Annotated in this window: 51 protein-coding genes and 8 pseudogenes (1 of these 59 only partly in view); 32 read left to right on the top strand and 27 right to left on the bottom strand. The window is 60.4% G+C overall.

Annotated features, from left to right (window positions below; genetic code table 11):
• Positions 1-893 carry the 5' portion of a response regulator gene (locus tag AC0KW6_RS12590; RefSeq protein ID WP_323775726.1) on the bottom strand. The gene continues 712 nt to the left of window position 1, outside the view, so only the first 893 of its 1605 coding nucleotides appear in the window; it begins with the start codon at positions 891-893; the stop codon falls past the left edge of the window.
• 165 nt (positions 894-1058) lie between these two features.
• On the opposite strand from AC0KW6_RS12590, the gene AC0KW6_RS12585 reads away from it, so the two are divergent.
• The 3 genes and pseudogenes from AC0KW6_RS12585 to AC0KW6_RS12575 all read left to right on the top strand — a co-directional run bounded on the left by AC0KW6_RS12585 (position 1059) and on the right by AC0KW6_RS12575 (position 3030).
• Complete coding sequence (locus tag AC0KW6_RS12585; RefSeq protein WP_323775725.1) at positions 1059-1436, top strand: SPW repeat protein; 378 nt, start codon at positions 1059-1061, stop codon at positions 1434-1436.
• 78 nt (positions 1437-1514) lie between these two features.
• Positions 1515-2036 (top strand): annotated as a pseudogene (locus AC0KW6_RS12580) (universal stress protein).
• 754 nt (positions 2037-2790) lie between these two features.
• A complete protein-coding gene (locus tag AC0KW6_RS12575; RefSeq protein WP_323775722.1) occupies positions 2791-3030 on the top strand; it encodes an EF-hand domain-containing protein in 240 nt (79 codons plus the stop codon).
• A gap of 125 nt (positions 3031-3155) precedes the next feature.
• Here the strand turns inward: AC0KW6_RS12575 and AC0KW6_RS12570 are convergent, their stop codons facing one another.
• Positions 3156-3335, bottom strand: a complete 180-nt coding sequence (locus AC0KW6_RS12570; protein ID WP_474035045.1) for a hypothetical protein — start codon at positions 3333-3335, stop codon at positions 3156-3158.
• A 441-nt stretch (positions 3336-3776) separates the two neighbouring features.
• On the opposite strand from AC0KW6_RS12570, the gene AC0KW6_RS12565 reads away from it, so the two are divergent.
• The 6 genes from AC0KW6_RS12565 to AC0KW6_RS12540 all read left to right on the top strand — a co-directional run bounded on the left by AC0KW6_RS12565 (position 3777) and on the right by AC0KW6_RS12540 (position 12089).
• Positions 3777-4490: a response regulator transcription factor gene (locus tag AC0KW6_RS12565; protein ID WP_474035044.1), complete on the top strand. Its 714-nt coding sequence runs from the start codon at positions 3777-3779 to the stop codon at positions 4488-4490.
• 552 nt (positions 4491-5042) lie between these two features.
• Positions 5043-6338, top strand: a complete 1296-nt coding sequence (locus AC0KW6_RS12560; protein WP_474035043.1) for a trypsin-like peptidase domain-containing protein — start codon at positions 5043-5045, stop codon at positions 6336-6338.
• 193 nt (positions 6339-6531) lie between these two features.
• Positions 6532-7854, top strand: coding sequence for a KamA family radical SAM protein (locus tag AC0KW6_RS12555; protein ID WP_474035042.1), 1323 nt, complete (start codon positions 6532-6534; stop codon positions 7852-7854).
• Entirely contained in the window at positions 7848-8858 is a 1011-nt protein-coding gene (locus AC0KW6_RS12550) for a D-alanine--D-alanine ligase family protein (protein WP_474035041.1), read from the top strand. The genes AC0KW6_RS12555 and AC0KW6_RS12550 overlap by 7 nt, the downstream gene beginning before the upstream one ends.
• The gene (locus AC0KW6_RS12545) at positions 8855-9862 is read left to right on the top strand and encodes a D-alanine--D-alanine ligase family protein (protein ID WP_474035040.1); all 1008 of its coding nucleotides are present in this window, start codon (positions 8855-8857) and stop codon (positions 9860-9862) included. The genes AC0KW6_RS12550 and AC0KW6_RS12545 overlap by 4 nt, the downstream gene beginning before the upstream one ends.
• Positions 9837-12089: a GNAT family N-acetyltransferase gene (locus tag AC0KW6_RS12540; RefSeq protein ID WP_323775715.1), complete on the top strand. Its 2253-nt coding sequence runs from the start codon at positions 9837-9839 to the stop codon at positions 12087-12089. Before AC0KW6_RS12545 ends, AC0KW6_RS12540 begins: the two co-directional genes overlap by 26 nt.
• A 357-nt stretch (positions 12090-12446) precedes the next feature.
• Here AC0KW6_RS12540 and AC0KW6_RS12535 read toward each other — a convergent pair whose 3' ends face one another.
• The 5 genes from AC0KW6_RS12535 to AC0KW6_RS12515 all read right to left on the bottom strand — a co-directional run bounded on the left by AC0KW6_RS12535 (position 12447) and on the right by AC0KW6_RS12515 (position 16524).
• Positions 12447-12914, bottom strand: a complete 468-nt coding sequence (locus AC0KW6_RS12535; RefSeq protein ID WP_323775714.1) for a CBS domain-containing protein — start codon at positions 12912-12914, stop codon at positions 12447-12449.
• A 64-nt stretch (positions 12915-12978) separates the two neighbouring features.
• Positions 12979-13233: an SPW repeat protein gene (locus AC0KW6_RS12530; protein WP_474035087.1), complete on the bottom strand. Its 255-nt coding sequence runs from the start codon at positions 13231-13233 to the stop codon at positions 12979-12981.
• 126 nt (positions 13234-13359) lie between these two features.
• Positions 13360-13608: an EF-hand domain-containing protein gene (locus AC0KW6_RS12525; protein WP_323775712.1), complete on the bottom strand. Its 249-nt coding sequence runs from the start codon at positions 13606-13608 to the stop codon at positions 13360-13362.
• 182 nt (positions 13609-13790) lie between these two features.
• A complete protein-coding gene (locus AC0KW6_RS12520; protein ID WP_323775711.1) occupies positions 13791-15578 on the bottom strand; it encodes an SLC13 family permease in 1788 nt (595 codons plus the stop codon).
• 13 nt (positions 15579-15591) lie between these two features.
• Positions 15592-16524 (bottom strand): calcium/sodium antiporter, encoded by a 933-nt coding sequence (locus AC0KW6_RS12515; RefSeq protein ID WP_323775710.1) that lies wholly within the window; start codon positions 16522-16524, stop codon positions 15592-15594.
• A gap of 482 nt (positions 16525-17006) precedes the next feature.
• Between AC0KW6_RS12515 and AC0KW6_RS12510 the strand changes: the two genes are divergently transcribed.
• Positions 17007-17255: a hypothetical protein gene (locus AC0KW6_RS12510; protein WP_323775709.1), complete on the top strand. Its 249-nt coding sequence runs from the start codon at positions 17007-17009 to the stop codon at positions 17253-17255.
• Complete coding sequence (locus AC0KW6_RS12505; protein ID WP_323775708.1) at positions 17239-17493, top strand: hypothetical protein; 255 nt, start codon at positions 17239-17241, stop codon at positions 17491-17493. Before AC0KW6_RS12510 ends, AC0KW6_RS12505 begins: the two co-directional genes overlap by 17 nt.
• Before the next feature lie 112 nt (positions 17494-17605).
• Here the strand turns inward: AC0KW6_RS12505 and AC0KW6_RS12500 are convergent.
• Positions 17606-18013, bottom strand: a pseudogene (locus AC0KW6_RS12500) (transposase); the annotation flags it as partial.
• Positions 18014-18230: 217 nt separating this feature from the next.
• On the opposite strand from AC0KW6_RS12500, the gene AC0KW6_RS12495 reads away from it, so the two are divergent.
• A complete protein-coding gene (locus AC0KW6_RS12495) occupies positions 18231-18476 on the top strand; it encodes a VPEID-CTERM sorting domain-containing protein (RefSeq protein WP_323775707.1) in 246 nt (81 codons plus the stop codon).
• A gap of 7 nt (positions 18477-18483) precedes the next feature.
• On the opposite strand, the gene xrtE is transcribed toward AC0KW6_RS12495, so the two are convergent.
• Entirely contained in the window at positions 18484-20034 is a 1551-nt protein-coding gene (xrtE, locus tag AC0KW6_RS12490) for an exosortase E/protease, VPEID-CTERM system (RefSeq protein ID WP_323775706.1), read from the bottom strand.
• A gap of 330 nt (positions 20035-20364) precedes the next feature.
• On the opposite strand from xrtE, the gene AC0KW6_RS12485 reads away from it, so the two are divergent.
• Both AC0KW6_RS12485 and AC0KW6_RS12480 read left to right on the top strand, forming a co-directional pair.
• Positions 20365-20562 carry a transposase gene (locus AC0KW6_RS12485; protein WP_474035039.1) on the top strand — a complete coding sequence of 66 codons (198 nt, stop codon included), beginning with the start codon at positions 20365-20367 and terminating at the stop codon, positions 20560-20562.
• A 93-nt stretch (positions 20563-20655) separates the two neighbouring features.
• A pseudogene (locus AC0KW6_RS12480) lies at positions 20656-20820 on the top strand (IS256 family transposase); the annotation flags it as partial.
• A 40-nt stretch (positions 20821-20860) separates the two neighbouring features.
• Here AC0KW6_RS12480 and AC0KW6_RS12475 read toward each other — a convergent pair.
• Positions 20861-21163 (bottom strand): annotated as a pseudogene (locus AC0KW6_RS12475) (integrase core domain-containing protein); the annotation flags it as partial.
• Between the two features lie 43 nt (positions 21164-21206).
• Between AC0KW6_RS12475 and AC0KW6_RS12470 the strand changes: the two are divergent.
• Positions 21207-22422: pseudogene (locus AC0KW6_RS12470) on the top strand (IS30 family transposase); the annotation flags it as partial.
• 119 nt (positions 22423-22541) lie between these two features.
• On the opposite strand, the pseudogene istA reads toward AC0KW6_RS12470, so the two are convergent.
• Positions 22542-23271: pseudogene (gene istA, locus AC0KW6_RS12465) on the bottom strand (IS21 family transposase); the annotation flags it as partial.
• Between the two features lie 80 nt (positions 23272-23351).
• On the opposite strand from istA, the gene AC0KW6_RS12460 reads away from it, so the two are divergent.
• Positions 23352-23795 carry a hypothetical protein gene (locus AC0KW6_RS12460; RefSeq protein WP_474035038.1) on the top strand — a complete coding sequence of 148 codons (444 nt, stop codon included), beginning with the start codon at positions 23352-23354 and terminating at the stop codon, positions 23793-23795.
• Positions 23796-23976: 181 nt separating this feature from the next.
• Here the strand turns inward: AC0KW6_RS12460 and AC0KW6_RS12455 are convergent, their stop codons facing one another.
• The 3 genes and pseudogenes from AC0KW6_RS12455 to AC0KW6_RS12445 all read right to left on the bottom strand — a co-directional run bounded on the left by AC0KW6_RS12455 (position 23977) and on the right by AC0KW6_RS12445 (position 27014).
• Positions 23977-25038: a zinc-binding alcohol dehydrogenase family protein gene (locus tag AC0KW6_RS12455; protein ID WP_474035037.1), complete on the bottom strand. Its 1062-nt coding sequence runs from the start codon at positions 25036-25038 to the stop codon at positions 23977-23979.
• Positions 25039-25129: 91 nt separating this feature from the next.
• Positions 25130-26149, bottom strand: a complete 1020-nt coding sequence (locus AC0KW6_RS12450; protein ID WP_474035036.1) for an alpha-ketoacid dehydrogenase subunit beta — start codon at positions 26147-26149, stop codon at positions 25130-25132.
• A 17-nt stretch (positions 26150-26166) separates the two neighbouring features.
• Positions 26167-27014, bottom strand: a pseudogene (locus AC0KW6_RS12445) (thiamine pyrophosphate-dependent dehydrogenase E1 component subunit alpha).
• Between the two features lie 356 nt (positions 27015-27370).
• On the opposite strand from AC0KW6_RS12445, the gene AC0KW6_RS12440 reads away from it, so the two are divergent.
• The 4 genes from AC0KW6_RS12440 to AC0KW6_RS12425 are packed head-to-tail and all read left to right on the top strand — an operon-like array spanning position 27371 to position 30586.
• Positions 27371-28084, top strand: coding sequence for a GntR family transcriptional regulator (locus tag AC0KW6_RS12440; protein ID WP_474035035.1), 714 nt, complete (start codon positions 27371-27373; stop codon positions 28082-28084).
• Position 28085: 1 nt separating this feature from the next.
• A complete protein-coding gene (locus tag AC0KW6_RS12435; RefSeq protein WP_474035034.1) occupies positions 28086-28865 on the top strand; it encodes an SDR family oxidoreductase in 780 nt (259 codons plus the stop codon).
• Positions 28866-28917: 52 nt separating this feature from the next.
• On the top strand, positions 28918-29853 hold the full coding sequence (gene kce, locus AC0KW6_RS12430; protein ID WP_474035033.1) for a 3,5-dioxohexanoate:acetyl-CoA acetone transferase: 936 nt from the start codon (positions 28918-28920) through the stop codon (positions 29851-29853).
• The gene (locus tag AC0KW6_RS12425; protein WP_474035032.1) at positions 29840-30586 is read left to right on the top strand and encodes an SDR family oxidoreductase; all 747 of its coding nucleotides are present in this window, start codon (positions 29840-29842) and stop codon (positions 30584-30586) included. The genes kce and AC0KW6_RS12425 overlap by 14 nt, the downstream gene beginning before the upstream one ends.
• A 51-nt stretch (positions 30587-30637) precedes the next feature.
• Here the strand turns inward: AC0KW6_RS12425 and AC0KW6_RS12420 are convergent, their stop codons facing one another.
• Positions 30638-32302, bottom strand: coding sequence for a GMC family oxidoreductase (locus tag AC0KW6_RS12420; RefSeq protein WP_474035031.1), 1665 nt, complete (start codon positions 32300-32302; stop codon positions 30638-30640).
• Positions 32303-32484: 182 nt separating this feature from the next.
• Between AC0KW6_RS12420 and AC0KW6_RS12415 the strand changes: the two genes are divergently transcribed.
• Positions 32485-33390, top strand: coding sequence for a LysR family transcriptional regulator (locus AC0KW6_RS12415; protein ID WP_474035030.1), 906 nt, complete (start codon positions 32485-32487; stop codon positions 33388-33390).
• A gap of 355 nt (positions 33391-33745) precedes the next feature.
• Positions 33746-34450 carry an NAD(P)H-dependent oxidoreductase gene (locus AC0KW6_RS12410; RefSeq protein ID WP_474035029.1) on the top strand — a complete coding sequence of 235 codons (705 nt, stop codon included), beginning with the start codon at positions 33746-33748 and terminating at the stop codon, positions 34448-34450.
• A 56-nt stretch (positions 34451-34506) separates the two neighbouring features.
• On the opposite strand, the gene AC0KW6_RS12405 is transcribed toward AC0KW6_RS12410, so the two are convergent.
• On the bottom strand, positions 34507-35430 hold the full coding sequence (locus AC0KW6_RS12405; protein ID WP_474035028.1) for a LysR family transcriptional regulator: 924 nt from the start codon (positions 35428-35430) through the stop codon (positions 34507-34509).
• A gap of 154 nt (positions 35431-35584) precedes the next feature.
• Between AC0KW6_RS12405 and AC0KW6_RS12400 the strand changes: the two genes are divergently transcribed.
• The 4 genes from AC0KW6_RS12400 to AC0KW6_RS12385 all read left to right on the top strand — a co-directional run bounded on the left by AC0KW6_RS12400 (position 35585) and on the right by AC0KW6_RS12385 (position 40135).
• Positions 35585-36367, top strand: a complete 783-nt coding sequence (locus AC0KW6_RS12400) for a CmcJ/NvfI family oxidoreductase (protein ID WP_474035027.1) — start codon at positions 35585-35587, stop codon at positions 36365-36367.
• Positions 36368-36389: 22 nt separating this feature from the next.
• Complete coding sequence (locus AC0KW6_RS12395) at positions 36390-37355, top strand: LLM class oxidoreductase (RefSeq protein ID WP_474035026.1); 966 nt, start codon at positions 36390-36392, stop codon at positions 37353-37355.
• 12 nt (positions 37356-37367) lie between these two features.
• Positions 37368-38156 carry an SDR family NAD(P)-dependent oxidoreductase gene (locus AC0KW6_RS12390; protein WP_474035025.1) on the top strand — a complete coding sequence of 263 codons (789 nt, stop codon included), beginning with the start codon at positions 37368-37370 and terminating at the stop codon, positions 38154-38156.
• Between the two features lie 110 nt (positions 38157-38266).
• On the top strand, positions 38267-40135 hold the full coding sequence (locus AC0KW6_RS12385; RefSeq protein WP_474035024.1) for a sigma-54-dependent Fis family transcriptional regulator: 1869 nt from the start codon (positions 38267-38269) through the stop codon (positions 40133-40135).
• Positions 40136-40177: 42 nt separating this feature from the next.
• Here AC0KW6_RS12385 and lpdA read toward each other — a convergent pair whose 3' ends face one another.
• The 11 genes from lpdA to AC0KW6_RS12330 all read right to left on the bottom strand — a co-directional run bounded on the left by lpdA (position 40178) and on the right by AC0KW6_RS12330 (position 50148).
• On the bottom strand, positions 40178-41572 hold the full coding sequence (lpdA, locus tag AC0KW6_RS12380) for a dihydrolipoyl dehydrogenase (RefSeq protein WP_474035023.1): 1395 nt from the start codon (positions 41570-41572) through the stop codon (positions 40178-40180).
• Positions 41573-41594: 22 nt separating this feature from the next.
• Positions 41595-42866 carry a HupE/UreJ family protein gene (locus AC0KW6_RS12375; RefSeq protein WP_474035022.1) on the bottom strand — a complete coding sequence of 424 codons (1272 nt, stop codon included), beginning with the start codon at positions 42864-42866 and terminating at the stop codon, positions 41595-41597.
• A 67-nt stretch (positions 42867-42933) separates the two neighbouring features.
• Positions 42934-43524 carry a VOC family protein gene (locus AC0KW6_RS12370; RefSeq protein ID WP_474035021.1) on the bottom strand — a complete coding sequence of 197 codons (591 nt, stop codon included), beginning with the start codon at positions 43522-43524 and terminating at the stop codon, positions 42934-42936.
• A gap of 134 nt (positions 43525-43658) precedes the next feature.
• On the bottom strand, positions 43659-45239 hold the full coding sequence (locus AC0KW6_RS12365) for a GMC family oxidoreductase (protein ID WP_474035020.1): 1581 nt from the start codon (positions 45237-45239) through the stop codon (positions 43659-43661).
• A 21-nt stretch (positions 45240-45260) separates the two neighbouring features.
• Positions 45261-45851 carry a hypothetical protein gene (locus AC0KW6_RS12360; protein ID WP_474035019.1) on the bottom strand — a complete coding sequence of 197 codons (591 nt, stop codon included), beginning with the start codon at positions 45849-45851 and terminating at the stop codon, positions 45261-45263.
• A 169-nt stretch (positions 45852-46020) separates the two neighbouring features.
• Positions 46021-46383, bottom strand: a complete 363-nt coding sequence (locus AC0KW6_RS12355; protein WP_474035018.1) for a putative quinol monooxygenase — start codon at positions 46381-46383, stop codon at positions 46021-46023.
• A 51-nt stretch (positions 46384-46434) separates the two neighbouring features.
• Positions 46435-47145 carry a lipoyl protein ligase domain-containing protein gene (locus AC0KW6_RS12350; RefSeq protein WP_474035017.1) on the bottom strand — a complete coding sequence of 237 codons (711 nt, stop codon included), beginning with the start codon at positions 47143-47145 and terminating at the stop codon, positions 46435-46437.
• Positions 47142-47822, bottom strand: a complete 681-nt coding sequence (locus AC0KW6_RS12345) for a 2-oxo acid dehydrogenase subunit E2 (RefSeq protein ID WP_474035016.1) — start codon at positions 47820-47822, stop codon at positions 47142-47144. The genes AC0KW6_RS12350 and AC0KW6_RS12345 overlap by 4 nt, the downstream gene beginning before the upstream one ends.
• Entirely contained in the window at positions 47819-48052 is a 234-nt protein-coding gene (locus tag AC0KW6_RS12340) for a biotin/lipoyl-containing protein (protein WP_474035015.1), read from the bottom strand. Before AC0KW6_RS12340 ends, AC0KW6_RS12345 begins: the two co-directional genes overlap by 4 nt.
• A 72-nt stretch (positions 48053-48124) precedes the next feature.
• Positions 48125-49144: an alpha-ketoacid dehydrogenase subunit beta gene (locus AC0KW6_RS12335; protein ID WP_474035014.1), complete on the bottom strand. Its 1020-nt coding sequence runs from the start codon at positions 49142-49144 to the stop codon at positions 48125-48127.
• 17 nt (positions 49145-49161) lie between these two features.
• Positions 49162-50148: a thiamine pyrophosphate-dependent dehydrogenase E1 component subunit alpha gene (locus tag AC0KW6_RS12330; protein WP_474035013.1), complete on the bottom strand. Its 987-nt coding sequence runs from the start codon at positions 50146-50148 to the stop codon at positions 49162-49164.
• Between the two features lie 351 nt (positions 50149-50499).
• Here AC0KW6_RS12330 and AC0KW6_RS12325 point away from each other — a divergent pair, with 351 nt between their 5' ends.
• The 6 genes and pseudogenes from AC0KW6_RS12325 to AC0KW6_RS12300 all read left to right on the top strand — a co-directional run.
• Positions 50500-51486: a zinc-dependent alcohol dehydrogenase family protein gene (locus AC0KW6_RS12325; RefSeq protein WP_474035012.1), complete on the top strand. Its 987-nt coding sequence runs from the start codon at positions 50500-50502 to the stop codon at positions 51484-51486.
• 93 nt (positions 51487-51579) lie between these two features.
• The gene (locus AC0KW6_RS12320) at positions 51580-52836 is read left to right on the top strand and encodes an adenylate/guanylate cyclase domain-containing protein (RefSeq protein ID WP_474035011.1); all 1257 of its coding nucleotides are present in this window, start codon (positions 51580-51582) and stop codon (positions 52834-52836) included.
• Between the two features lie 381 nt (positions 52837-53217).
• The gene (locus tag AC0KW6_RS12315) at positions 53218-54129 is read left to right on the top strand and encodes a 2OG-Fe(II) oxygenase family protein (RefSeq protein ID WP_474035010.1); all 912 of its coding nucleotides are present in this window, start codon (positions 53218-53220) and stop codon (positions 54127-54129) included.
• 136 nt (positions 54130-54265) lie between these two features.
• Positions 54266-54499: pseudogene (locus tag AC0KW6_RS12310) on the top strand (transposase domain-containing protein); the annotation flags it as partial.
• A gap of 94 nt (positions 54500-54593) precedes the next feature.
• Entirely contained in the window at positions 54594-55379 is a 786-nt protein-coding gene (locus AC0KW6_RS12305; protein WP_474035009.1) for an SDR family NAD(P)-dependent oxidoreductase, read from the top strand.
• A 137-nt stretch (positions 55380-55516) separates the two neighbouring features.
• Positions 55517-56136, top strand: a 620-nt coding sequence (locus AC0KW6_RS12300) for a helix-turn-helix domain-containing protein (RefSeq protein WP_474035008.1), incomplete at its 3' end; no start/stop codon positions are given.

The raw sequence follows: 56136 nt of genomic DNA, 5'->3' as shown, positions 1-56136 counted from the left end.
TTCTCCGTGGCAATCGCGACCCCGCCGCCGTCCGCAACCGCATCGCGCGCATTGGCAATCAGATTGAGAATGGCCCCATCCAGCTCGCTTGGGTCGGCAGTCACCGGCCATGCATCGGCACAGGGATGGAAAGTCAGCCGGGTGTGTTCGCTTAGTAGCCTTTCCAGTATCTGCCAATTGCCGGTGATGTGCCTGTTAACGGCAATTACAACCGGCGCAGACCGGCCCACGCCCGCCAACGCCAGCAGCCGCTTATTGAAACCTGCCCCCATTTCAGCTGCCTCTGCCGCCCGCCGCAGCAGGCCGCGCGCATCTTCATCGCGGGTCTTGAACGCAGCCATTTCGAGATTCGCCAGGATAACCGTCAGCAGATTGTTGAAATCATGGGCAATCACACCGGCAAACCGACCGATGGTTTCCAGCCCCTGCCGCTTGGACAGCATTTCCTGCACCAGCCCTTCGCCGGACTGGTCCAGCATTGCGCCGCTCACCCGGCTAGGCTCTCGGCTGTCTCCCGATCCGGTGAAATGGACCTGCCCCAGGATCAGAACCGGCCTGGGGTTGCTGCCGCCGGAATGGACCTCCGCAATCAGGCGGCCACTGCTGCCCGGAGCGCTAGCGGCAGCCAGCGCTTCATCCATCGCCGCCCGGTCCGCTGACACAAGCCCGTCCATCCATGCGTCAAAGGAGGAACAGGCCTTGCCGGTTTTTGAGGTGAACATCCCCGGTACTCCCCCCGACAGCACTGTAATTCCCGCCTCGAAATCCACCAAGAACAGTCCAATCCCCGCAGCCTGGGCGGCCATTTCCAGCTGCCTGCCCTTTCCGGCCAGCCCCTCCGCTCGGGCAAACCCGTCTTCTTCACCGGATAGTGGCTGCTCCCGCTTGGCCATTATCTGTGCTCCGTCCTGTGCCCTTTCACCATACCACAGCGCGCCGGATCACTGACAGCTCCCGCGCTTCCAGAAGGATTGACGGCAATCAATGAAAAACCACGCCTTCATGGCAATCTGATCCCAGCGGCATCTGGCCGCGGTGCAAGAGATGAGGACGGACCAATGAAACGGCCAATAAGTAAGCGGCACTGGCAGGACTGGGCGACGCTGGCAGCGGGGATCTGGCTGATCCTCTCGCCGCAGGTGCTCGGCCTGGCGCAGACCTCACCGGAACCTGTGGCCGGCTTCCCGGCGGCAATCTGGAATTTCATAATCATCGGTGTCATTGTCGCGGGTCTTGCAGGCTTTGAGCTGTTCGCCTTCCGCGACTGGGAGGAATGGATTGGCGCTGCGCTCGGTACTTGGCTGATCGTCTCTCCCTGGGCCCTCGGCTTTAACGAAACCCTGCCGGCAACGGTGAATGCGGTCGCAAGCGGCCTCGTTATCGCCACGCTCAGCGGCTGGACTGCCATTGAAGTCTACCGGGGCGGCCACGCCTGACACTGCCATTCACCAGCCTGCAACGCCAAACAGCAGCTGGCTGGTGCCCCTTTTGCAGCGGCAGGAAGAGAATCTGCCATGACCCGGAAAATCCTTGTCGCAACCGATGGCTCTCAAGCTGCAGAGCGTGCGGTTAATGTTGCTGTCGGCCTCGCCGCAGGCCTGGAGGCTGAGCTGATTACCCTGCACGTCCTGCTGCACGGGCGGCGCGCAGAAGACTTGGTGCATCTGGCAAACGTCGAGCATATCGTGGACCATGTGGCCGGGCAGATGTCACTCGCCAATGCGCCTCGCAACATCGGCCAGTTGCTCCACGAGACCAGCCGTACCGGCGAAACCGCACAGGTTGCCGCCGCAATAGGCAGCCAGATCCAGAGATAGGCGGAGAAAGCCGCCCGCGCTGGCGGGGCCAGCTGAATCCGCAGCCGCACGCTGGCCGGGGATTTTACCGAAGAAATCCTGAATGCCGCCGAACTGGAAGGCTGCGGCATGATCGTGATCGGCAGGAACGGACTGGGGCAGGCACGGCGGTTTCTGCGTGACGGCGTCTCGGACTTCGTGCTGAGACATACAAAATGCACAGTAGTTCTTACCCGATAGAACCTTGGTCTTTCAGCCAGGTTAAGTGCACCAAAACCGGCGTGTTTTGCTGCGCCGTCGCCTGACCGGGGGCAAAAAACTTTCCGCGGCTCGGTGTCGGCAGTGTCGGCTAGTATGCCCGCCAGACGCGGCAATTTTTCCATGAGTATCGGGGCCTTACTTTCATCACGCGAGCAAACGCGGCCGCTACGGGTTCAACGCGAACTTGGAAACAACTTAATCCGCATCAGCCGGGCAATGGCGCGCAGCTTTGCCATCTCTGGCAGCCCCTGACTCCGCTACATTAATTCCTGGACGCAGCTGTGCTTAACTGAAAAATAGCGGGAGATTTCAGCACAGTTCAGCCCAAGATCAGCCTGCGCGCCCACCGATTTCTCCGGTTCCAGCTTTCCGCAAATGCCTTTCTGTCGGCCGGAGCCGCTCCCTGCCCAGCCCAGCTGATTGGTCCAGCGTGTGCTCTCAGGTGCAGTCTCTCTATTGTCACGAGCAGGATGCGGCGGCACTTTGTCTGGATGGGGCATCGCTCTGGTATTCTGCATGATCATCTTTGGATTCAGATAGAGAAACCGGGGCGGTATAACATTAACGGGCATCAACGGCGGCAGGCTCCTGCACAAACGGTTCCCTGTTTTCGCCTATGGACGCTGCCCCCGCGCGCCTCCCTTGATGGCTGTCAATGTGGGGCGCTCGTTAATGCCTATTCTGCAACAGCCGGTCCGTAAAAGTTACGCACCGTTTTGCAAAGGAGATTACCATGAAAGTTTACGTTTTTGCAGCGACAGCCTTCGCTTTGGCAGCAGGTTCTGCCTTTGCCGCGATGTCGGACATCGATACCGACGAAGACGGCATGGCAAGCTACAATGAACTGACGATGGCTTATCCCGATGTCACCGAAGACCAGTTTGCCGGGATGGATACCAATGAGGACGGCAGCCTCGATCAAGAAGAAATGGACGCCGCGACTGAAGCCGGAACTTTGGCTGCAGCCGAATAAGCCGCCAAAAACCTGCGGCCCTGTTGCACAGATTGCGCGACAGGGCCCCTGCTTTCCTGACCCTGCCTTTTGAGTGCAGCAAGGCCAGCACGATTGGCCGCACAAGAAAACCGGTGTTGCGCTAATCAAACGTCCTCTGAAATCATCAGCGCATAGTCGAAAACCGGCACGATAACACGCGAGACCAGACCGGCTTTCCCGTCTCCATTTCCGCGCATCCCTTTCAACCCGGCCGCGGTTTCCGGGCCGATAGCTTCCTCGCCGCAGACCGGAGAGACCAAGGCTGGGATATTTTCCACGACCATTAGTTCAGCCTCCCGCCAAAACGCTGTTCTGACCCGTTTTTTTCTCCAGCCGGCTTTGTGTGCATTGCCCGCAAAGCGGCAACACTCCACCTCCGCCCTACCAGGACGGAAGCTCGTCAACATTTGCAATACTTGTATTCATAACTTGTACTGTCCCATTTTGCCGTACAGCCAACCGGTTGGAATCCTGGACCTGTGCAGCTGCTTCAGTCTGCTGCCGGCTCAGGTACCGGATCCGGCGCAATGGCCTTGAATTCGGATACAGGCGGCAACGGCTTCCTGCATGATGGGCGGTATCGCTTTTACCGCAATGACCGCCGCCGACGGGCTCCGCGCCACTAGGCGCCTGCAACTCCGGCAACTATCGGGTGCAGGCCTCAGCAAACCTTCCCTCACAAGCAGGAAATGACTAAACTGAACCAGAACCCGATTTGTGTACCCATGGCTCAGATTTCTGTCCTTGTCGTTGATGACGAACCCGATGTGAGGAATACGCTGCGCACCGGGCTGGCCGCGCGAGGATGGACGGTTTTCGAGGCTTGGAACCGCAAAACGGTGTTTGCCGGCATCGGGGATCACAACATTGACATTGTCACCTTGGACCTGAAACTGGGCAGAGAAGACGGACTCAGCCTGGCGCGGGAACTGCGCCGTCTGCGCAATGTGCCAATCCTTATGATCTCCGGCAAAACTGAACCGTTTGACCGGGTCCAAGGACTGGAGAACGGCGCCGATGACTATGTGGTCAAACCGTTTCACATCCGAGAAGTCATCCTGAGAATTGAGACCATCCTTGAACGGTACCGGAAACCTTCGGCGACTGGCGGCAAGGTCATGCTGGGCCAGAGCGAACTAGACAAGAGCCGCAGGACCATACGCCACCCGGATACAACAACGGTTGAGCTGACCAGCATGGAATTGCAGCTTATGGAGTTGTTCCTGCGCTACCCGGGCCGGGTACTGAGCCGCGATGACATCTCAAATGTGCTGTACGGGCGTGACTGGGCACCCTTGGACCGGTCGATCGACGGCCACGTCGCACGGCTGCGGCGGAAGGTTGAAAAGGATGGCGAAGCCCCGGTCCTGATCCGCTCTGTCCGCGGGGTGGGTTATGTTTTCAGCAGCGAAGCCGACATTGATCCGCAGAAATGCTGAGTGTGCGGAGCCTCTTAAGAGCGTGGAGGTCGCCGCGGAATTGGCCGTCCGGAGCGGTTCTCCATCTAATTATCATCCGGCTTACACTTGGAAACACCACTAGCTTCTTGCTGCTACCCGTGGCGCTATGCCGTCTCCAAGGGGAAGCAGGAACTGACGACTGTCCTGTGCTGTGCCGTCAGAGGCCGTTTACCGCCGGAACCGCCATAAAACCGCCGGCGCGTGCCTGAATATTCTCACCTCCATCTTTTCTTTCCCGGAATACATCCCAATTGTCCATTTGTCTGCTCTGTGCTGCCGCATTGCGGGACCGCGGCACGCGTATACGGACCACTGGACAGACGGAAACTCTCACGCCGCAGTGTTCAATCCGTCCCGCATGTTTGGTCTATGCCAATTTCAAATTTCCGCACTGCTGTTCTGCTGGCTGCTACCGCTTGCCTGCTGCCCTCTTCTTCGCCGCTCCGGGCGCAGCCTGCATCGGCGCCATCCATGCTGGATGCAACCGGATCCTTCGCCCCTGTCGTTGCAACAGTGATGCCCGCAACCGTCATGATCAACACATACGGCAGCCATTCTGCCAGCGATGACGGAGCGTCCGGACCGCCCCCGCATCAGCCCGGCCTGTCCTATCCGGACATGACCAGTACCATGGCGAGCGGTTTCATCATCGACCCGGACGGGCTGATCGTGACCAATGCCCATGTCATTGCAAATGCAGATGCCATTAGCGTCCGTCTGCAGGACGGCCAGACGTTTGCCGGTACTCTGATCGGCATGGACGAGCACACAGATCTTGCGCTGCTGAAGATTACCGCCAGCCAGCCGTTGCCGGCCGTCAGCTGGGGCAATTCCAGCAGCCTGCAGCTTGGGCACAGGGTGGTGGTGCTGGGGAACCCGTTCGGCCTAGGGCTGTCGGCGACCGAAGGTATCATAGCCGGGCTGGGCCGGGACCTGCTGACCAGCCCCTATGACCGTTTCATCCAGATTGACGCCTCCGTTGTTAGCGGAGACTCCGGCGGTCCGCTTGTCGACACTGCCGGCCGCGTGGTTGGCGTGAACACCGCCATGCTTTCCTGGTGCGAAGGCTGCACTGGAATAGGATTTGCGGTGCCCGCCGACCTTGCAATGATTGTTACCGGACAATTGCTGCAACATGGCCGCGTGCCACGGGGCTATGTGGGCATCCAGACCCAGCCGCTGACGCCCGCGCTTGCTTCCCTTTCCGGTGCTGATGTGGCGGCCAGCCGGTTGACCGGCGAACTTCTCACCAGAATCGATCCTGGTTCGCCTGCGGAAGCCGCCGGGTTGCGACTGGGTGACATCGTGCTGGCTGTAAACCGCACCCCCATCAGTGCATCGCAAGGTCTGCTGGACCTGATCTCGCAATTGCCGGAGGACAGCATGGCAAAGCTATTGCTGTGGCGCAACGGCACCCGGATGGAACTGCCCATCAAGATCATCGGCGCTCCTGGCGATATGGCAGCGCCGGACACGTCCGGGGAGGCAGAGTTTTCCCTCTTTGACCTCGATCTTGCGGTGGTGCCAATTGACAATGAAACTCGCCGTGAGCTTGCGGTCCCCGCTGACGAGGAAGGCTGGCTGCTGGTCTGGACCGGTAGTGCAGACCTTCCCGGCAGCCTGGTCCCCGGCGATGTGATCACTCATCTGGACGGTCTGCCGCTACCCGATTTGGCAGCCTTCCATACCGCCGCTGCCCGCCTGAAATCGGGCCAAGGAGTGTCCGTCCTTGCGCGCGTCTGGCGCAACGGCTCCGCCGTATTCGTGCCGGTCTGGAACGCTCCGGTTGGACAAACTGAAAGAGACGGTATCACCAGGGATGAGTAAATTGTTATTCCTTGTCAGGACATTACCCTGGGTTGACCTCTGGCGCTCGCGATAAGCCGCCGCCAATTTTGCCCGCCGGCCCTGAAACCGCTTGAATTTCACCTGCGCCGGCCACAGGTATCTCTTGTCCCAGAGCTGCGACAGCAACGACGATTGGCGCGCGACGGCACTCTGGGCGCAGGGAAAACCTTGTATGGATCATACCCTTGCTTCAGGTTCCGGCGCTCAAGAAAGCCAGGAACCTCCGGAGACCACCGCGGACCGCGCAGATTTCCAATTGCCAAACCCGCCAAATGCACGCAGCAGCCAAGGGGCCAGCCGAACCCGCCGCACATACCCGCCCAAGTTTCCGGTTGGAGAAGCAACCAGGGCCTTCCGAAAGGTTTTCTTTCCTGCGGTCTCTGCCGTCGAGTGGAACGACTGGCGCTGGCAGATGCGCAACCGAATACGCAGCCAGGAGGCACTCAGCCGTATTTTCGAGCTGAGCGAGGAGGAACAGGCGGCTCTGGATCGGCATCAGGGCGGGCTGCCTGTCGGCATCACGCCCTATTACGCCAGCCTCATGGGGCTCGATGACCCCGCTGAGCCGCTACGGCGCACCCATATCCCGGTCGGACAGGAATATCTGCGCACGCCAGGTGAAGCGGACGACCCGCTGGGGGAGGATCACGACACTTCGGTGCCAGGGCTTGTCCACCGCTATCCGGACCGGGTGCTGTTTCTGACCACCGGCACCTGCTCAACCTACTGCCGCTATTGCACCCGGTCGCGGATGGTGGGCCAGTCGGGCGGCGAGTACCAGTTTTCGGTGCGCCAATGGGACCGGGCGCTTGAGTATATCGCCGCGCATCGCGAGGTCCGAGACGTGCTGCTGTCGGGCGGCGACCCGCTGACCATTTCTGACGACAAGCTGGGTTATCTGCTGGGTCGCCTGCGTGCGATCCCCCATGTGGAATTTATCCGGCTGGGCACCAAGGTGCCGATCGTGCTGCCAATGCGGATATCCCGCGATCTGGTGCGTGTTCTGAAACGGCACCATCCGCTGTGGATGTCGATCCATGTCACCCATCCCAGCGAGCTGACGCCGGAAGCCACCGAGGCCTGCCGGAGGCTGGCGGATGCGGGCATCCCGCTCGGTTCGCAGACTGTGCTGCTGAAGGGGGTCAACGACAGCGTGGATATCCTGAAGCCGATGTACCACGGGCTGCTAATGCGGCGGATCAAACCCTATTATCTTTATCAGTGCGACCCGATCACCGGCTCGGCCCATTTCCGCACCCCGGTCTCGAAGGGGCTGGAAATCATCGAGGGTCTGCGCGGCCACACCACCGGCTATGCTGTGCCTCAATTTGTCATCGATGCCCCCGGCGGCGGCGGCAAGATCCCGCTGCAGCCAAATTATGTGGCCGGGCGCGACGGCAGCGATCTGATCCTGCGCAATTTCGAAAACAGCCTATACCGATACCCTGACCCGTGCGGCAGCCCGGGCACAGAAAAGGGGCGCCGGCCATGCTGATCGGCCTGACATACGACCTGCGCGACGACCACCAGGGCTCCGGCCTCAGCAATGAGGCGATGGCCGAGTTCGACAGCCCGGAAACCATTTCTGCCATCGAAACCGTGCTGCGATCGCTGGGCCACCAGACCCAGCGGATCGGCCATGTCCGCAGTTTGGCGCAGCGGCTGGTTGCCGGGGACCGCTGGGACCTTGTCTTCAACATCGCCGAGGGCCTGCACGGCCGCGCGCGCGAGGCACAGGTTCCAGCCCTCTTGGAGGCATTCGGCATCGCCTATACTTTCTCTGATCCACTGACCCAAGCCTTAGGCCTGGACAAGGCCATGGCAAAGCGGATCGTGCGCGACGCGGGCATCCCGACCGCGCCCTTTGCGGTGCTCGAAGCCTCAGCGGACGACTGCAGCTTGTGTCTTCGCTTTCCGGTCTTCCTGAAGCCCTTGGCCGAGGGCACCGGAAAAGGCTGTGAGCACGCCTCCAAAGCGGCAGATAGACAGCAGGCGAGTGCCGTTGCCCACTCCCTGCGCCAGCGGTTCCGCCAACCGGTCCTGGCCGAATGTTTCTTGCCAGGCCGGGAGTTCACGGTCGGGTTGCTGGGCAACGGGACAGAGGCCCGCGTCATCGCGGTGATGGAAATCCTGCTGCTCGAAACAGCCGAAGCTGAAATATACAGCTTCCAGAACAAGGAACAGTGGGAAAGCCGCGTCAGCTACCGCCTCGCGAACGACGCAGAGGCCAGTGCAGCAGGCACGGCGGCACTTGCGGCATACCAAGCGCTTGGCTGCCGCGACGCCGCGCGTATCGACCTGCGCTCCGACGCCATGGGACAGCCGCATTTCCTGGAGGTGAATACACTGCCCGGCTTGCACCCCAGCCATTCCGATCTACCGATCCTGTCGGCAAAGGCAGGCCTGGATTACAGCAATCTGATTGCGGAAATCACTTCGGCTGCCATCCGCCGTTTCGGCCTGGAGGAGAGCACGGTGAACCTGCGCAACGCGCTATGAAACCCTTGAACATTGCCGTCCTGCATGGGGCAAACGGAGACAGCCCGGATGAACGGGATACCCGCGATACTTCCAAGGCAATCTGCAGGGCGCTGAAACGGCAGGGGCACAGAGCTTGGCTGGCCCATGTAAAGGGCCCCTTGCTGACCCTGCCCTGGGTTTCAGAAGACCGGCCCGGCCTTGTCTTCAATATGGTGGAGGCCATTGACAGCGACATGACACGGGCAGCGGAAGTTCCCCTGCTGCTAGAGCGCCTTGGCATTCCGTTCACCGGTTGTGGCGCCACCGCGCAGTCGGCAACCCTCAGCAAGACCGGCCAGAAACGCCTGATGGCCCTGAACGGGCTGCCAACGCCGGCCTGGTCGCAGTCCGGAGCCGGCCTTGCTGGCCACCAGCAGGTGATCGTCAAATCTGTGTCCGAACATGCCTCGCTGGGTATTGATGCCCAGTCGGTGGTGCCTGGGGGGCAGGCGGCAGGGGAAATCACGCGGCGGGAAGCCCGATTTGGCGGCGCCTTCTTTGCGGAAGCCTACATCCGCGGGCGGGAATTCAACCTGTCTCTGCTTGAGACCGCTGAAGGGGTGCAGGTCCTGCCGCCAGCGGAAATCCTGTTCGAGGAATTCCCCGATGATGTTCCGCGCATCGTAGACTACGCCGCCAAATGGGACGAAACATCCCACAGCTATCACCACACGCCCAGGCGGTTCGATTTCCCGGCCCGCGACAACGCTTTGCTGAACCGGCTTGAAGCATTAGCGAGGCGTGCCTGGCATGTCTTCGGGATCAAGGGTTATGCGCGAGTGGATTTCCGCGTAGATGATGCCAGCCAGCCCTGGGTTCTGGAAGTGAACACAAACCCCTGCCTTGCTCCGGACGCCGGTTTTGCCGCTGCCGCAGAACAGGCCAGGGTCAGTTTCGACACATTGATCGCGCATCTCGCGGAGATTGCGCTCACCGCACCGGACAAGGATTCGCACCATGTTCCGCATCCGCAAGATAGCTGATGCCCACGCCCCCGCCAGCCGGGCAGTCATAGAAAAAGTCCTGACCATCCTGCGCGCCCAGTTTCCTGGAAAGCGTGCCGCCGACATCGACACGCTTCCAGACCATCTTAGCAACCCTTTCGCCAAACGCTTCCTGCCATCATTGTTCGTGGCCGAGAACGGACGTGGAGAGGTGCGTGGCACCGCCCTGATGCTATTTGATCCTGAGCTGTCTTTTGCCTTTCTCGATATCCTTGCCACAACACCAGGCGAGGCGCCCGGCTCAGGCGTTGGCGGCGCGCTGTACCAGCGGCTGCGTCACGAAGCCCTTTCAATGGACTCTGAGGGACTGTATTTCGAATGCCTGCCCGACAACACAGCCTCTCTCCAGGACCGGGAGACAGCGGCCCAGAACGCAGCGCGGCTGAAGTTCTACGAACGCTACGGCGCCCGCCCGATAACCGGCACCGGCTATGAGCTGCCACTATCCGCAGAAGATACCGACATGCCGCATCTCGTCTTTGACGGACTCGGCCAATTCGAGCTGCCGCACGCAAAGCGGCTGAAAGAGATTTTCTGCGCCATTCTGGAACGGAAATACGCAGAACTTTGCCCGCCGGAATATGTCCGGCGGGTCACCGCGTCCGTTGTTCAAGGCCGTTACAGGCTGCGGGCGCCGCGTTACACCACCCGTTCCGTAACACTGCCGCCGCCGACCGGTTTGCAGTTGCCGATGGTCATCAACGACCGGCACGACATCCACCACGTCCCTGCCCGAGGCTATGTCGAAAGTCCGGTGCGGATCTCCGCCATTACCGAGGCGCTGGAGGCCACCGGGCTGTTCGCGCGCTTGCCGCCGCGGCGTTTCCCGGATCGCTGGATCAAAGCTGTGCATGATGCAAAACTGGTGGACTATCTGCGCAGCGCCTGCGCCGAAGCGCCGGCAAAAGGCGCGGTCTACCCCTATGTCTTTCCGGTCCGCAATCCGGACCGCCGCCCCCGCGAGCGCTCGGTGCTGGCGGGATACTGGTGCATCGACACCTTCACGCCAATCAACCGCAACGCCTGGCCCGCGGCCCGCCGCGCGGTGGATTGCACGCTCACCGCGGCCGAGGAAGTACTTAACGGCGCCGCTGCCGCCTATGCACTGGTCCGCCCGCCCGGCCATCACGCCGAACGCAAGACTTTCGGCGGCTTCTGTTACCTGTCAAATGCAGCCATTGCCGCAAATTTTCTGGCCCGGCACGGCAGGGTCGCAATGCTCGACATCGACTATCACCATGGCAACGGTCAACAGGACATATTTTATGACCGCGCCGATGTGCTAACAGTTTCCATCCACGGCGATCCCAGCTTTGCCTACCCCTATTTCACTGGTTTCCGGGATGAAACAGGTCAGGGCTCCGGCGCGGGATACAACCTCAACATCCCTCTGGCCGAACAAGCATCACCCGAAGACTACCACTCCGCCCTGAACAGGGCACTCTTCCGTGTTGCGGAGCATGATCCCTGTTTTCTGGTTCTCTGCCTTGGCTTCGACACCGGCCGCGGCGACCCGACCGGCACTTGGAAACTCCGGCCCTGTGATTTCCATCGTGCCGGCGTCAGCATCGGCCGGCAGCCCCGCCCCATCCTCGTGGTGCAGGAAGGCGGCTATCTGGTGCGCACCCTCGGCGAAACCGCTGCGGCGTTTTTCAAAGGACTGGCTGAAGGGATTGCGCAGCACCCAAAGCCTGCAGTGCCGCCACCCCTTGCCCCGACGCCAAAACGCCGCTGGCGCAAAACTCTGAGGGCAGGTGACGCAGACCGGATCAAGCGTCTGGTTGCTGAAACCGGCAAGTTCTCCGGCGAAGAGATCGTAATTGCAGGCGAGCTGGCGCAGGAACGGATGGCCAGCGGCGCGGCCTCAGGCTACCATTTCCTCCTCGCCGAACAGGGTGCCGAGCTGAGTGGCTATGCTTGCTACGGCCCGGTGCCGGGCAGCGAACACAGCTGGGATCTCTATTGGATTGCCGTAGACCCCGCCCACCAAGGGAACGGTTTGGGCAGACTGCTGATGAAACGGGCCGAAGCGGAAATCCGGCAGGCAAACGGCCGCAAGGTCTACATCGACACATCTAGCGGCCCGCCTTATGCGGCGGCCAGGCGGTTCTACGAGCAGATAGGCTATTCCCTGTGCGCTGAGTTCCCGGACTTCTACCGCGACGGAGATGGAAAGGCCGTCTACGAAAAGAACCTGGGGAACTGATCCTCCCCGGCAATTATCCGCGGTAATGGCCGCCGTTGTAGCGGCCAGGTGCTGCACCGCCGCTGTCCATCTCATCGCAGCCAGTATCGCAATCCGGTAGATGGTGCCGCCGTGGTCCCGGCTCCCGCTGCAACGTTTCCGCAGGTTCCCAACCGTCCTCCACCGCGGCTTCCGGGCGTGGCTCTGGCCTAACCCCGGACCGCGATGGCGGGCGCGATACAAGCTGCGGGATGAAGCGCAGAAGCTTCTCCGTCAGTTCCAATGCCGCTTGTTTGGCGGCTGCCAATTTGGGGTGTCCGGCCAGGACCATTTTGGTTGTCCTCAGTTGCACCATGCAGGGCGCGGTTTCTGTACAGTTCAGGATTGCCGCCGCGGGTTTGTCTTGCCGCGCCAGGGCGCCCCGGCGACATACTCGCGCAGCTCCTCGGCCTCCTGTTCCACCGTCAGCAGCCGGTAGCGGGTTACATCCAGAATGCCGACCACTGCAACCGGCACCCCGTCCTCTGTTACCGGAATATGGCGCACGTTGTGCTTTGACATCAGCCATTCCAAGCGCTGCACAGGCTGATGGGCGTCGCAGGAGATGACCGGGTGTGTCATGATATTTTGCACACGAAGATTTCCAGGCAGCTTCTTATTCGCCTCGAGATAACGAACGATGTCGCTGCCGGTCAGAATACCTGCCATTGATCGCTTGTCAGGTGATACCAGCAACGCGGATGTGCCGTCCTGTGCCAGAAGGGCAAGGGCCACGTCCACTGGTGAGACTGGAGCGATCCATTCGATATCTGTTTCCAGCTCTTCGAACAGCCTGCGGATTGTCATGGCATTGCTTCCTTTTTTCAAGCCGACCTCAGAGAAATTGCATGACCAAGGCGGTCAGGTCCGTTCAGGCCTTGCTGTCAGGCCAATGCAGGTAGAGTTCGCAAGAGGCGCCCAAAACCAGAATGGCCCCCGATGCCACCGCATTCCAAACAGCTGCGGGAGTGCCTTTGAAGCCAGCCAGTTCCGGCGATACGAACAGCAGCACACCAAGCAAAAATACTGTGTTCGCCTCCAGCAGCTCATGCCTATTCCGGTCAATGCCGGCAATGGCAAGTGCCGCCAGCCCGGCGGCCATTAAGGTGACAGTGTCACCGGACAGCCGACCGCCTGCCTGCGGCAGCCCGCCAAACAGCAGTAAGAGGATAGTATCAGCCAGAACCCAAGGACCGCATACCCCCAGCGGAACATGTCATGGAAACGCATCGGACGCACTCCGCCCCAGTGGTTACAAGTCGATCACCGGGTCCTCCAGAACCCCGGCGGAAACCGCATCCGCCATTTCCTCATCGTCCAGAAACCCGTCGCCATTAGTGTCGATTTCGGCGAACAGTTCCCCGGTTACACCGGAGTAGACGGCCTGCAATTCTGTGAGGGACGCTTTTCCATCGCCATCGACATCAATCCCGGCGCTCATTGCGTTAGCCGGGAGCGCCGCCAAGGCCGCGAGAAGAGCGCCATAAGCTGCTCTGCTCATCTGCTTCTCCATCAGAGAGACAGCGGTCCACATTGGACCGCCTACCTTTGAGATGGGTACGGACTGACGCAAAGGCAAGTGCTCCGTGAAAATAACTACCTTATTAAAAACATGATCTTACAAATCTCCCCTCTTCCTTTCTGCCCCTGCCATACGCGGCGGGGCTCAGGCGCGCGCGCCACTCAGTTCAGCGGCCAGAGCAGCGGGATCAAAAGGACGGTAACAGTTCCTGTGACAATGTTCATCGGGACCCCGATCCGCAGAAAATCTATGAACTTGTAGCCGCCCGCCCCATAGACCAAAGTGTTGGTCTGGTACCCGAACGGAGTGGCAAAACTGGCCGACGCTGCAAACATCACAGACACTGCAAAAGGGCGCGGATCCACCCCTAAGCTGACCGCGACCCCTACCACCAGCGGGGTCATGATTACTGCAACCGCGCTGTTGGTCAGAACTTCAGTCAGGACAGCCGTGGCGGTAAACATGATCGCCAAGGCGGCCCAGGGGCTTACCATCGCCAGCAAGGGGGTCAGAGAACCGACAATCAGATTTATCGACCCGCTCCTGTCCAGCGCACGGCCAAGCACCAGCATCGACACGATCAGGATCAGCAGGCGCCCGTCCACCGCCGCAAATGCTTCGTCAGGCTCGATGCATCCCGTCAGCAAAACCAGCGCTGCGCCAATCAGCGCCAGGGCCAGTATCGGTGCCGCATCAAGACCCGCCAACACCACCACACCTAGCAGGATCGCCGCGGCCAGAGGCGCCTTGCGGTGCCGGAAGGCGCGGGCCTGCCTCTCCCCAAGCGGCACTAGGTTCTGCTCCCGCACCAGCCGCTGAATATCCGCAGGCGCCCCCTCGACCAGCAGCGTATCTCCTGCCCTCAGCGCTGTATTTTCCAGCCGCTCCCTTACAGAGGCCCCCCTGCGGTGCAGCGCCAGCGGGTAAACCCCGAACCGCCGCCGCCAGCGCAGACCGCCCAGTGTCCGCCCAGCCGCTCTAGATCCCGGTCCGACCAGCAACTCGGCGGTCTGCGACAAGCGTGTGCGGCCGCTTTCCAGGTCCGGAATCTCTGCTCCCCGCGCAATGCCTTCGCTGAAAGCACGAAGCTCGCTGTCGCGAGCCTTCAACACCACGATATCGCCCGCTTCCAACCGCACTGCCGCCAGATCCCGGCGCAGCGAGGCATCTCCGCGCACGACGTCGGCTACCCGGCCGCCGCCCCTCGTCAGTTCCGGCGCCGCCAGAGGCGGCATGCCGATAAGGGGAGAGCCTTCCGGGATAAAAACATCCAACAGCCAGCTCTTTGCCCCCCGCACCGCCGTCAGGCTCGACACCGTTTCGCGGCCTGGCAGCAGATGCCTCCCTGCAAGAGCAAGGAACCCGCCCCCCGCCACCGACACCGCCAGGCCCAGCGGTGCAATTTCGAACAGCCCGAACGGCGCCAGCCCAAGGCCTCGCGAGATACCATCCACCAACAGATTGGTGGAGGTTCCGATCATCGTGATCGTACCGCCCAGGATCACCGAATAGGACAGCGGGATCAGCAGCTTTGACGGGATTGTCCCGGCATCCCGGGCGAGGCCGATGGCGACCGGAATCAGCACCATGGCCACCGGCGTATTGTTTAGAACCGCAGATGCCGCCGCCGCCGCGGTAAAGAAGGCGCCAAGAGCAAGGACAGCATGGCGCCTCGCCAGCCGCGCCATGATCCCTGTCAGCAGCTCCAGAACACCGGTCCGTACCAACGCCGCGCTGAGAATGAACATCACGCCAATTGTTGCCGGGGCCGGGTTGGCCAGCGCCGCCAGCACATCCTCTGTGGTCACCAGCCCCAGCGGCAGTGCGGTGCATGCGCCGACAAAAGCTACCATATCCGCTGGCCGCCGCTCGCTGGCAAATGCCGCAAAGACCGCCGCTGTCAGGGCCAGCGACAGCGCCGGGGCATAACTGCCCGGATCTATGAACATCGCCGTTCTCCAGTCACCCCTGCGCACTCCAGACATAGACCGCAAATCCCGCAATCAGGCACAGACCGCCCCTCCGGCCCAAGCGCTGCCCGCGCAGCAGGACCAGCATCAGCAGGATGGAGGCCGCCGCCATCACCGGCAGGTCGAACACCAAAAACCGCCGGTCAACAGGGACCGGCATTATGACAGCGGTCAGCCCTAGGATGCCCAGCACGTTGAAGATATTCGAGCCAACGATGTTGCCCAACGCAATGTCCGGCTGCCGCCGGTATGCGGCCACAATCGAGGCCGCCAGTTCTGGCAGCGAGGTACCCACGGCGACTACGGTAAGGCCGATATAGGCCTCCGGCAACCCTAAGCCCTGAGCAATCACCACTGCTCCGTCGACCAGCAGCCGAGCCCCCGGCACCATCAGCGCCAGCCCCGCCGCCGCCCAGAGCAGCGGCCACCTCACATCCCCAGTTGCCTCCGCCCCGGTTCCAGCGTCTCCAGCCCCATCGCGTGCGCTCCGGTACGCCCAGACGAGGTAACCCGCCAGCCCCGCGCACTGGGCCGCACCTGCTGCCCGGCCCACCATTCCCTGCGAAAAGGGAAGAAACAGCAACAGCGCCGCCGCGGTCATAACCACCGTATCCCGCACCGGCGCAGCTTGCGCCAGACCGATGGGCCGGACCAGCGCCGCCAGTCCGATAATCAGCAGGATGTTGCTGATGTTGGAGCCAACCACATTGCCGATCGCTATCTCCGGCAGGCCCTTCAAAGCCGCGTCCAGGGACACCAGAAGCTCCGGCATCGAGGTGCCAAACCCCACGACCGTCAGACCAATGAGGAATGGCGGCAGCCCCAGCTTCGCGGCAAGGGCAGCCGACCCGCGCACCAGCAACTCGCCGCCGATGAACAGACCGCCCAGACCGGCGGCAAAACCGGCAAAATCCATCGGTGTCATGATCTTGCACTTTGCAGGACATGCCGCCCGCCGCAACCCTGACGGGTCCGGCGGCAACCCGCCGGTGCTGGCAATCGCAAAACAGCATCCATTTCATATTTCCTGAACAGCCGACCCGAGCCAAGTGCAAGCCTGAACCGGCGCCGGTAAGGTACAGCGCATCCGTGCCGGACCACCTCAGCACATGGGGTTCGGATGGAGTGGGCGCAAGAGGCCCATCACCATACTCGAAAGGAATGAAGGCCTGTTCAGGGGAATATCTTCGCCCCGAACCTGGGGCAACTGGAGTTTGCCAAGCAGCTCGTCAGCGTTTGCCAGGCCTGCCCCAATCCTGTCGTTGCATCGCCGCGGATTGTTCCGGGCCTCAGGTTTTAATCGCCAGGCTGCATCTCGGCCGCCGGACAGGATTCCTGCCTGCAAGTATTTGATTAGTCAGGTCGGCGACTGTCCGGTGCATTTCGGCATCAAGGTGCCCGCTTCGCATGACCGCGGGCAGTGATTTCACGGGCTCATGGGGAGAACTGGTCGACGAACCGAGCATACCCCCTCTGAAACACAAGAAGGGGCTGAATGCCGAAAGGACGTCTGGCTTCACCGGCATGGCCAAGGCGCTGGACGAACAGCGCCGCGCTGGCGCCAAGTTCGAAAACCTTGACTCCGTGGAACGGCTCAACCTTCTGGTCGACCGGGAAGCCGCCGAGCGCGAGGCCAGGCATGGAAGAATCCATTGAGGCGCTGGTGGAGCGGATCGTGCTGACGCCTGCGGCGGCGGGCACTGGCCTGGATCTGACGCTAGAGGGCGATCTGGCGGGGCTTTTGCGTCTGTGCACGGGCAGCGCGGGCCCTAACGCAGAAAAGGCTTCGGGCGGGATGCCAGAAGCCTTTGATAGAACGAAGGAAATTTCGTTATCTGCGGGAGCAGGCAACCGCCGCAACCTACCTACCCCCCGAAATCATGTAAACGTATGATAGCGCACAGCTAACGGCAACTTTGCGCAAAATCGCGGGGATTGAAAAGAGAGGTGGTCCTGGTTTTTTCGACCAGTTTTCCGCCGGTTAAAGCTAAAGCATGGGTTTCATCTCAGGCGGTGGCCTTCAGATTTTGGTCTCCAGTAACATAGCCCTCCGTCGGGGTCAGCAAGCCATGCGATGAGTGCGGTCGCATTTCGTTGTAGTATCTGCTCCAGGTACCGATCCCGGAGCGGGCCTCCGAACCGGTCTCGAAGGCGTTCAAGTAGACGCATTCGTATTTCAACGAGCGCCAGAGCCGTACGATCATGCGATTATGGACCCAGCGGCCACGCCCATCGATTGATATCTTCACCTTGGCGGCACGCAGCACGCTGGTGAAATCTGTACTGGTGAACTGTGAACCCTGATCAGAGTTGAATATCTCGGGCGGGCCATGTCGGGCCAGCGCTCCCTTCAAGACCTTGATGCAGAACCCGGTGTTCATCGTGTTCGATAACCCCCAGCTCAACACCTTTCGGCCGACCAAAGGCAGTCTCCCTGCTCTGGAATGTTTTTTTCTGTCCAAATCACTCCAGTGAATTTTGCTCGTGCGAACTGGAAGGCCGGTGAAACTTGAAACAACGATCCACCTGCGGCACGATTGACCGCTAACTGCTGAACAATGCAGAGACTTATTTGATTTTTAGTTAATATGCCTCAATTATGGGGAGAATCGTTCAAAAGAGGATCTGTCCATGACGTGTATTGGCAAGATAGTTAGTGTTTGCGGTGCTTTCATTGCATTGTTGAGTGTGCTGCCCACAGTCGTAGCGGCTCAATCGATCGGCGTCGATCTCGGCGCCGTTGATGTAAGCATCGGCGGAGGGCGGCCGGCCTCTGTTCCTGAAATTGACGCATCGACAGGAGCAATGGCTCTCGCAGCTCTAGCCGCTGCTCTGGTGCTGGCATGGGAGGTGAACCGGCGCCGCAAGGCAGGGTAAGCTCTGCTCAGATCAAAGACCATTGCTCGGTATACCAGGCGACTGCGGCGACGGATGCATTCGCGACAATATGCGCGACAACCGCATCGCCCAGTCGACCCCGGCGTAACATTGCAGCCGCGAAAAAAAGGCCTGCGATGCCTGCCAAAACCAAGCGCCCATGCAGCGCTGCAAACAAAGCAGTCGACACAAAAACTGCGATAACTTTTGCGACCGTAGAGCCGGTATCGAGCCTGGCTAGAACGTAGCCGCGAAAGAAAGCCTCTTCCACCACGGGAACCAGAAATGTGGTTCCCAACGCGCGTACCATCGCCCAGGCCAAGAACGCGCTACCGCTTAAAGCTCCCAAAACCAGGTCATCTCCTTGAGAGGGCTCGGACAACCACACCCATCCGCCTCCTACGGCAAGACCTATCGCGATTGAAAACGGGTCCAACGACAGCCGGATCTGAGGAATTAGCGCGCTGCGCATCCAGGCCAATACGCCAAGCAGAACCGCCGCCTGGAACGGATATCCAAGAGCAGGGTGTTCCCAGAATGCATGAACAATTACGCCCGAAATCATAAAGGCAATAAAAGGGACAATCAGAGCGGCTATAGGGTTGGCGCTCAATTTTTCCTTGTCTGGGAGGGCATAATTCACTCGGCGGAGTGTCGGCATAGCTTGAGCGAGATTGAGCACTCCAAGCGCCAGAACGATGAAAAGCAACCACCCGGCGAAGCTGTGAAAGCCGTTTACCGCCAGCTCCGGCGAGACATACCTGCCAAGCAGAATCAGGACAGTAATGCGCAGGATATTAAATACCCAACTGGCCAGAAGAGCGATTGGCCAAAGAATGAGCCAGAATACGCTCTGCCTTAGTGTTTCGCGAAACAGCACAGCATATATCACCATGAACCCGCTGATCAGTGCGAACCCTTCAATGCCGGAACACTGGCTGGCGACAGCTACAACAAATCCTGGAAGCCCGATCCAGGCACGGCCTGGATCAATGAAAACCTCAGGATCAACTGCAGAGAGCAAAAACGCCACACCTTTGAATGTGCCGGTGGACACGAGCTCGACCGCCCACAGCGGCTCTATCAAATGTGCCAGGGACGGGATCAATGCAGCCGACAGCAAGATTACAAGCGGCTGGAAACGCGCGGTTCCAAGCCAATTCCACCAGGACAACGGCCTTAGTACCCAAAACAAGAATCCAAGTGCTGCTATGGCACCGCCACCGGCAAGCAGAATGGAAACATAAAGGAATTTTTCGTTCACCTCCCCTGGCGGGATGATCAGTACTGGCAGAAATATGATCACGATGCCCAGCAAGTGTACCTTACCCCAAAAGGTCTTTTGATTGGGTACCCTCATCAGTTCGAGAAACCGGTGCCAACTTCTGGTACGAGCGCACATCAGGACTACAAAGGCAGCGGAAACGCAGATGGCGCTGATAAACGCCCCCCTCAACCCGCGGCACAATCCCGCTATTCCGGTCGCGTGACATTCGATGGGAAATACAATCTGATAGGTTGCTATAACAGCAATGCTCTCGAGGACGAACAAGACCATCAGCCACCTGATACCCGCTTGACCCAATAACCTGTACCTCTGTCAATTTCCCTAACCATACTGAGACAACCTGTCGAGTATGGCGAAATTATGGGGTTTTCAGGTCGCCGGGAACTTTGCTGCCATGGGGTCAGGACTTCGGTAGCGGGGAGTGCCCAGTCAAGCGTGTTTGCGCAAGATTTTTGATCCACCGAAATGGTGTTGTCCGACCGTGTTGCAGGGATCGGCTTCTCGAAGTATCCTCAGCGTTTTCTATGACGTGAGCGACGATCGTTTCCCCACAAATTGAATGATGCCCGTCGGGACTAGTTTAAAAAGGCACGGTATCAGGTGGCGAACGCATCAGAATACAACGAAAGCCTTCGGCAACGTGGTGATGTGGCCGTATGGCTGTCAAATGATGTGGCTGAATTTTGGGCATCGTCGCACTGCAAAACCCGCGGTGGCCAGGCGCGTTACTCCGATTTGGCAATTGAGATTTTCGTTACTCTGCGGGTCGTATTAGCAGTGTCCCAACGGTTGGTGTAAGTTCCGCCGGTAGCGCGGGCCGCTTGGCGGCCACGGTTGTTCTTCGGCTAAGGTTTGGTTTGCCGACCTGACCTATGACCGAGGAGAACGACCATGACCAAGGACAGCCTATCAGACGCCGCGACGCTGCGTGCACTTCTGTCGGAGACGTCCGGCACCAACCTGCTTGCCGAGATGCTCGGGTTTGTCGCCGACCGCCTCATGCCGCGGGATGTCGACCAGCTCTGTGGTGCTGGCGCGCACGAGCGCAGCGGCGACGTGAACCGCCCCGGTTTTGCCGGAGGCTGATTTCAGTTCGTTACGCGGCTCGTTCCTCAGTTTCCATAGCCGCATAGAAATTGGCCTCTGCTTCTGCCGGCGGAATATTCCCTATAGGCTCGAGCAGGCGGCGATTTTTGAACCAGTCCACCCATTCGAGTGTTGCGTATTCCACCGCCTCGAAGTTGCGCCAAGGGCCGCGGCGGTGAATGACCTCGGCCTTGAAAAGACCATTGATCGTTTCGGCCAGCGCGTTGTCATAGCTGTCTCCAACGCTGCCGACCGAAGGTTCTGTACCGGCTTCGCCCAACCGCTCTGCGTATTTGATCGACAGGTTTTGGGCGGATTCAAACGGTTGTCGCAACGGTTCCGAATTGGAGGTTGTGATGACAAACCGCAAACGCGCATCAAAGCGCAGCACAGGAGGTAAACTGCATTTACCGGGACGGCCACGGGCGGTACTGCGTTCCCAGCAAGTCATGTTTTGGCAACTCATCAAGCAAGGCGTTTCCAGCGAAGAAGCTGGCGTGCAAGCTGGCGCGTCTGCCCCAGTTGGCGGTCGTTGGTTTCGGGAGGCCGGAGGCATGCCGCCATCCAAGTTTGAAAATGCATCTCAGCCGCTTTCCAGCCGGTATCTGTGTTTTGCTGAGCGCGAAGAGATCGCCTTGTACAGAGCGCAAGGCTTCGGTGTCTGCGCGATTGCAAGGAAGATTGGACGATCCGCCTCGACCGTTTCCCTGGAACTTCGGCGGAATGCAGCGACACGCTCAAGGGGCTTTGAATATCGGCGACAACAGCGCGATGGCATGCGGATCGATCAGCGCGCCGCCCCAAGAGACCAAAGCTGGCTCAGAACGATGCATTGCGGCACTATGTCGAAGAGCGGCTTTCAGGTCATATCGAAGGCCCAAACGGGAACATCTTGGCCGGTCCTGACGTGTCTTGGACGAAGAGACGGTCTGTGCGCCGACAACATCGCAGATGGGCAACGGCCTGGAGCCCAGAGCAGGTCGCCCGCCGTTTGCCTCTTGATTATCCGGATGACCCGATGATGCGTATCAGCCATGAGGCCAAATATCAGTCCTTGTTCATTCAAGGCCGTGGTGCGCTGCGGCGGGAGTTGGTTGCCTGCTTGCGTTCCGGACGGGCGCTACGTCTCCCGCGAGCGCGGCGAAAAGGCAAAGGCAAAGGCAAACCGTTTGTGTCCGTTCAGTTCATGATCAGCGAACGCCCCGCCGAAGCAGAAGACCGCGCTATGCCGGGTCACTGGGAAGGCGATCTTATCCTCGGCCTGAAGAGCTCGGCGATCGGCACTCTGGTGGAACGCAAAACACGGTTCATGCTCCTGCTGCATCTGCCCCCTATGCCCGGCCATGGTGCAGGTCCGCGCAAAAAGAACGGTCCCGCGCTTGCAGGTCACGGTGCTGAGGCTGTTCGAGATACCATTACCAAATCAATTTAGAGCCTTCCAAGCCACTTGTGCAAATCACTCACATGGGACCATGTGCTGAGATGGCGCAACATGAGACGCTGAAGACAGACACTGGTATCCAAGTTTTCTTCTGTGATCCTCAAAGCCCCTGGCAGCGCGGCAGCAACGAGACACCATCTGCTCGAGGGTGGGATGTGTGAGCATCTGTTTGTCCTTTCCGGGGTTACTCGTAGTAGCCGGGTCCACGGATATTGTCGTGGATCGGCGTAGCGGTGATCGGGTCTGGTGGGCTGGGCAGCACCGTCGTATCGTAATGTGTGGCCATGTCGGAGACACGTCTTGGTCAGTGACGGCTCGAACCAGAGCGGTTTAGCCACGGCGGCCTTGAGATTGTCGCAGACAATTCCCCTGGGGACCCCGCCGAAAAACTTCAGGGCCCGGACCTGGGCTTCAATCCAATCCGGCAGCTTCTGGCTGAGGCTCGCCCAAACGAAGGTGTAGTTTGATGCGCCCAGAACAGCGGCGAAGATTTGCGCACGATGTTCAACCCCCGTGGCCGGATCGATGATTGAAATCGTCTGGCCGGCAGAGTCCGTCTGCATCACTGCGCCGGCCTCATGGCGGTTGCGATACCGGGGGCGGATGCGGTTCTCGAACTCCCTGTAACGCTCGCAAAACCAAGTGTAGCCATAGCCGTCGGGATGCGCCGCCCGGTATTCCTCCCAGAGCAGCACCAGCGTCACCCCTTTGCGCTTCATCTCCGCCGCCATCTTCGGCCAGTCGGGCTCCGTGAGGCCACGGGGCGGGCGGCCGACACGCTGGAAAAGGACTTGCTTCAGCGGCGCATCGTCATTGCGGCCAGCTGGCAAGGGCCAGCAGTTCAGACCTGCCTCCCTGGCCCGGAGCAGGTAGGTCGCCACCGTCGTCTTGCTGAGCTTCAGGCGCAGGCCAACCTCGCGCACCGAAAGCCCCTGGTCATGCGTCAGTCGTAAAATCGTTCGTATGTCTTGCACAGTCATGCGCCTCGGTTGCTTCCGTCGTGGCCTGTCCCCTCCCGATCCGGTTGAAAGATCGGCAGAGTGCCGTGACGGGACAGGCGATGACCAACCGTGTTCGGAGCCCGGAGCTGTCCGGGAATTACCGAAATCCCTGTCCGGGAATTTGCGAAACCCGCAAGCTGGAACACAGCCCTGCCCCGGACCCGGTGGTGTTTCACCCGTCGATGGCGGAGGCCTACCGGGAGCGGGTGTCGCGGCGGATCAAGGGCCTTGGCACGGCCGAGGGCATGGTCGAGGCCAAGGAGGCGCTGCGGGCTCTGGTGGAACGGATCGTGCTGACGCCTGCGGCGGAGGGCGCTGGCCTGGATCTGACCCTTGAGGGCGATCTGGCCGGGCTGCTGCGCCTTGCGGCGGGTGCGGCGGGTGCAAACGCAGGAAAGGCTCCGGGCGTTATGCCTGAAGCCTTTGAAGGTATTGAGGAAATTGTGTTGGTTGCGGGAGCGGGCAACCACCGTAACCTACTCATTCTGTCCGTGAACGTATGATTGTTCAAAGACGGTTTCAAATTTGAACAGGAAAAATCCACGAAAATCGTACCTTTCCGGTCCAATCAGGCGATACAAAACAGAGCTCAGCCGGATTATCGCAGAATCTATTGGGCGGCAGACTAGAATATAGACATTCGCACTTACGGAAGATCGCTGGGAAAGACGCGGTGACCCTAATCTACCCAGCCACCCCGGCAGCGAAATCAGCCGATACTTGTCCTTCCCCCCATCCCTCAAGCACTATCTTGCCTTGGAGCGATCCGCTTTCAACCCGCGCGTGGGCCGAGAGGAGCGAGGTAGCATTAATGCGGCCGCCAACCTCTCCCAAGGGAGAATTGAGACGGCCTGCAGCCGCGAGGGAAGCGATTTTTCTTAGGTGCTTGCCTTGTTCCGATATGTCCGGTGTTCCAAAGACAGGCCGGGTGGACATCGCCTCCCAATGCAGAGAAACGGCCTTTGCCATCAGGGGCATTGCGTCGATACCGTTTCTCGCATCGTCAGTCACTCCCAGCCGACCTTGGGGCGCGATCAGTTCGGCAATATCCGCCAGATGCTCGGCCGTGTGGCTAGTCGAGAGAACGAATCCCGGTGCGCCGATGTTCAGTGCCTCGACTTGCGGTGCCATTGGCTGCCTGTGGCTGATTACGTATTGCGCTCCGCGTGCCTGGACGCGTGTCCGGGATGCCGAATCCGAGGCGGTGCCGATGACCGTCAAATCAGTCAACTCACGCAAGAGTTGAACGGCCATTGAGCCGACGCCTCCATCGGCGGCGATGACGAGAATGGTTCCGGCACCTTCGGTGGTGGGGCGGCTGACAGCGAGCCGGTCGAAGAGTGTTTCCATTGCCGTCAACGAGGCAAGCGGCATGGCTGCCGCCTCGGCGTCGCTGAGCGTGGACGGTTTGCGCGCAACGATGCGTTCATCGACAAGGTGGTATTCGGCGTTGGTGCCCTGCCGCGCCGGCGAGCCTGCATAAAACACCGCATCACCCGACTTGAAATCCTGCACCGCGCTGCCGACGGCCTCGACGACACCGGTAGCATCCAGACCCAGTACCTGCCACTCCCCGCTAGCGGGCGCCACGTTCTGGCGGATTTTGACGTCAGCCGGATTCACCGTGACGGCATGTATCTTTACAAGCAGGTCCCGGCCCCTCGGTACGGGCTTAGAAAGCGTTATGTTTTGCAACGCATTGTCGCGATTGATCGGACCGGGTGTCCTGTAGCCAACGGCTTTCATTTGCATCTCAAAACTCCGAATAAGCGGTCCGGCAAAGGTCGGCCGCCCCAAGTCGGGGCGACCGATTTCTGGCCATAGACAGATCCCGGGGTCAAGCAGCGTTCATCTGGTCCCAGGCCGCCAGGATCTTGCCGTCGTCGGGCATAAAGGCCTGCTCCACGTCCCGGGCGCAGGGGATCGGGACATCCGGATGCGCCACTCGTTTCGGCGAGGCTTTGAGGACTGACACGTCGTGCTCGGTGACAGTGGCGATGATCTCACCGGTTATCCCGTAGCTGAGGTAGTCGTCGTCCACCACGATCAGCCGCCCGGTCTTGGCCACGCTGGCGCGGATCGTATCGCGATCCAGCGGCACCAGGCTCAACAGGTCGATCACCTCGGCGCTGACCCCCTGCTTTTCGAGCTGACCGGCGGCCTTGAGGGCATTGTGCGCCCCCATGCCGAAGCCGACGATGGTGACGTCGCTGCCCTCGCGGGCGATCTTCGCCTTTCCAATCTCCACGGTGTAGCTGTCTTCTGGAACATGCACCGCAGCGGCTTCTTCCGTGCCTAGCCAGGCCAGCCCGTGCAGGCGTTTGTCAAACAAGTAGACCACCGGGCTGTCATCGCGAATGGCCGCTGCGAGCAACCCCTTGGCATCGTAGGAATTGGATGGCGAGACAACCTTCAGCCCGGGAAAGTGCGCGAACGCAGCAAAGGGGCTCTGCGACTGGGTCGCGCCATCCGCATTGCCGCCACCGGTGCCGGTCATCAACACCATCGGCACCTTGATCTTGCCCCCAGAAAGAAAATGGTGTTTGGCCATCAGGTTGTAGATCGCATCATAGCAGACACCGAAAAAGTCCGCGAACATCAGCTCGATAACCGGGCGCATGCCATCCGCAGCGGCCCCAACCGCCGCCCCGACAATTGCAGTCTCGGAAATCGGCGTGTCGCGCACGCGGTTCTCTCCGAACTCATCAAGCAAGCCGCGGGTATTGCCATAAAGGCTGCCGAATGTGCCGATATCCTCGCCCAGAACGAAGACGCTTGGATCATTCCGCATTTCCTGCGCCAGCGTTTCAGCGATAGCTTGCGAACTGGTCATCACACGTTCGTTTGTCTTGTCCATTTCAGCCTCCTTCGGGCTCAAGCCGCAAAAACAATGTCGTGCGCGAACTGGGGCGACGGGTATTCACTTTCAACGGCAAATTTGATCGCGCGCTCGGCGCGGCTTTTGCAGTCCACCTCAATGGCGTTCAGCTCATCCGGCGTAGCCACGCTGTCGGCGAGCAGTTTCTTCCGCATTGTCGGGATCGGATCCTTGGCCCGCTGACCTTCCAGCTCTCCCTCCGGCAAGTAGCTGAAATCATCGCCGACAAAGTGCCCTTGAAGTCGGTAGGTTTCGACCACGATCAGCGAAGGTCCTTCTCCAGCGCGTGCCCGAGCAATCGCCTCACCCGCGACCCGGTAGATTTCGTAGGGGTCATTGCCTTTGACATGGTAACCCGGAACACCGTAGGACGCGGCGCGCACGCTGTGGTTTTCCACTGATGTCGACGCGCTCTTGGGGGTCGAAATGCCCCAGCCGTTATCTTCGATCACCGAAATGAACGGCAGCTTCCAAACCGCTGCCAGGTTCATCGCCTCATGCCAGGCACCCTCGTTTGCCCCCCGTCGCCGATGAAGTTGACAGCGACACCGGGCTTGCCCTGGATCACGCGGCTGAGCGCGGCACCAACGGCCGGGCCGAGCCCCTGGCCAATGATGCCCGAACAGCTGAAGTTCACCTCAGCATCGATCAGATGCATGTGCCCGCCCATGCCTCCTGAAAGACCAGTTTTCTTGCCGAAAATCTCGGCCGCCATCCTGTCCAGATCCACGCCCTTAGCAATCGCTTCGTGGTGAGGACGGTGGGAACCGGTCACTACATCTTCGGCAGTCAAATGGGCGCAGACACCCACCGCGACTGGTTCCTGCCCGTCGCTGCGGTGCATCTCGCCAGGCAGTGGCCCTTTGGCAAAATCCATTTTGGGCTGCTTTCCATCCATGTAAATTTCGCCGATAGCCTCGTCAAACCTGCGGCTGGTTACCATCGTCCGGTACATCCAAATCTGTTCATCACGTGTTGGTTTCATGGGGTCCGTCCTCCTAATACTGAAGTCGCACCCCAAGAGTAATTTTGTTGAAAAAAATAAAAAGCGACCAACAACTGAAATTAGTATATCCTTTTCCTGTATAAAGTTGCATTCCGAACCGGATCTATGCCCTATCGCAGATCCGAACAGTTGACTGACCGCATTGCGAGTGCTATCTGCGATCTCAGATCACACTTAAACCAGCGGACCTTAAAATGGAACTGTTCGGCGCCAAACCAAAATCCAGCAAGCAGCCATTGCAGCGGGACAGTCTGCAGCAGCAAATCTATGACAAACTGCGGCTCCAATTGATAACTGGCGCCTACCGGCCGGGCGATACGATCTCCAGCCGTGGACTCGCCGGGGAGTTGGGTGTGAGCGCAATGCCCGTACGAGAAGCGCTGACACGGCTCACCGCCGAGGGCGCATTGGAATTGACAAGCAGTCGTGTCCTACGGCTGCGCTCGCTCAGTTTCGACGACTTCCAGGAGATCACCACAATACGGCTAGACCTCGAAGGCCGCGCCGCAGCCCGTGCCGCAACCCAGGCTACCGAAGGGGACATTGCGGCCGTGCGCCAAGCCCACAGCGTTCTGCTCGAGGCGGCCAAAGCCGGAGACACCGGTGCCTATCTGGTTGCCAACGCCGGCTTCCACAGCAGCATTTATACCGCCGCGAGCTGGCCGCTGCTGCTGGAAATGATCCAGCGCCTATGGATTATCGTCGGCCCCTCGATCCGCGCCAGCCTGCCCGACCAGACCCATATGGCCAATTCGATGCAGTTCCACGACTCCGCGCTGGAAGCCATGACAGCAAGGGACGCAACCGCCCTGCGCGACGCGATCATTAATGACATCCAGACCGCCGCAGCCGAAATTCAGGCCTTCCTTTTGGCCGGGCACGAAAAACAGTCTGCAGGAGCAAGATGACATGTCCATTCTCCAATCGCTGACGCCCCCGCCGGGCCTCAGGGTCCTGATCACCGGCGGCGCCGGCGGGATCGGCGCCAAAATCGTCTCCGGTTTCGCCGAAGCCGGTGCCAAGATCCACCTGTCCGACATCGACAAGGAAGCGGTTGCGGCCGCCACTGGCGACGCGGTGACCGGCTCTGTGGCTGATGCCAGCGACGAGAACGCTTCTCGTCGCCTCTTCGTCGAGGCCACCGAGGCAATGGGTGGGATCGACGTTGTTATCGCGAACGCCGGTATTGCCGGGCCAACTGCGGCAGTGTCCGAAATAGCCGCCCCGGACTGGGACAAAACCTTGGACGTGAACTTACGCAGCGCCTATCTGGCCGCAAGGTTCGGCGCACCACATCTGATTGCCAGCCAGGGCGTCTTCATCGCTATGTCCTCGGTCGCCGGGCGGCACGGCTTTGCCTACCGCACGCCCTATGCCGCCGCGAAATGGGGCATCTCCGGTTTGGTGAAAAGCCTGGCATCAGAACTGGGGCCCAAGGGCGTACGCGCCAACGCAGTGCTACCTGGCTTGATTAAGGGGCCTCGTATTGAACAGGTGATCACTGCCCGCGCTCAGGAGCTCGGGATCAGCTTTGACGAGATGCAAGCGCAGAACCTCGCCAAGGTTTCGCTACGCCGGATGGTCAGCGCCGAGGAAATCGCCGCAACCTGCCTGTTCCTCTGTGCCCCCGGCGGCCGCAACATCTCAGGCCAGGCGCTCAGTGTGTGCGGCAACGTTGAAGCCATGTAATTGCCCCAGACCAGCGCAACAAGCAGCCCCAGACATCCCGGAGCCCATACCAATGACAAAACTACACCGAAAAGTCATCATAAGTTGTGCCGTAACAGGCGCAATCCACACCCCCTCGATGTCACCGCATCTGCCAGTCACGCCGGAGCAGATCACCTCCGACGCGCTTGCCGCCGCCGCCGCCGGGGCATCTATCCTGCATCTGCACGCCCGGGATCCCGAGACCGGCCGCCCCACCCAGGAACCCAATGCCTTCCGCGCCTTCCTGCCGCAGATCAAACAGGCCACCGATGCAGTGATCAACCTCACTACCGGCGGCAGCCCCCACATGAGCGTGGCCGAACGGATGCGTCCCGCTGCCGAGTTGAAGCCGGAATTAGCCTCACTGAACATGGGGTCGATGAATTTCGGGCTGTATCCGATGCTCAGCCGCTTTACCGAATTCAAACACAGCTGGGAGCGCGAACACCTCGAAAGCAGCCGCGACCTGGTGTTCAAGAACACATTCAAAGACATCGAACACATCCTGCGGATCGGCACTTCCAACGGCACTAGGTTCGAATTCGAATGTTATGACACCAGTCACCTCTACAATTTGGCCCATTTCGCCGACCGCGGCCTAGTAAAGGGCCCGTTCCTTGTCCAAACAGTCTTCGGCCTGCTGGGTGGCATCGGAGCGCATCCAGAGGACGTTTTGCACATGAAACGCACCGCCGACCGGTTGTTTGGCGGCGACTATATATGGTCCGTCCTTGGGGCCGGCCGCAATCAGATGACAGTGGCTTCGCAGGCAGCTTCACAGGGCGGAAATGTCCGTGTCGGGTTGGAGGATTCGCTCTGGATCTCGCCGGGAACACTGGCACAAAGCAACGCCGAGCAAGTCACCAAGATCCGCAGTATCCTAGAGGGGCTGAGCCTGGATGCCGCCACCCCGGCTGAAGCTCGTGAAATTCTTTCTCTGAAGGGAGGCGCCAATGTCGCATTCTGAAAATGGCGCAGTTATCGTCACCGGCGGCAGCCGCGGCATCGGTGCTGCCACGGTCGAGGCACTGGCGAATGCAGGACGCCCCGTAGTGTTTTCCTACGCTTCCAACGATGCTGCTGCTACCGCGCTGTGCGAACGAATCGCAGCGCAGGGCGGCCAAGCCATAGCGTGCAAGGGCGACGCCGCAGATCCTGCTGCTATCGAGAAGATGTTTCAGACCTGCCGTGACCGCTTCGGAGCACCGACAGGCCTATTCGCCAATGCCGGCATCACCGGCCCCGCCTGCCGGCTCGAAGATCTGGAGGAATCGGATCTGCGCCGTGTGTTCGACGTCAACGTGATGGGCACCTTCCTGACCGCACGGGCCGCCATACGCGAGATGCCCCCCGCTGGCGGCGCTATTGTACTGATGTCCAGCCGCGCCGCGCGGCTGGGTGGCGGTGGCGAATGGGTGCATTACGCCGCCTCCAAAGGTGCGATTGACAGCCTGACCGTCGGTCTCGCCCGCGAGGCCGGGGCTGCAGGCATCCGCGTCAATGCCGTTGCCCCTGGTCTCATCAATACCGAACTGCACGCAGCCGCAGGCCTCGGCGACCGGCTGAAAAAAAAGGGCGCTGAGGTGCCACTGGGCCGCAGCGGCAGCGCGGAAGAGGTTGCCGCATCCGTCTGCTGGTTGCTGTCCGACGCCTCGTCCTATGTCAGCGGCACAATTCTGGACGTATCCGGCGGGCGCTGAAACGGACACCGCATATTTCCCCGCAAGCCATAAAGTGCGCCGGTTCAAAGTTCAGTTTCCCGCCAGCACCCAACGGGCCGCCTTTTCCGCAATCATCAGGGTTGGGGAATTGGTATTGCCGCTAGTGATCGCAGGCATGATGCTTGCATCAACAACCCTTAGGCCGGCGACGCCTTTGAGCCGCAGATTCGGATCGAGCACGGCGCTGTCATCGTTGGCGCGGCCCATTTTGACTGTGCCCGCCGGGTGAAAAATCGTGTTCGCGATGTCGCCGGCCAGCTTGGCAAGATCCTCATCGCTCTGATACTGCGGACCGGGTTTGAATTCCTCAGGCGCATAAGACTGCATTGCCGGCTGCGACATGATCTTGCGCACCTGCCGCAGGCTGTCGGCAGCGACCTTGCGGTCATCCTCGGTCGCTAGGTAATTGGGTGAGATCATCGGCGCATCGCGGAAATCGGCCGATCGTATGCGCACGTGGCCCCGGCTGGTCGGGTTCAGATTGCAGACGCTGACCGTCATCGCCGGAAAATCATGCAGCGGCTCGCCAAACGCCTCAAGACTGAGGGGCTGCACGTGATATTCAAGATTGGCATGGCTGCGGCTCGGGTCCGAGCGGGTAAAGGCGCCTAGCTGGCTGGGCGACATGCTCATCGGGCCTGTGCGTTTCAGCAAATATTCCGCGCCAATTTTTGCTTTTCCCAGCAGATTGCTCGCCAGCGTATTGAGCGTAGGGGTGCCGTTAACCTTGTAAACCGCGCGTATCTGCAGGTGATCTTGCAAATTCTCCCCCACCGGAGCATCACGCAGCACTTTGATCCCGTGTGACTGCAGCAGCGCCGCCGGACCTATCCCCGACAGCTGCAAAATCTGCGGCGAGTTAACCGCCCCGGCCGAGAGCAGCGTCTCCCGCCGAGCGGTCACACTCAGCAATTGACCGTTCCTGTGTACCCGAGCACCAGAACAGCGCAACGCGCCACTGGCACTCTTCCCGAAAGTGAGCTTCTCGACCTGCGCCTCGGTCCAGATCGTCAAATTGCGGCGGGATCTGACGGGTTTCAAAAAGGCTTTTGAGGTGTTCCAGCGCCAGCCCGAGCGCTGGTTGACGTCGAAATAGCCAACGCCTGCGTTGTCACCGTTGTTGAAATCGTCAGTCTTCTCGATTCCCGCCTGGACCGCTGCTTGTTTAAAGCTGTCGAGCACGTCCCAGCGCAGCCGCTGCTTTTCCACCCGCCACTCGCCACCCTTCCCGTGCATGTCGGAAAACCTGCCGTTGCCGTCACCCATCGGATCGGCGCCGCCATCAAGCTTGTAGTGATCCTCGTGCGCCTTGAAGTCGCCGAGCGAGTTGCTCCAGTTCCACCCATCCTCGCCGCTGAGACGCGCCCAGTTGTCGTAGTCGCGAGCCTGGCCGCGCATGTAGATCATTCCGTTTATCGACGAGCAGCCCCCCAGCGTTTTGCCGCGCGGATAGCGCAGGATCCTGCCGTTCAGCCCTTTGTCGGCTTCGGTGCTGTACATCCAGTCGGTACGCGGATTGCCGATACAGTAGAGATACCCAACAGGAATGTGGATCCAGGGGTAATTGTCCGCCTTTCCCGCCTCCAGCAAGAGCACCCTGTTGCCCGGGTCGGCACTCAGCCGGTTGGCCAGCAGACAACCGGCGGAACCGCCGCCAATCACGATGTAGTCATAATCCGTTCCGGTATCCGGCAAGGTCGCCCCCTAATTTTGGCCTGCAACGCCAAAGCGGGCCGCCGCCAGCATTCCGGACCAAAAAAAGACCAGCGCATTTGCGGTGCAGCGCACATTCGGGTGCCGCGTTTCCCGGGAGACTAGGCAGGGCAGCGGCACTTTCCAAATGACAAATTTCGCAGCGTGATATTAGAGATCATAATATGGACAGATACTCGAACCTGAACAACATCCTCGCCTTCGTCACCGTCGCGCGCGAAGGCAGCGTTTCGCAGGCGGCTGAGGTTCTCAGCCTGACCCAGCCTGCGGTCAGCCACCAGATCAAACGGCTGAGTGAGGACACCGGGATCACCCTGTTCCGGCGCACGCCCCGGGGGCTGGACTTGACGCCCGGCGGCGCGGCGATCCTGCCCAAAGCTGAACAGGTGCTACGCGCGATGGCCGAGTTCCGCCGCAGTGCGAGCCGCCAGTGCGGGCGTGTCTCGGGCACGCTCAGGATCGGCACGATAGTCGACCCTGAATTCATTCGCCTCGGCCGGCTGCTCAGTCGCCTTGGCTCAGAACATCCGGATATCAAAACCGAACTGGAGCATGGCGTCAGCGGCGGCATCCTCGACAAGCTGAAGCGGCGCCAGATCGACGCAGGGTTTTACCTGGCCAAACCGGATGAATTGGGTGCCATCCCGTCTGATCTGCCGCTTTACACGAAGACGCTCGCAGATTTTTCTTACTGCGTCATCGCGTCTTCCGGGTGGGAAACGCGGGTTGCGACTGCGGACTGGACCGATCTTGCGGCGTTGCCCTGGATCGGAACACCGGAGGCCTCGGTTCATCACCGGTCGCTGACAAAGATCTTTGCGCAACATGGATGCACACAGAACACCGTGGCGATGGTGGACCAGGAAGCCTCGATGTTGGAAATGGTCCGCTCTGGTGTTGGGTTAAGTCTTTGCCGCGAGTCCGTGGCTTTGCATCAGCGTCAGTCTTTCGGACTTGCCATCAGCGAAATTCTGCGTGTCCCGGCGCGTCTCGTCATGCTGACGCTGGCAGAAAGGAAGGATCATCCGATCATTTCTGCGCTTTTCGGCCAGCTTGGAGCTGTCTGGTAGGCGGCAAGCGATAGAACTCAGAAGCGCTGACTAGGATCTGAAAAACTCCATTGAAGCCAATCAAATAATTCAGCAACGCCTCGTGCCCCTACCGGCGAAAAAGTCAACTCTTGGGACTTGGACGGATTTACACCATAAGATTGCTTAGTGGGGCAGCACCGCTAGTAGTGGAGGCGTTTACAGAGCGGCGCTCAAAGACGGAATGTCCGGCTGAGCGCTGTACGCAGCGGACTTCGCCTGAAGGACTTGTTGCGTACTTAATGCCTGAAACCCGAATTCTGTTTTACTGATCCGGCTTCTAATCCGCCGGACCGCCATGGCCTAGATCGGCGTCATCAGATTTGGAGCAAGACCCATGAAAGACATGACCGACACCGCCCGCATCCAGGCCGAGATCATTGAGGCCTTTAATTTCCGCCACGCCACTAAGGTCTTCGACCCCGAGCGCAAGATCAGCGAGGGCGACTTCGAAACCATTCTCGAGGCGGCGCGCCTGTCACCCACCTCGTTTGGACACGAGCCGTTCAAGATCCTGATGATTCAATCTCAGGAAAAGCGGGAGCTGTTCCGTAAATTCACCTGGGGTGCAAACGGCATGATGAACGGCACCAGCGGCCAACTGGGAACCGCCAGTCACTTTGGCATCATCCTGGTGAACACCGCCAAGACGATGACCGCAGGATCGGACTACCTGCAGGACTTCTACCGCAGCGTTAAGCAGCTGCCCGACGACGTCATCGAGTTCTTCAACAGCGCCTACGGAAAATTCCAGACCACCGACCACGGGATCACCACGGACCGCGAAATCACCGACTGGGCCGGAAAGCAGGCCTATATCGTGCTTTCCAACATGATGACCAGTGCGGCGCTGATGGGCATCGATTCCTGCCCGATTGAAGGCTTTGACATGGCACAAACCATCGAGACGCTGGAGAAACACTTCGGCGTCGACCCCAAAAAGTACAAGCCTGCGGTGATGTTCGCCTTTGGCCACCGTGCAACCGATCCGGAGTTCCCCAAAACCCGCAGGGCAATGGAAGACACCGTCAGCTGGTTCTGAGGGCACCCACGGGGATGCTTGCAACAGACCGCGCCCGGAAATGGGCGCGGTATTCTTTAAGCAGCATCGTTTCCATGCGCCTCCCAAGCCGGCGCCTTGCCAATGCGGGCGATCAGGAAATCCATGAATGCGCGCACCTTCGGCGACAGCACGTTGGCCTTGGGATAGACCAGCCAAAGCACCGACTTGTCAGCCACCTCATAGCCGGGCAGCACCTGCACCAGTGCCCCAGATTGCAATTCCTGATGCACGCTCCACAGCGAGTTGATCGAAACCCCCGCCCCCGCCATTGTGGCCAGCTTCTGGGTCAGCCCGTCGTCCAGGATCAGTCGGCCCTGAGCCTGGCGCGGATCGAACTCCCCGGCCGCGCCGTCCGGCCCCGCCAAGGTACGCGCCGACTGGCTCTTAAAACCGATCAGATGGTGCCGGGCGAGGTCGTCCGGATGCGCAGGCGTTCCGTGGCGGGCGAGGTAATCCGGGGAAGCACACAACACCCGCCGGTCCTCCGCCAGCTTGCGCCCCTTCAAACTGGTATCCGCCAGGGGCGAGTTGCGCACGGCAAGATCAAAACTGCCCTCGATCAAGTCGAAGATGCTGTCGGACAGGCGCATGTCCAGTGTCATTTCGGGAAACTCCTGCAGGAAATCCGGCAGCAGCGGCGCCACATAGAGCTGGGCAAAAGTACTGGGCGCGGTAAAGCGCAAGACGCCTGCGGGACGTGCCCTGCCCTGCCCCAGCGCAGCCCGTGCAGCGTCCTCCTGCGCCAGCATCTCGCGCGCATACGGCAGGAATTCGGCGCCCTCCAGCGACAAAGAGACCTTGCGCGTACTGCGATGCAGCAGATCCGCGCCGAGAGTGTTCTCCAGCTTGGCCAGCCGCGCTCCGGCCACCGCAGGCGCGAGGCCAAGCTGGCGCCCGGCGGCGCTGATGTTCAGCTTTTCCGCTGCCAGCACAAACAGGCGAAGCGCATCCGTGTCCATCTTTATACCCAAAATCCGAATTATGATTTCCTGAATCGGTCATTTATTCGCCGACGGCAACACATAATTCTGGGTGGCAACAGAAATAGGCCGTCAAACATGGCGGGCGCGAAGGGCCTCAGTAGGGCCGCGCCTCCCAGGCAGGAGAACTCCGATGTCCCAAGCTGGATATGTCAATTACCACGTTCACACCCCACACCGTCAGGCCTTTCAGATCGATGCCGGCGGCAAGTCTGGCCGTTTGATCTCGCCTGAACTGATCGAAACACAGGTAGTGCTTACCGACGTGCGGGCGGCCGGGACCGAGCAGCCCGTCTTTGCCCATGACGGCGTCGCCTTCGAATACTTCCCCAGCACCGTTCTCCCCGCGCCAGATACGGACGGCTGGCAGGCCGGCTACGAGGCCGAACTGCGAAGCCTGCTTTACCGTCGGATCGGCGCACGCGATGTGATGATCTTCGACCATACCCTGCGCACCGATAGTGACGCCTCGGACCGCAAGCCTGCGCGCAACGTCCACAGCGACTACAGCCCGGAAGGCGCCGAAAAAAGGCTGGAGGATCTGCTCGGACCAGAGCAGGCCGCCGAATGGCGCGGAGGTCATTATGCCTTCATCAATCTGTGGCGGCCAATCGGAAATCCCGTCAGCAGTGCGCCTCTCGGCTTCATCCGCCCGGACAGCGTTGCACCTGAAGACTGGGTGGAAATCGACCTGATCTATCCGGACCGGCGCGGACACATTCTGGGGCTTGCCGCCAATCCGGGCCACGAATGGATCTACACCTCCCGCATGACACCGGAGGAGATCGTCTATTTCAACATCTACGACAACCGCGGCCTGCCTTCGGTGGCCCACAGTGCCGTCGACCGCATCGAAGACCCAGGCCTGAGCACAGTTCGCCAGAGCCTCGAGAGCCGCGCCGTGGTGCGGTACTGATCCTTAAAACGGGAGCCCCCGAATGCGAGACCTGCCCGAACAGACCCATTTTGACCCGATCAACCGGGCCTACGACGCAGTATTCCGCCCCAACCGGCTGAGCCTTGGCCTCGTGGTGCCGATTGAAGCGCACGGCGCCACCCCCGTGGCCTCGATGGAACGGCATATCGAACGGGCGCAGCTTGCCGAAAACCACGGCTTTGCCGCGCTCTGGCTGCGCGACGTGCCGTTCAATGTGCCCAGCTTTGGCGATGCCGGGCAGATCTTTGACCCGTTTGTTTACCTTGGCGCGCTGTCAATGGCGACGCAGGACATCGCCCTCGGCGTGGCAAGCATTGTCCTCCCCTTGCGCCATCCGGCGCATGTTGCCAAGGCCGCCGCGTCTGTTGATGTGCTGTCGGGTGGTCGTCTGCTGCTGGGGGTGGCGTCCGGCGACCGGCCTGAGGAATACCCTGCACTCGCCAAGAGCTTTGCAGACCGCGCCGCGCGCTTCCGCGAGGCTGTACGATATATCCGTGCAATGGCAGATCCATATCCTGCAGCCGAAACGGCACATGGCACGCTTTCTGGCCAGATGGATATGCTGCCGAAACCGACAGGCACCCGCCTGCCGGTGCTGATCACCGGTGGCAGCCAGCAAACGCCGGACTGGGTTGCCGCAAACGGCGATGGCTGGATGACCTACCCTCGCCCAGGAGACTTGCAAGGGCGGGTGATCGCCGATTACCGTCACCGTATTCAGGATGCAGGACTGGCCGACAAACCGGTCATGCAGTCGCTTTACATTGATCTTCTGGACGACCCCGAAGCCCCTGCCCGTCCGATCCACTTGGGGTTCCAGTCCGGCATCCACGCCTTGCGCCACCATCTGACGGAGCTGCAGGCGCATGGCGTCAACCACGTGGCCCTCAACCTGCGCTTCAACAACCGCGATGAGGAGGACACTCTTAAAGATCTGGCAGAGAATTTGCTGCCCGACTTCACCTGACAGGAGGCAACAATGCCCAAGACCATTCTCATCACTGGCTCCACCGACGGCATCGGGCTGCAAACGGCAAAAAGTATCGCCAGCCAGGGCCATACCGTCCTTCTGCATGGCAGAAGCCAGGACAAGCTAGAGGCCGCAGCAGCAGAAGTGGGCGGCACGAACGAGATTTACCTTGCCGATCTCTCGGATCTTGGCGCCGCAGCAGCGTTGGCAGACGCGGTCGCTGAACGGCACGGCCAACTGGACGCGCTGATCAACAACGCAGGAGTATACAAGGTCCCGCAGACGCGCACGGCAAATGGGTTGGATGTGCGGTTTGTGGTGAACACGCTGGCCCCCTGGGTGCTCACCCAGCGGCTGCTGCCTATCATCTCGCGGGACGGGCGGATCGTGAACCTGTCATCGGCAGCCCAGGCGCCTGTGGACCTGCATGCAATGTCCGGGCAAGGCGCCCTTGCCGACTTCGCAGCATATGCGCAAAGCAAGCTCGCCCTGACCATCTGGACGCAGGAGTTGGCCCGCGCCCTACCCGATGGTCCGGTCCTGATCGCCGTGAATCCCGGGTCCCTTCTGGCGTCCAAAATGGTCAAGGAAGGCTTTGGCGTCGCAGGGAATGACATTGGCATCGGCGCGGAAATCCTCTGCCGCGCCGCGCTGGATGCGGAATTTGCCACTGCCTCGGGCAAGTATTTCGACAATGACGCGGGGCGCTTCACCGAACCCCACGCCGCGGCACTGGACGCAAGTCATCGCAAGGAGGTGATGGAGCGCATCCGGGCACTGACAACCGGGCTAATCTGAGCAGTTGCGGCGAATGAGATGATCGGCAGCTGGATCTCCGTTCAAACGCCACGCAACTTCGTTTGCCGCAGCGCCCGCCGTTGCTGTAAGCTGGTGTGAGGGAGGAACGGATGGCAGTGACAGGAAATCCGTCACAGCTGGGCAATGCCATAACGGCATCCTGGGAACGTTGCGAGCTGCGCTACAAGCTCGCGCGCGATGCCGCCCGTCCGATCCTTCGGTTGCAGTCCACCGAAGTGGCCCCCCGCCTTGAAGAGATGGTGGAGCGCAGCGGCGGCCGCCAGGGAATCATCCGCCAGCTTGCAGAGATTGCGGCCAACGCCGGGCATTGCCTGGTGGTCACCGATTCCGATGGCGTTCTGGTCCGGCTGGAGGGCAACGAGAAAGGACGCGCCACATTTGAGGAGCACGGAATCGCCGTGGGGTCTTGCTGGGACGAGCGCATTGCCGGTACCAACGGCGTGACCATGGCCCTGTCTCAGGGAAAACCTTTCACCGTCAGCGGTCAGCAGCACTATTTCTCTGCTTTACGCCCCTTTGCCTGCTCCGCCGTGCCGCTGTTCGATGCCGAGAACAACATTCTCGGTGCGCTTAATTTCTCCATGCTGGACCGGCGGAACGCCTCTGACTACTTGTTTGCCACGCAGCTGTTGAGCGCTGCGGCCGACCGCATGCAGCGCGTTCTATTTGAACGGCGGTTTCAAGGAGAGATGATCGTCTCGGTCTCTGTGCCGCAGGACCGCAACCTGCTGAAACGGGATGAGCTGGTGGCTATCAACGAGTCAGGCATTATTCTAGGCACCACTTCGGGGGCGCATAGTCTGGCAGGCGAAGATACGCCGGGATCGCTCAAGGGCCGCGCCTTCGAATTAGTGTTCGGCGCCGACGCGCGTGCCCTCGAACGCATACCGGAGCGGGTGATGAGTGCCGGAACCAGCTCAGGTCCGGAGGTGACCATCGCCCCCAGAACACTGGAGCCGACCCGCAACCGTCCGACGTCAGGTGCCGCATTTCGCGCATCCGAGCGCAGCAAACCGAAACGCACGCGGCTGGCCCCCTCCTTTCGGCAGCTTGCAACCGGCAGCGCGCGGATGGCGACCATGTGCAGCCGGGCGTTGGCCTACTTCCAAAAAGGGCTGCCGTTTCTGATTCAGGGTGAGTCCGGCACCGGTAAATCCGCGCTGATCGAAGCTCTCCGGATGGCAAACGGTGCGGACACGGCGCAGTTTCTGACCATAGATTGCGCCAGCCTCAGCGACGGCCCGGAAGACCGCCAGTTTTTCCAGACGATACTGGAACAAACCCGCATCAGCGGAGCTTTCGACACAGCTGATGCGCGCCTGGGAGTGCTGGTTTTCGAGAATGTGGATGAGCTGCCGGGTTTTGCCCAAGCCGGGCTGCGTATGCTCATGGGCGAAATTGAAGCGGACGCCTTGCAGAACTGGGATCAGACGATCGCCGCGCCCCCGAGGATAATAGCAACGTGCCGCCAACCGCTGATGGAGGCCGTTGCCGAGGGCAGGTTCCGCGACGACCTGTACTTTCTTCTGGCCGGGACGGTGGTTGAATTGCCGCCCCTGTGCCAGCGTGAGCGGCTGCAGGAACTGGCCACTCATGTCGCTGGGCAACTGGCCGGAACGCCTACCGAGGTCAGCAAAGAGGCCATGGCCGCCATCTTAGCTCACGGCTGGCCTGGCAACGTCCGCGAGCTGAAGAACGCGATCCAGCATGCGCTGATGGAAGGAGACGGCCGCCGGATAACCGCTGTCGACTTGCTGGAGCTCATCCGACCCGCTCCGTCCGTTTTCCCAGCCGCTGCTCAGCCTAAAATGCCGATACGGGCATACGATGAGCGCGCGATGATCGAGGACGCCCTCGCCGGAACCCGATGGAACGTCTCCCAGGCCGCGCGCAACCTCGGTATCGGGCGCGCGACCATTCACCGGAAAATGAAGCAATACGGCATCTGTCGGCCCTAGCAGCAACGGGGAACCGCTCCTGAGGCCACTACAGGCGGACGGCTACTTGTGGAGAACCCGTCCGAAGGCGTCGAGCACACTCTCGTGCATCATTTCACCAAGCGTCGGATGCGGGAACACCGTGTCCATTAGATCCGTGCCGCTCGCCCCCAGTTTCTGCCCTACAACATATCCTTGAATTAATTCGGTCACGTCAGCCCCAATCATATGCGCGCCAAGCAACCGTTCAGTCTCAGCGTCGAAGACTGTCTTGATCATTCCTTCACCTTCGCCCAGAGCAACGGCCTTGCCGTTTCCTTGATACGGAAAACGCCCGACTTTGATTTCATAGCCTGCTTCTACCGCCTGCGCCTCGGTCAAACCGACGCTTGCGACCTGAGGATGGCAGTAGGTGCAGCCTGCAATGCTGTCCGGTTTGACCGGGTGAGACTTAAGACCCGCAATAAGTTCGGCCACCATCACACCTTCATGGCTCGCCTTGTGCGCAAGCCAGGGGCCACCGGCGACATCCCCGATGGCGTAGACACCATGCACGGCGGTGCGGCAGAATTCGTCGGTGACGATGTGAGTGCCTTCCACGGCCACACCGATCTCTTCCAGCCCCAATCCCTCGACGTTGCCGGTGATGCCTACCGCGGAAATGACCGTGTCGAATTCTTGAATCGTGACCTCGCCGCCCGTCTCAATGTGCGCTGTCACATGGCCGCTATGGCGGTCCAGCTGAACAACCCTTGTGTCTTCGAGAACCTTCATGCCCCGTCTAGCAAAGCTCTTCCGCGCAAGCGCCGAAATCTCCGCATCCTCCACCGGCAGGATCCGATCCATCACTTCCAAAACGGTGGTCTCGGCCCCAAGCGCATTGTAAAAGCTGGCAAACTCCATGCCGATCGCCCCGGACCCGATGACCAGCAGCTTGCGCGGCTCATGAGGCGGCTGCAGTGCGTGCCTGTAGGACCAGACACGCTGGCCATCGGCTTCCAGACCGGGCAGCTCCCGCGCCCGGGCGCCGGTTGCCAGAACGATGTTACCGGCCTTCAGCTCCTGCTCTCCGTCCGCGGTTTTCACGATGACCTTGCCATCCCCGGCTAGCCGGGCTTCGCCCATGATTGATGTTACCTTGTTCTTCTTAAACAGGTAGCCGACGCCGTTCGACAGCTGCTTGGCAATCCTGCGCGACCGCGCAACAATTGCGTCAAGGTCATGCTCCGGATTTTCGATCTTGAGGCCAAAATCCTTGGCTCGGCGGGCCAGATGCAACACTTCGCTCGACCGCAACAGCGCCTTGGTAGGTATGCAGCCCCAGTTAAGGCAAATACCGCCCATGTGCTCGCGTTCGACACAGGCCACGTTCAGCCCCAGCTGTGCGGCCCGGATGGCTGCGACATACCCTCCAGGTCCCGCTCCGATCACGATCATGTCAAAGGTCAATTCGGTCATCTTGGTTCTCCTTGGAATGCGATCAGACAAGGCCAAAGGCCGTTGTAGTATCAGAAAGGCGGCTGAATGCCGTGGTGATGGCTAGGACAGCGATGCAAGCCGCCAGCCCTTTTCGCCAAGCTATCTCCAATCCGGAAAGAGCGCGGTCGGCGAGCCAGATCACCGGCAGGACAAGGGCGTAGATTGCAAACTGGCATGCCTCCAGTCCGGCCGCGAAGGCTGTCAGCTCCAGCGCGTCGATAGAACCGGCAAACACAGCCTGGGAGGCTGAGGCGGCAAAGCCGTAACCATGGATGAGCCCGATCACGAACATGCTCGGCATGCCCAGCGGATGTCGCCTGCGCAGGACAATGCAGATACCGGCTGCAACGATGGTGAGCGCGATACCCAGCTCGACCATCGGAATGAACCAAGCAGCGGCGGGTGCGGCACCATAGAGACCGGCGGCCAGTGTGATCATGTGCCCAATAGTGAAGGCCGAGGCCAGGGCAAGGGCCTCACGCCAATGGAATGCGGCTAGGGCAATCAGGGCTATGATGGCCAGATGATCCAGGCCAAGGTATATGTGCTCCGCCCCCAGCAGGGCCGCGCCGCCAAGGACCTGCCAGACAGTCTGCGCTGCAGGAAAGGAAACATCGAGAACCCCGATCATGGCGCGGGTCTCGGTGGCGCCGTCGCGGTGCAACTTCACCACCGTTCCGAAGCTCTCGATCACCTGAAAATTCCGGCCGAGCGCTGACGTAATATGCAGCTGTCGGCTAAGGACTCCGGAGGGTATCGACAACGCCACATCGAGGGTGAGATCGAAATACGGCGCGACGGAGGGCACCGAAGCAGGCCCGCTAACCGCCGCCTGGGCGGACTTCAGGGTTCCGAAAGCGGGCCGGGAAGCATCAGCATGAAATCGGACGTGTTCCAGCTGTGTCTGCACGTAGCGGCCCTCGGCCCGGATAGAGATTGACCGTTTTAGGAGCGTCTCCAGCTCCAGCCTGCGGGCCTCTATCGCCTGCGTATCCAGAAAGGCCTCCTCACCTTTTTTGACGCCAAACGGCGGCAGCCGGGTCTCTTCCTGTCCCTGCCAGTCATCTGGCAGCAGTGCGAGTGGCGCAGGCATGCGGATGAGGATCACCGCGCGGCCCGGACCGTCTTGCGCAATGTGAATGATGCGCGGATCGGAGTAGCTGAAATGCGCTTGCGCGGCCCGGGGCAGGCAGAACACCGCGCTTAGCAAGGCCGCAAGAATAACAGAAAGGTACAGGTGCCGCGCGGTCTGCGCGAAAGCGATCTGGATCATGAGCGCCCTCGTCTATTGAGGCTGCGGCAAAAGCTGCCGCGGCTTGGCTGCGTGGATGTAAGCCGCGTCAGGAGCGCGGGTCCCAGAAGGAGCGGTTGTTCTCCTGCTCGTCGAGAATGCCGCCGGGCGCGCTGACGATTTCCATCTGCATGCCCCAGGGCGTCAGGAAATAGACCCAGTCCATGCCTTCCAGAAGTGTGCCGGTCAGCGGATGCGGGTTTTCCAGAACCTGCACACCCTTGTCGCGCAGGTACTGCGTCGCAATGTTAATGTCATCGACGTAGAAAGCGATGTGATAACCGCCGATGTCGCTGTTCTTCGGCGGCTTGGGATTCTGGTCCGGCGAGGTGTACTTGAAGACTTCAAATGCCGGCCCGTTTCCGCATCGCACCATGGTGATCACCTCGATCACCGCGCGCGGGTTGACGTTCAGGTTCTTCTGCATCCAATCGTCCTCGAACGGGCCAAACGGGCCGAATGAAAAGAAGGCCTCGCATCCCAGGACATCAACGAGGAAGTTCACCGCTTCGTCCACGTCCGGCACGGTGATCCCGATATGCTGGGTTCCGCGCATGCCCGGCAGTTCGGCCGATGCGGCCGCCGGAATACCAAGGGCCAGCGCAGCTGTGCAGGCAAGTTTGCTGAGTGTCTTGAACATAGTCTTATCCTTTGTATGGGGTACGGGTGCGGGCTGCGGCAGACCGGGCAGGCCTGCCCTTCGCGCGCACGATCACAAACCTCCAGCGCAGCCAGGCTCGAGGACCTGACCGCACCGGTGAGGCACGCTTTGTCTCAGATGTTCTTGGCTGCCATTTGCTGGGCGACGTACTCGGCCTGCCGGATCGCCAGGGCGACGATTGTCAGTGTCGGGTTGGCCGCGCCGGATGTGGTGAAGGTGCTGCCGTCAGACACAAACAAATTCGGAATGTCATGTGTCTGGCCATAGCCGTTCACAACCCCCTTATCTGGGTCCTCGTGCATCCGCGCCGTCCCCATATTGTGGCTGGCCGGGTACATCGGCAGGTAGTGCGTCGATTCAGCACCAACGGCATCGTGAATCTTGCGCATTGCCCCATAGGCATGATCCAGCATGCGCATGTCGTTGATGTGCGGGGTACGATGCACGACGGGCACCGGCAGACCATATTGGTCCTTTTCGTCGTCATGCAGCGTGATGCGGTTCTGCTCCTGCGGCATATCCTCGCCCACGATGTAGACGCCGGACATATAGTCGTATTTTTCCAAAGGCGCGGTAATGTCACGGCCCCACCCGCTGTTGCCGGGACGCAGGAAAAGCGACATGAAAGGCAAGCCCAGTGTCAGCTTCTCGATGTGATAGCCGCCGATAAAACCGCGCTCAGGCGCGTTCACCGCTTCGTCCGACACGATCCCGGCAACTTGGGTGCCGCGGTGCATATGGACCCGTTCCGGCATGACACTGTAGACACCGCCATTGGTGTGAACCATGTAGTTCTTGCCGACTTGGCCGGACGAATTTGCCAGTCCGTCAGTGTATTGCGAGCTGTTCGAATTCATCAGAAGCCGAGGGGTTTCAATTGCATTGCCCGCGACGGCGACAATGCGGGCCTTCTGGCGCTGGAGGTTGCCGTCGGCATCCGCGTAGACGACACTGGTCACCTTGCCATTGTCGTTGTGCTCAATCTGAACGGCCATCGAATTGGTGCGGACCTCGCATTTTCCGGTATCCACCGCTGCCGGGATTTCGGTGATATTGGTCGACCATTTGGCTCCGATCTTACATCCCTGCATACAGAAGCCGATCTGCTGGCAGGCGGGACGACCGTCCCGGTCTTCCGAATTGATCGCCATCGGCCCGGACGCGATGTCCTTGTAGCCAACCCGCCGGGCCCCTTCAGCGAGGACACGGAAATCATTGTTCCACGGCAGATGCGGCATGCCGGTTGTCTTGCCGGTTACCCCCATCTTCATCTCTGCCCGATCATAATAGGGCGCGAGTTCCTGAAGCGTCACCGGCCAGTCTTCAAGGTTGGCATCCTGGATTTCGCCGTTGACCGTCTTCATCATGAACTCGTGCTCATGCAGCCGCAGCGAAACTGCAGCCCAATGCACGGTGGAGCCGCCCAGCCCCTTCACCAGCCAGGTTGGAAGCGTCGGGTGGTTCTGCGTGCCATGCCAGCCGCCGGCCGAATAACGCCGGTCCAGCCAGGTCAGCTTATTGAACATACCCCATTCGTCATTCTCGATATCGTCAAACTCGAACTCGCCGCCTGCTTCCAGAACAACAGACGAAATACCCTTTTGCGCCAGCTCGTTCGCCAGGGTGCCCCCGCCGGCGCCCGAGCCGATGATGACGACCACGCTGTCATCGTTCAGATCAAATTTTGCAGTCATGATATATGTCCTCCAATCCGCTCAAGCACCGACAGCTTTGAGACGCTCTTCCAGCGTGGGGCCTTCGGGAATCCAGGTTGCATCGCTGAATCCGCGGTCGATGTAGCCGCCGTGTTCCCAAGACGATCCCTCGTAGCCGAAGCGGGGCCATAGGTCCTTGTTCACATAGATTCCGGACCAGGTGGCCCACCGAAGTTTCTGGAAAAAATCGCTGTTCTCGATGGCCCGCAGCAGGCCCTCGCGTTTGTCGTAAACATCGACAGATGCGTAATTCACGCTGTAGAGCTCAGTTGCACGTGCGTTCAGATCGCTCAAGCCCGCAGTCAGCAGCACTGCCGTCTCAGGCGTGGTATCTGCTTCGTCCAGCACTCCACCGATCACGGCCCGGTAGACGCTGACCGGCAGAAACTGCGGATGCGGATAGATGTCTTGCACGATTTGCAGCAGAGCGGCGGCCTGATCTTCATCCAATGCAGCGGCAAAGGATGAACCGGCGGAGCCAATGACCGTTGCGGCACTGACACCTGCCAGCGCGGTTGAAACCAGGAATTTGCGCCGGCTGACACCGGATTGATTTTGTTCGGGCTTTAACCCGTTGTGAGTACGCGTCATCACTTTCTCCTCCAAAAAGTCTGCTGTTTGATCGGCGGGAACCGCCGAAACTGCGGCCAGGGCCTGGGTACAGGCGCACGTGGTTCTCCGGCGCAGGCGTATGGGTCCCGGCCGCACTCATCGAACCTTCGATTTCCGCTGGATCGCCCGCGCATAAGGCGGGCTGAGTTCAGAAGCGGTTGAAACCGCCCTGCTGGCGCAGATAACCGGGCTTCACCGCTTCCAGAACACCCCGGATATAGGGTGTCGCGTTGTCTGAAACGATTGCCTCGCACCCTTCGACCAGTTCGAAAAACCGGCCAGCGTAATGGTCTGCAAATCCCTTGACGTGCAAATCTCCGCTGGCACCGTCCGCGTATCGCTCGACGGTGTGCCAGGTGACGCCGTCATCTTCCATGTACCACTCGTAGACCGAGGTGCCCTGCTCCTGCCGGGCGCGTTCGACAAGTTCGTCCATAAGCGCTCTGAAACCGGCAGTATTTTCAGATGGAACACCGATTTTCAGGTGAACGTGTATCGTGTTGTTGGACATTATTTCCTCCCTGTTTTTACAGCCGCCCTCCTCCGGCAGCTGTTTTTCAGATCACGCCGCCGGGGTGGCGGTCCTCCTCGTTTCGATTGCTTGCAGGTCCTCGACCGCGACTGCGTGCAACTCACGCGCAAGCTTTACCATCTCCGGCCGGGTACCGCCCTGCACGCGCTCAAGCGTGGTGTGCGCCTTTGCAAAGACGGGACCAAGACCGATAGCCCCGTTGAAAGCGCTGACCGCTTCAGTCCGCGCTTTGATCCCGCCGCCCGCCAGGATCAGCGCGTGGGCCAGAACGCGGCTGCGTCCGGCGCCAATCGGCCGCCACCGCTGGGCGGTTCCAACAACCTTCTTTCCCGCAATGGACAGGTTCCAGTCACCGTCGCAGAAGCTGCTCGGCGTAGGGCCCGCGGTCATAACGGAGCCAACATCACCAAGCGCGCGGCGGACGATGTCCGTTATCAGCCTGTAGCCGTCTGCAATCGCAAACCCGCGCGGCACAGCGAGGGCAACTGCAAGGTTCAGCACACCCGCTCCCTGGGGCACAGCACCACCCCCGGTCGGCCTGAGCAAGACAGGCCAGCCGTCTCCCGATGAAGCAACGGCGGCAGCACGGAAACCCGGCTTTCTGCGATAGGAGAACGGGCAGACAAGTATGTTGGCCTTGCTGGTCCAGACGCCTGCAACGGGCTGCCGCGCATTCAGGAGGTCGGCCTCAAAGGCCAGCCCCTCTCTGGCGTCGGAGAATTCCCTGAGGACGGCAGTCATTGCCCCATCCTTTCGATCTCCTCGCAGATCGCGGTCAGCAGATCACCGGCCGGCGCCCCATCAAGCGCCCGATGGTCAAAGGTCAGCGACAAACCCACATGCGGGCGCAGCTCGATACCGCCATCCGCAGCGCGAACGGCCCTGTCCGTCAGACGTCCGATCCCGAGGATGCAAATCTGCGGGGCGTTGATGATCGGCGTAAAGTGCTCCACCCGGGTGAGGCCGAGGTTGCTGACGGTGAACGTTCCGGCGGTCATCTCCGTCACGCTGAGCTTATTGACCTTGGCACGGGCAGCCAGATCCTGCCGGGCTGCGCGCAATTCGGATACATCCATGTCTCCGGCGCCAAAGATCGCCGGGGCAACCAGCAGATTGCCCGGCAGGGCAATCGCCACTGACAGATCGATGGCGCTTGAAAGCTTGACCTCCCTGTCCTCAACCCGGCCATTGGCGTCCGGATGTCTTTTCAGCGCGCGGATGACGGCGGCCATCAGCAGGTCCTCGACCGAGACCTTGGTGCCCGCCTCTGCCAGACGCACCTTTTCCGACAGCAGCGCGGTCGCGTCGGCGCTTCCGTGATGGGTGAGCTGCGCTGCGGTCTGCAGGCTGCCCACCATCGCATCGGCAATCATCCCACGCACGCCTTTTAGCGGTACGGTTTTAATCTCTCTGGTCATTCGACGGATCCGATCACCGCACCCTTGGCGACGACGGCATCGGCCTCCTCCTTGATGCGCAAAGTGCCGGAGGCAGGCGCAAGGATTTCATACTGGACCTTGGCGGTCATGATTTCGGCGATCAAAGCGCCCTCTTCGACGCTTGCACCGTCATCCGCCAGCCATCCGGTGATGACGGTATCCTCATCCTCTTCCCAGAGATCCGAGGGGATTACGATATCAGTAGCCATTTCGGCATTCCTTCTCTGTCCGGGGCCGCAATGCGCGACCCCGCTGTTTCTGCGTTTTTCGGGTATGGCGGGTCAGGCCGCGTTCATCGCGTCCCAGGCTGCGGTGATCTTGTCCGGGTTGGGCAGGCAGTGCTGCTCAAGCACGCGGGCAAAGGGGATCGGAACATCGGGGAAAGCGACCCGCTTGGGCGCGGCCTTCAGCACCGAAATGTCATGTTCGGTCACCGTGGCGATGATCTCGCCCGAAACGCCATAGCTCATGTAATCCTCGTCCACCACGATCAGCCGGCCGGTCTTGGCCACCGACGCACGGATCGTGTCGCGGTCGAGCGGCACCAGGCTGACGAGATCCACCACTTCGGCACTGACGCCCCGGGCTTCCAGCTTGGCCGCCGCCTTGAGCGCATTGTGAACCCCCATGCCGAGGCTGACGATGGTGACGTCCTGGCCCTCGCGCACGACCTTCGCCTTGCCGATTTCGACGGTGTAGCTTTCCTGCGGCACATGCACGGTTGCCCCCGGTTCGGTGCCAAGCCAGCCCATGCCCTGCAAACTCTTGTGGTACATGTAGACCACCGGGCTGTCGTCGCGCATCGCCGCCGTCATCAGCCCTTTGGCGTCATAGGCATTGGACGGCGCTACCACCTTCATACCCGGCAGATGCGCAAAAGTGCCGTAGACGCATTGCGAGTGCTGGCCTGCGTCCGAATAGCCGCCGCCGGTGGACGTCATCAGCACCATCGGCACCTTGAATTTCCCACCGGAGAAATAGGTATTCTTGGCCATCAGGTTATAAATAGCATCAAAGCAGACACCGAAGAAGTCCACGAACATCAGTTCAACGACCGGGCGCATGCCATCCTGCGCGGCCCCCACTGCGGCCCCGATAAAGGCAGTTTCCGAGATCGGCGTGTCGCGCACCCGCTCGGGGCCGAACTCCTCCAGCAGCCCGCGGGTGTTGCCGTAAACACCGCCAAGCGCGCCAATATCCTCTCCCATCACGAAGACGGAAGGATCGATTTGCATTTCCTGCTGTACCGCTTCGGCCATGGCGCGGGCAATGGTCAGCTTTCTTTCGTTCGATTTGGTCATGTTTTCCTCCCTCAGGCTCAGGCAAAGACGGCTGTCAGCGCGTCTTCGGGGGCCGGATCTTCGCTTTCGCGGGCAAATTTGATGGCGGCGTCCACGCGGGCCGAGCTGTCGGCTTCGATCGCAGCCAGCTCCGCCTCCGTGGCCGCGCCCTCGGACAACAGACGCGCCCGCATCTTCGGGATCGGATCCTTTTCCAGCAGCGCATCCTTCTCGCCTTCGGGCCGGTAACCTTCTGCATCGCCCATGAAGTGGCCCGCCAGACGGTAGGTTTCGACTTCCAGTAGGCTGGGGCCCTCACCCGCCCTAGCGCGCGCAATGGCTTCGCCCGCTGCTTCGTAAATGGCGTACGGGTCATTGCCCTCGACCCGCTGGCCCGGGATGCCGTAGGCCGCGGCGCGCTCGGCGTTGTTCTCAATCGCGGTTGAGGTTGTTTTCGAAACCGAAATGCCCCAGGCATTGTCCTCGATCACGCAGACAAAGGGCAGGTTCCAGACCGCGGCCAGGTTCATCGCCTCGTGCCAGGCGCCCTGGTTGACCGCACCTTCGCCAACGAAAGCAACGGCGACGCCCGGCAGCCCGCGCATTTTGCGCGACAACGCAGCGCCGACGGCGGGGCCCATGCCCTGCGCAATAATGCCCGAGCAAGCAAAATTCACATCCGCATCAAAGATGTGCATATGCCCGCCGCGCCCGCCGGACAGACCTGTCTTCTTACCGAAGATCTCTGCCGCCATCCGGTCGAGATCCACACCCTTGGCAATGGCCTGATGGTGCGGGCGGTGAGTGGCCGTGACCACATCCTCGGGAGCCAGGTGCGCACAGACACCCACCGCCACCGGCTCCTGCCCGTCGGACAGGTGCATCTCGCCGGGTATCGGACCGTTGGCCATGTTGAAAACCGGCGATTTACCTTCGAAATAGATTCCCGCAATGGCCTCCTCGAACCTCCGGCTCGTGACCATGTTGCGGTACATCCAATGCTGTTCTTCGTGTGTTGGTATCATCTGCTCCTCCCAGAACTGCGGCTGACGTGCCGCTCAGATAACTGTCCAGAGGTTGCGGGGAGAGCACCCAGCACTGCAATCCGGTAGACCGGCAAGCCGGGCCTCGAAGGGCTTACATGTTTCATGGCGAGACAGTTTGAGACAGTTTGGAACGCTGCCCGATACAACCGTTTTGTAAGGGCTTCCGGTCCGGGCCAGCGGGCGGGTTCCATTCAGGTATGGGTAAGCCACCCGAGCCCGGCGAGCGAATTTATATAGAAAATCGAAAAACTGAAGCAATAGATTACTCAGTTATCATGGGCACAGAGATGATCTAGCTAATCCTCATCAACTTCCACCAGGAGACGCACGATGAAAGCTATGACCCTCACTGAATACGGCGCCGACGCCAAGTTCGTGTCCGCAGAGATCGCAAAGCCCGAAGCAAAGCCAGGCCACGTTGTCGTCCGCGTAGCGGCGACCAGCGTGAACACTGTCGACACGATGATCCGCAGCATGGGCAAGGACCTTCCGCTCTCCCCCGAACTGCCCGCCGTTCTGGGCATGGACTTTGCAGGCACGATCGACTCGGTCGGCGAAGGCGTGACCGGTTTCAAGCCGGGTGACGAAGTCTATGGCTGCGCCGGCGGCCTGCTGGACTTGCAAGGTGCTCTGGCCGAATACATGCCCGCTGATGCCCGCCTTATTGCCCACAAGCCAAAGACCCTCTCAATGCGGGAAGCCGCCGCAATGCCGCTGGTCGGGATCACCGCCTGGGAAGGCCTCGCACGGGCCGGCGTGAAAGCGGGCGGGAAGGTTCTCGTGCAGGGCGGTGCCGGAGGTGTCGGCCATCTGGCAGTTCAGCTGGCCCGGCATCTTGGTGCGGACGTCTACTCGACCGGCACCGGCGCAGCGCAGATCGAGACCATCCAAGGCTACGGCGCTACGGCGATCGACTTCATGAAAGAACCGATTGCAGAATACGTCGGGAAATACACCGGCGGCGCTGGCTTCGAGAAGATCTTTGACACCGTCGGCGGCGGCAATCTGACCAATTCCTTTGCGGCGGCGGCGCTCAATGCGCATGTCGCAACGACTGTCGCACTGCTCGAGCTCGACCTATCGCCCGCGCATTTCAAAGGGCTGTCGCTCCACATCATCTTCATGCTGCTCCCGATGATCCACGATCACAAGCGCCAGGAGCATGGCGACTTCCTGGCCAAACTGGCTGAGATCACCGACGCCGGCGCCTTGACGCCCTTGCTTGACGAGATGTCCTTCAGCTTCAGCGAGGTCGGCAAGGCCTATGACCGCCTGACCAGCGGAGAGGCCATCGGCAAGGTTGTCGTCGACATCTAAGCGGGCCGTTCCGCTAAAACTGCTGCGGGCAGCGCACCAAAACCGGCTGCGCTGCCCATCCTTTCTCTTTGCCGTAGAAAAGGTAGCGCCCTCATGGCAATCCACTCCAAACCTCCCCGCCTCCCGTCGGCAAGTACCAAGAGGTTGGACCCGTCCACGAGAGACTATCCTCCCGGCGTCAGCCTGTTGCGACGCTGTCATCTGCCGGTAGAGCCAGGAAATCACACCGATGCGGAGGCTATCAGCCAGTGGCTGCTCGGTGACGCCTCCCGCACATCCGGCATGATCGGCTTGATCGAAGGTTTTGTCAGCTTTCTTGCCCAGGCGGACCTTGGCGTCAGCCGGTTGAGTCTGAACGTCGGCACACTGCATCCACAAGCCTTGGGCTATGCCTGGAACTGGAGCAGAACAGACGGTTTTTGCGACGAAATCCAAATCAGCGAAGAGGTTCTGCAAACCGACGCCTACAGGAAAAACCCGCTGTATCGCGCGATGGAGCATGGCGAGACCGTCAAGGTACAGCTGCGTCGCTCTAGGCAGATAGCCGAAAGCAAACTAATGCAAGCCTTGCAAACCGAGGGTTTTACCGAATACTTGGCAGTTCCGTTGTCAGCCAGTTGCGAACGCTTCAATGCGGTTACGTTGGCGACCCGGCAGACGGGCGGCTTTGCAGACAGCCAGATCCGAATCCTAAACCAGCTACTGAAATTGTTCGCCTTGCATGTGGACCGGCACATTGCGATCAAGATCACGGAGAACATCTCATACACCTACCTGGGACGCGAGGCGGGGAGCAAGGTGGTCAAGGGTACCATTAAGCGCGGCACTGGCGTCGTCGTGGACGCCATCGTCTGGCAATCGGACATGCGCGACTATTCCCGGCTCGCCGACACTTTAGACAGCCATGTGCTGGCATCCATGCTGGACAGCTATTTCTCGGTCATGGCTGAGGCCGTGACAGCACATGGCGGCGATGTATTAAAGTTCATAGGGGATGGCATGTTGGCGATCTTTCCTGTGAAAGACTTTGGTGATCGCCGCAGTGCTGCCTGTGCTGCAGTCTGCGCGGCCCGCGAGGCAATCAGACAACTGCGGCAGACCAACAAAGAAAGCCTCCGCCGACAAGGACTGCCGCCGCTTAAGAGCGGAATCGGGCTACACGCTGGCGATGTATTTTTCGGAAATGTTGGTGCTTCCAGGCGGCTGGACTTCACCGTCATCGGCGAAGCGGTCAATATTGCCAGCCGCATCGAAAGCCTTTGCAAGCCGCTCCGACGCAGCATTCTGGTTTCCGAACAGGTCGCGAACCTGCTGGATGCCCCTGCGGAACCCATCGGCACACAGTGCTGAAAGGAACCCGCTCACCGCAGCCCTTATTTGCGCCGCACCCATAAGCCCCGAAACTATATTGAATATCGAAATTCTGAAGCGAGAAATTGCAGATTAATATCATTCTTAATGGGCATTAGTGTCACTGGCAGGAGAGCATTTGCATCGCTCTTTCACCGCGTCGCCTCCGGAACGCTACCTCTGCGGCACCGTAAGGAAAGGCGCCCAGCCAGATTGGGGACAAGAATGAACTACGACAATTTCACCACGCTCACTGCGGAGAGGCGACGGGGCCACCGAACGCACAAGCAGCAAGCGGTTGCCGGAAATCCTGGCGGTAGGGCCTGTGCGCTATTGCCCCTCAATCAGGGCCTTGCGGCCTGAAACAAAGGCAGATCAACCATGTCACCGACTTCACTTGAACAAGCACGGGCCGTTGCCCGGCCCAGTAGAGAAGAAATGCTGGAGCGTTCGCCCTCAGTACAGCACTTCTGGCACCGGAACCGCGACCTGTTTAAATCCGCCTGGGCGAGATGGGAGCAAGAGGAAGAAGGCCGCGCCGCAGCGCTGGACGAATCCCTATATGACCCTCGCCTGCGTGCGGCGATCGTACAGGCCTGGGCTGACCCCACTACGGAAGCATCCGTCAAAGACCTGTGGGAAGAGGTATTCCCCGGTGTCTATGCAGCCCAGTTCTTCGACCCTGAACGCCTGGGCGTCCTGCGCGGCTACCTCGATAAGGTGGCCAATGCAGAAATCCCGCTGCGCCCGCCTTATGGCATCGTTCTGAACCGTGGTGGCGCCCTGCTGGATCCCCGTTCCGAAGGCTATCTGGCCGCACCGAATTTTCAGACGTTTTACCGGGATCTAATGGACAGCTACATGCGGCCGGTCTCGCGCCTGCTATTCCCGGATATTCCCGGCTATGACAGCCAGACCTTCGGATTTTCCATCCGCTGGCAGGAGAACAAAGATACGTCTCTCCGGCCTCACACGGACGCGTCTTCAGTGACGCTGAACATCAACCTGAACCTACCCGGAGAGGAGTTTTCCGGTTCAGCCGTCAGCTTCTATGATAACCGGACCCGACAGGTCAAAAAGCTGTCCTTCGCTCCTGGCACGGCTCTGATCCACCATGGCAGTGTCCCGCATGCGTCCGAACCGATCACAAGCGGAGAGCGGTACAACTTTGTGCTTTGGCTTTATGGAAAGTACGGACAGATTCCACCGCAAGACTCCGGCTCCAGCTGCCTCAGTCCCCAGGAGCGCTGGACCATGCCGCAGAACGCCTCTGACGGGTTTGCCCCGTTCTAAGACCGGGTAAGGTCCAAGGGGCCGCGCCTGATGAGCGTGGCCCTTGCCGGTCAACAACACACGGCCTGCTCGATTGGGCAAAATAGACATTGGGCCTTGGGGAAGGCACCAATGCCCTAAATCATCGTTTACTTTAATGGCATCTGCACCCTCCACGAACTGCCGTGGGACGGCAAGGAGGGCGGTGTGTCAACGGCGGCGCAAAATCCGGCCACGGGGCGGAGCAAAGTCGGAAAGCCTGGATCAGCTTCAGCTCAGGCTTAAGGAAGAAGAAACAGCGGCAACGCAGGTTGCAGGTGAAGAGGTTCCTGACGGTGACGCCGAAGGACAGAAGGCCAAACCAAGACGCAATCCGCTGCCGCCCGAACTGCCCCGGATTGATCAGGTTCTGACGCCCGGATACGCCTGCACACGCGGCGGCCAGCTTCGGACCATTGCCAAGGATGTGACGGAAGAGCTGGAGTATGGGGCAACTCAGGGGGAAAAGGGTGGTCGTGACCGGCGCGAGCCGTGGCATTGGTTCGGCAATTGCGCAGGCTTTCCTCGAAGAGGGTGCCGAGGTGATCGGGGTGGCGCGCGGCACTGCGCCGGACGGCGACTGGGCTGCGCACCCTCGGCTGCATTGGCAATACGCAGATCTGTCTTCTGCTCCGGAGGTCGCCCGCCTGTTTGATGCGGCAAAAACTCGTTGGGGTGGTCTCGACGTGCTGATCAACAATGCAGGCGCGCAATTGGCCAAATCTGTTGAGGATTGCAGCGAAGAGGATTTCACGATGCTTTCGGATGTGAATATGCGCGGCGTATTCTTGTGTTGTGCGCAAGCGCTACCGCTGATGCGCGCTGCGGGCGGCGGTGCGATCGTCAACATCGGCTCCATTGCCGGGATCACACCCGACTACGGCCTTCCGCTCTATAGCGCCTCCAAGGCATGGGTGCATGGTTTTACAAAGGCCCTGGCAATTGAACACGGGCCCGAGGGCATCCGTTGCAATGCTCTGGCGCCGACTTGGACGCGAACCGAGCTTTCTGTCGAGCTGTTTCAGGAGGAGGCCGACCCGGCCTATGCCGAAAATGCCACTAATCGAAGGCATCCGATGGGGCGCATGGCGGAACCGGAGGATATCGCCCGGGCGGCAGTCTACCTTGCCGACGCTGGAGCCGGTTTCGTCAACGGTCAAATTCTGGCCGTTGACGGTGGGTTGGGCGCAGCCTCTCAGATCAACCCGGCGTTGGATTTTCAACTCGGCTAAACTGAATTAGTCTTGATGTGATCTGACACCGCCCCCTTCTCAGCAAGCTGAAACGGGGGCGGCGCATCTCTTGAAGGAGATGATGGTTGCCCGTTTTGATGGTGGTGCAAACCCAACCACAAAACGAGGAAACCACGATGTTGAATACTACCGACAAGATCATCAAACACAAAACCGGTCTGCTGAACCTGGCCGAGGAATTGGGTAATGTGTCGAAAGCCTGCCAGGTCATGGGCTACAGCCGGGACACATTCTATCGCTATAAGGCGGCGGTTGAAGACGGCGGCGTGGAGGCGCTGTTCGAGCGCACCCGGCGCAAGCCCAATCTGGCGAACCGGGTGGACGAAGTCACGGAACAAGCGGTCATCAAATCCGCCACTGATTTCCCGGCCTATGGCCAGGCCCGCACCTCAAACGAGCTGCGCAAACTGGGTGTGTTTGTCTCGCCCTCGGGTGTCCGGTCGATCTGGCTGCGGCACGATCTGGCGAATTTCAAAACCCGGCTCAAGGCACTGGAGGCCAAGGTCGCCGAAGAAGGCACCATCCTGACCGAAGCGCAGGTGCAGGCGCTGGAAAAGAAGAAGCTGGACGATGAAGCCTGCGGCGAGATCGAGACCGCTCACCCAGGCTATCTCGGGTCACAGGACACGTTCTATGTAGGCACCCTCAAAGGCGTCGGGCGGATCTATCAGCAGACCTACGTCGACACCTATTGCAAGGTGGCGCATGCCAAGCTCTACACCACCAAAACGCCCAT

The organism is Leisingera sp. SA215, from assembly GCF_055902035.1.
The sequence above is the reverse complement of the archived record's forward strand: the minus strand, read 5'-3'. Positions and strand labels throughout refer to the sequence as shown.

Bases quoted from the DNA above. Each gene is read 5' to 3' on its own strand.
- AC0KW6_RS12375 (WP_474035022.1), bottom strand. From the start codon at position 42,866: ATGATCCAGATCGCTTTCGCGCAGACCGCGCGGCACCTGTACCTTTCT.
- AC0KW6_RS12440 (WP_474035035.1), top strand. From the start codon at position 27,371: ATGGAACTGTTCGGCGCCAAACCAAAATCCAGCAAGCAGCCATTGCAG.
- AC0KW6_RS12325 (WP_474035012.1), top strand. From the start codon at position 50,500: ATGAAAGCTATGACCCTCACTGAATACGGCGCCGACGCCAAGTTCGTG.
- AC0KW6_RS12495 (WP_323775707.1), top strand. From the start codon at position 18,231: ATGACGTGTATTGGCAAGATAGTTAGTGTTTGCGGTGCTTTCATTGCA.
- AC0KW6_RS12340 (WP_474035015.1), bottom strand. From the start codon at position 48,052: ATGGCTACTGATATCGTAATCCCCTCGGATCTCTGGGAAGAGGATGAG.
- AC0KW6_RS12565 (WP_474035044.1), top strand. From the start codon at position 3,777: ATGGCTCAGATTTCTGTCCTTGTCGTTGATGACGAACCCGATGTGAGG.
- kce (WP_474035033.1), top strand. From the start codon at position 28,918: ATGACAAAACTACACCGAAAAGTCATCATAAGTTGTGCCGTAACAGGC.
- AC0KW6_RS12505 (WP_323775708.1), top strand. From the start codon at position 17,239: ATGGAAGAATCCATTGAGGCGCTGGTGGAGCGGATCGTGCTGACGCCT.
- AC0KW6_RS12400 (WP_474035027.1), top strand. From the start codon at position 35,585: ATGTCCCAAGCTGGATATGTCAATTACCACGTTCACACCCCACACCGT.
- AC0KW6_RS12450 (WP_474035036.1), bottom strand. From the start codon at position 26,149: ATGGACAAGACAAACGAACGTGTGATGACCAGTTCGCAAGCTATCGCT.
- AC0KW6_RS12575 (WP_323775722.1), top strand. From the start codon at position 2,791: ATGAAAGTTTACGTTTTTGCAGCGACAGCCTTCGCTTTGGCAGCAGGT.
- AC0KW6_RS12365 (WP_474035020.1), bottom strand. From the start codon at position 45,239: ATGACTGCAAAATTTGATCTGAACGATGACAGCGTGGTCGTCATCATC.
- AC0KW6_RS12385 (WP_474035024.1), top strand. From the start codon at position 38,267: ATGGCAGTGACAGGAAATCCGTCACAGCTGGGCAATGCCATAACGGCA.
- AC0KW6_RS12320 (WP_474035011.1), top strand. From the start codon at position 51,580: ATGGCAATCCACTCCAAACCTCCCCGCCTCCCGTCGGCAAGTACCAAG.
- AC0KW6_RS12455 (WP_474035037.1), bottom strand. From the start codon at position 25,038: ATGAAAGCCGTTGGCTACAGGACACCCGGTCCGATCAATCGCGACAAT.
- AC0KW6_RS12405 (WP_474035028.1), bottom strand. From the start codon at position 35,430: ATGGACACGGATGCGCTTCGCCTGTTTGTGCTGGCAGCGGAAAAGCTG.
- AC0KW6_RS12550 (WP_474035041.1), top strand. From the start codon at position 7,848: ATGCTGATCGGCCTGACATACGACCTGCGCGACGACCACCAGGGCTCC.
- lpdA (WP_474035023.1), bottom strand. From the start codon at position 41,572: ATGACCGAATTGACCTTTGACATGATCGTGATCGGAGCGGGACCTGGA.
- AC0KW6_RS12415 (WP_474035030.1), top strand. From the start codon at position 32,485: ATGGACAGATACTCGAACCTGAACAACATCCTCGCCTTCGTCACCGTC.
- AC0KW6_RS12370 (WP_474035021.1), bottom strand. From the start codon at position 43,524: ATGTTCAAGACACTCAGCAAACTTGCCTGCACAGCTGCGCTGGCCCTT.
- AC0KW6_RS12315 (WP_474035010.1), top strand. From the start codon at position 53,218: ATGTCACCGACTTCACTTGAACAAGCACGGGCCGTTGCCCGGCCCAGT.
- AC0KW6_RS12330 (WP_474035013.1), bottom strand. From the start codon at position 50,148: ATGATACCAACACACGAAGAACAGCATTGGATGTACCGCAACATGGTC.
- AC0KW6_RS12425 (WP_474035032.1), top strand. From the start codon at position 29,840: ATGTCGCATTCTGAAAATGGCGCAGTTATCGTCACCGGCGGCAGCCGC.
- AC0KW6_RS12355 (WP_474035018.1), bottom strand. From the start codon at position 46,383: ATGTCCAACAACACGATACACGTTCACCTGAAAATCGGTGTTCCATCT.
- AC0KW6_RS12410 (WP_474035029.1), top strand. From the start codon at position 33,746: ATGAAAGACATGACCGACACCGCCCGCATCCAGGCCGAGATCATTGAG.
- AC0KW6_RS12305 (WP_474035009.1), top strand. From the start codon at position 54,594: ATGGGGCAACTCAGGGGGAAAAGGGTGGTCGTGACCGGCGCGAGCCGT.
- AC0KW6_RS12435 (WP_474035034.1), top strand. From the start codon at position 28,086: ATGTCCATTCTCCAATCGCTGACGCCCCCGCCGGGCCTCAGGGTCCTG.
- AC0KW6_RS12390 (WP_474035025.1), top strand. From the start codon at position 37,368: ATGCCCAAGACCATTCTCATCACTGGCTCCACCGACGGCATCGGGCTG.
- AC0KW6_RS12540 (WP_323775715.1), top strand. From the start codon at position 9,837: ATGTTCCGCATCCGCAAGATAGCTGATGCCCACGCCCCCGCCAGCCGG.
- AC0KW6_RS12515 (WP_323775710.1), bottom strand. From the start codon at position 16,524: ATGACACCGATGGATTTTGCCGGTTTTGCCGCCGGTCTGGGCGGTCTG.
- AC0KW6_RS12460 (WP_474035038.1), top strand. From the start codon at position 23,352: ATGACCAACCGTGTTCGGAGCCCGGAGCTGTCCGGGAATTACCGAAAT.
- AC0KW6_RS12350 (WP_474035017.1), bottom strand. From the start codon at position 47,145: ATGACTGCCGTCCTCAGGGAATTCTCCGACGCCAGAGAGGGGCTGGCC.
- xrtE (WP_323775706.1), bottom strand. From the start codon at position 20,034: ATGGTCTTGTTCGTCCTCGAGAGCATTGCTGTTATAGCAACCTATCAG.
- AC0KW6_RS12555 (WP_474035042.1), top strand. From the start codon at position 6,532: ATGGATCATACCCTTGCTTCAGGTTCCGGCGCTCAAGAAAGCCAGGAA.
- AC0KW6_RS12585 (WP_323775725.1), top strand. From the start codon at position 1,059: ATGAAACGGCCAATAAGTAAGCGGCACTGGCAGGACTGGGCGACGCTG.
- AC0KW6_RS12545 (WP_474035040.1), top strand. From the start codon at position 8,855: ATGAAACCCTTGAACATTGCCGTCCTGCATGGGGCAAACGGAGACAGC.
- AC0KW6_RS12535 (WP_323775714.1), bottom strand. From the start codon at position 12,914: ATGACAATCCGCAGGCTGTTCGAAGAGCTGGAAACAGATATCGAATGG.
- AC0KW6_RS12360 (WP_474035019.1), bottom strand. From the start codon at position 45,851: ATGACGCGTACTCACAACGGGTTAAAGCCCGAACAAAATCAATCCGGT.
- AC0KW6_RS12395 (WP_474035026.1), top strand. From the start codon at position 36,390: ATGCGAGACCTGCCCGAACAGACCCATTTTGACCCGATCAACCGGGCC.
- AC0KW6_RS12570 (WP_474035045.1), bottom strand. From the start codon at position 3,335: ATGGTCGTGGAAAATATCCCAGCCTTGGTCTCTCCGGTCTGCGGCGAG.
- AC0KW6_RS12335 (WP_474035014.1), bottom strand. From the start codon at position 49,144: ATGACCAAATCGAACGAAAGAAAGCTGACCATTGCCCGCGCCATGGCC.
- AC0KW6_RS12525 (WP_323775712.1), bottom strand. From the start codon at position 13,608: ATGAGCAGAGCAGCTTATGGCGCTCTTCTCGCGGCCTTGGCGGCGCTC.
- AC0KW6_RS12345 (WP_474035016.1), bottom strand. From the start codon at position 47,822: ATGACCAGAGAGATTAAAACCGTACCGCTAAAAGGCGTGCGTGGGATG.
- AC0KW6_RS12520 (WP_323775711.1), bottom strand. From the start codon at position 15,578: ATGTTCATAGATCCGGGCAGTTATGCCCCGGCGCTGTCGCTGGCCCTG.
- AC0KW6_RS12510 (WP_323775709.1), top strand. From the start codon at position 17,007: ATGACCGCGGGCAGTGATTTCACGGGCTCATGGGGAGAACTGGTCGAC.
- AC0KW6_RS12560 (WP_474035043.1), top strand. From the start codon at position 5,043: ATGATCAACACATACGGCAGCCATTCTGCCAGCGATGACGGAGCGTCC.